At 61.7% G+C, this 54,733-nt stretch carries 59 protein-coding genes (1 of these 59 only partly in view); 31 read left to right on the forward strand and 28 right to left on the reverse strand.

What is annotated here, in order from left to right; genetic code table 11:
* The 4 genes from AWB77_RS08005 to treA all read left to right on the forward strand — a co-directional run.
* Nucleotides 1-93: the 3' end of a carboxymuconolactone decarboxylase family protein gene (locus tag AWB77_RS08005; protein ID WP_061133874.1), read on the forward strand. 387 nt of this gene lie to the left of the window's left edge; only the last 93 of its 480 coding nucleotides appear in the window; its start codon lies off the left edge, out of view; its stop codon occupies nt 91-93.
* Nucleotides 94-131: 38 nt separating this feature from the next.
* Nucleotides 132-536 carry a cupin domain-containing protein gene (locus tag AWB77_RS08010; protein WP_061133875.1) on the forward strand — a complete coding sequence of 135 codons (405 nt, stop codon included), beginning with the start codon at nt 132-134 and terminating at the stop codon, nt 534-536.
* Nucleotides 537-611: 75 nt separating this feature from the next.
* Nucleotides 612-1,619 carry a LysR family transcriptional regulator gene (locus AWB77_RS08015; protein ID WP_061133876.1) on the forward strand — a complete coding sequence of 336 codons (1,008 nt, stop codon included), beginning with the start codon at nt 612-614 and terminating at the stop codon, nt 1,617-1,619.
* 140 nt (nt 1,620-1,759) lie between these two features.
* The gene (treA, locus tag AWB77_RS08020; RefSeq protein ID WP_096031099.1) at nt 1,760-3,409 is read left to right on the forward strand and encodes an alpha,alpha-trehalase TreA; all 1,650 of its coding nucleotides are present in this window, start codon (nt 1,760-1,762) and stop codon (nt 3,407-3,409) included.
* A gap of 60 nt (nt 3,410-3,469) precedes the next feature.
* Here treA and AWB77_RS08025 read toward each other — a convergent pair whose 3' ends face one another.
* Nucleotides 3,470-3,706: a tautomerase family protein gene (locus tag AWB77_RS08025; protein ID WP_061133878.1), complete on the reverse strand. Its 237-nt coding sequence runs from the start codon at nt 3,704-3,706 to the stop codon at nt 3,470-3,472.
* A 36-nt stretch (nt 3,707-3,742) separates the two neighbouring features.
* Nucleotides 3,743-4,453, reverse strand: a complete 711-nt coding sequence (locus tag AWB77_RS08030; protein WP_061133879.1) for an SDR family NAD(P)-dependent oxidoreductase — start codon at nt 4,451-4,453, stop codon at nt 3,743-3,745.
* Nucleotides 4,454-4,618: 165 nt separating this feature from the next.
* On the opposite strand from AWB77_RS08030, the gene AWB77_RS08035 reads away from it, so the two are divergent.
* Nucleotides 4,619-5,359, forward strand: a complete 741-nt coding sequence (locus tag AWB77_RS08035) for a haloacid dehalogenase type II (protein ID WP_061133880.1) — start codon at nt 4,619-4,621, stop codon at nt 5,357-5,359.
* A 62-nt stretch (nt 5,360-5,421) separates the two neighbouring features.
* Here AWB77_RS08035 and AWB77_RS08040 read toward each other — a convergent pair whose 3' ends face one another.
* Nucleotides 5,422-5,715 (reverse strand): DUF1330 domain-containing protein, encoded by a 294-nt coding sequence (locus tag AWB77_RS08040; RefSeq protein WP_061133881.1) that lies wholly within the window; start codon nt 5,713-5,715, stop codon nt 5,422-5,424.
* Between the two features lie 228 nt (nt 5,716-5,943).
* Between AWB77_RS08040 and AWB77_RS08045 the strand changes: the two genes are divergently transcribed.
* The gene (locus AWB77_RS08045; protein WP_061133882.1) at nt 5,944-6,243 is read left to right on the forward strand and encodes a DUF4148 domain-containing protein; all 300 of its coding nucleotides are present in this window, start codon (nt 5,944-5,946) and stop codon (nt 6,241-6,243) included.
* A gap of 10 nt (nt 6,244-6,253) precedes the next feature.
* Here AWB77_RS08045 and AWB77_RS08050 read toward each other — a convergent pair whose 3' ends face one another.
* Nucleotides 6,254-7,135 (reverse strand): isocitrate lyase/PEP mutase family protein, encoded by an 882-nt coding sequence (locus AWB77_RS08050; protein ID WP_061133883.1) that lies wholly within the window; start codon nt 7,133-7,135, stop codon nt 6,254-6,256.
* Nucleotides 7,136-7,282: 147 nt separating this feature from the next.
* On the opposite strand from AWB77_RS08050, the gene AWB77_RS08055 reads away from it, so the two are divergent.
* A complete protein-coding gene (locus AWB77_RS08055) occupies nt 7,283-8,461 on the forward strand; it encodes an alpha/beta hydrolase (protein ID WP_061133884.1) in 1,179 nt (392 codons plus the stop codon).
* Nucleotides 8,462-8,608: 147 nt separating this feature from the next.
* Nucleotides 8,609-9,805 carry an acyltransferase family protein gene (locus AWB77_RS08060; protein ID WP_061133885.1) on the forward strand — a complete coding sequence of 399 codons (1,197 nt, stop codon included), beginning with the start codon at nt 8,609-8,611 and terminating at the stop codon, nt 9,803-9,805.
* Here the strand turns inward: AWB77_RS08060 and AWB77_RS08065 are convergent.
* A complete protein-coding gene (locus AWB77_RS08065; protein WP_061133886.1) occupies nt 9,789-11,162 on the reverse strand; it encodes an MATE family efflux transporter in 1,374 nt (457 codons plus the stop codon). The genes AWB77_RS08060 and AWB77_RS08065 overlap by 17 nt on opposite strands.
* 327 nt (nt 11,163-11,489) lie before the next feature.
* The gene (locus AWB77_RS08070) at nt 11,490-12,863 is read right to left on the reverse strand and encodes a sigma-54 dependent transcriptional regulator (protein ID WP_061133887.1); all 1,374 of its coding nucleotides are present in this window, start codon (nt 12,861-12,863) and stop codon (nt 11,490-11,492) included.
* Nucleotides 12,864-13,271: 408 nt separating this feature from the next.
* Here AWB77_RS08070 and AWB77_RS08075 point away from each other — a divergent pair, with 408 nt between their 5' ends.
* On the forward strand, nt 13,272-14,186 hold the full coding sequence (locus AWB77_RS08075) for a response regulator (RefSeq protein WP_061133888.1): 915 nt from the start codon (nt 13,272-13,274) through the stop codon (nt 14,184-14,186).
* A gap of 20 nt (nt 14,187-14,206) precedes the next feature.
* Here the strand turns inward: AWB77_RS08075 and AWB77_RS08080 are convergent, their stop codons facing one another.
* On the reverse strand, nt 14,207-18,148 hold the full coding sequence (locus AWB77_RS08080) for a response regulator (protein ID WP_244158490.1): 3,942 nt from the start codon (nt 18,146-18,148) through the stop codon (nt 14,207-14,209).
* A 452-nt stretch (nt 18,149-18,600) separates the two neighbouring features.
* On the opposite strand from AWB77_RS08080, the gene AWB77_RS08085 reads away from it, so the two are divergent.
* Together AWB77_RS08085 and AWB77_RS08090 are read left to right on the forward strand one after the other, a co-directional pair.
* Complete coding sequence (locus tag AWB77_RS08085; RefSeq protein WP_244158491.1) at nt 18,601-18,774, forward strand: DUF3563 domain-containing protein; 174 nt, start codon at nt 18,601-18,603, stop codon at nt 18,772-18,774.
* A gap of 27 nt (nt 18,775-18,801) precedes the next feature.
* Nucleotides 18,802-19,641, forward strand: a complete 840-nt coding sequence (locus AWB77_RS08090; protein ID WP_061134088.1) for an alpha/beta fold hydrolase — start codon at nt 18,802-18,804, stop codon at nt 19,639-19,641.
* Here AWB77_RS08090 and AWB77_RS08095 read toward each other — a convergent pair.
* Together AWB77_RS08095 and AWB77_RS08100 are read right to left on the reverse strand one after the other, a co-directional pair.
* Complete coding sequence (locus AWB77_RS08095; protein WP_061133891.1) at nt 19,630-20,277, reverse strand: VC0807 family protein; 648 nt, start codon at nt 20,275-20,277, stop codon at nt 19,630-19,632. The two genes, AWB77_RS08090 and AWB77_RS08095, sit on opposite strands and share 12 nt — an antisense overlap.
* Nucleotides 20,278-20,369: 92 nt before the next feature.
* Nucleotides 20,370-20,681, reverse strand: coding sequence for a hypothetical protein (locus AWB77_RS08100; protein WP_061133892.1), 312 nt, complete (start codon nt 20,679-20,681; stop codon nt 20,370-20,372).
* 221 nt (nt 20,682-20,902) lie between these two features.
* On the opposite strand from AWB77_RS08100, the gene AWB77_RS08110 reads away from it, so the two are divergent.
* Together AWB77_RS08110 and ppk2 are read left to right on the forward strand one after the other, a co-directional pair.
* Nucleotides 20,903-21,124, forward strand: coding sequence for an HP1242/YdcH family protein (locus AWB77_RS08110; protein WP_061133894.1), 222 nt, complete (start codon nt 20,903-20,905; stop codon nt 21,122-21,124).
* A 51-nt stretch (nt 21,125-21,175) separates the two neighbouring features.
* The gene (gene ppk2 / locus AWB77_RS08115; RefSeq protein WP_061133895.1) at nt 21,176-22,279 is read left to right on the forward strand and encodes a polyphosphate kinase 2; all 1,104 of its coding nucleotides are present in this window, start codon (nt 21,176-21,178) and stop codon (nt 22,277-22,279) included.
* Here ppk2 and AWB77_RS08120 read toward each other — a convergent pair.
* Entirely contained in the window at nt 22,276-23,166 is an 891-nt protein-coding gene (locus tag AWB77_RS08120) for a LysR substrate-binding domain-containing protein (RefSeq protein ID WP_061134089.1), read from the reverse strand. The genes ppk2 and AWB77_RS08120 overlap by 4 nt on opposite strands.
* Before the next feature lie 82 nt (nt 23,167-23,248).
* Here AWB77_RS08120 and AWB77_RS08125 point away from each other — a divergent pair, with 82 nt between their 5' ends.
* Nucleotides 23,249-24,016, forward strand: a complete 768-nt coding sequence (locus AWB77_RS08125; RefSeq protein ID WP_061133896.1) for a sulfite exporter TauE/SafE family protein — start codon at nt 23,249-23,251, stop codon at nt 24,014-24,016.
* A 60-nt stretch (nt 24,017-24,076) separates the two neighbouring features.
* Here AWB77_RS08125 and AWB77_RS35655 read toward each other — a convergent pair whose 3' ends face one another.
* From AWB77_RS35655 to AWB77_RS08135, 3 genes are all read right to left on the reverse strand, one after another.
* A complete protein-coding gene (locus AWB77_RS35655) occupies nt 24,077-24,223 on the reverse strand; it encodes a hypothetical protein (protein ID WP_157694774.1) in 147 nt (48 codons plus the stop codon).
* A gap of 16 nt (nt 24,224-24,239) precedes the next feature.
* Nucleotides 24,240-24,704, reverse strand: coding sequence for a hypothetical protein (locus AWB77_RS08130; RefSeq protein ID WP_244158492.1), 465 nt, complete (start codon nt 24,702-24,704; stop codon nt 24,240-24,242).
* Nucleotides 24,705-24,947: 243 nt separating this feature from the next.
* Entirely contained in the window at nt 24,948-25,151 is a 204-nt protein-coding gene (locus tag AWB77_RS08135) for a cold-shock protein (RefSeq protein ID WP_008347993.1), read from the reverse strand.
* A gap of 242 nt (nt 25,152-25,393) precedes the next feature.
* Between AWB77_RS08135 and AWB77_RS08140 the strand changes: the two genes are divergently transcribed.
* Nucleotides 25,394-26,182, forward strand: a complete 789-nt coding sequence (locus AWB77_RS08140; RefSeq protein ID WP_061133897.1) for an aldolase — start codon at nt 25,394-25,396, stop codon at nt 26,180-26,182.
* Nucleotides 26,183-26,209: 27 nt separating this feature from the next.
* On the opposite strand, the gene AWB77_RS08145 is transcribed toward AWB77_RS08140, so the two are convergent.
* Genes AWB77_RS08145 through AWB77_RS08155 form a run of 3 tightly spaced genes read right to left on the reverse strand, consistent with a single transcriptional unit; the run spans nt 26,210 to nt 27,287 of the window.
* Nucleotides 26,210-26,416, reverse strand: coding sequence for a hypothetical protein (locus AWB77_RS08145; protein WP_341844956.1), 207 nt, complete (start codon nt 26,414-26,416; stop codon nt 26,210-26,212).
* 12 nt (nt 26,417-26,428) lie between these two features.
* Complete coding sequence (locus AWB77_RS35305) at nt 26,429-26,653, reverse strand: hypothetical protein (protein WP_061133899.1); 225 nt, start codon at nt 26,651-26,653, stop codon at nt 26,429-26,431.
* A gap of 40 nt (nt 26,654-26,693) precedes the next feature.
* Nucleotides 26,694-27,287 (reverse strand): DUF1349 domain-containing protein, encoded by a 594-nt coding sequence (locus AWB77_RS08155; protein ID WP_061133900.1) that lies wholly within the window; start codon nt 27,285-27,287, stop codon nt 26,694-26,696.
* Nucleotides 27,288-27,434: 147 nt separating this feature from the next.
* On the opposite strand from AWB77_RS08155, the gene AWB77_RS08160 reads away from it, so the two are divergent.
* Nucleotides 27,435-28,865, forward strand: a complete 1,431-nt coding sequence (locus AWB77_RS08160; RefSeq protein WP_061133901.1) for an HdeD family acid-resistance protein — start codon at nt 27,435-27,437, stop codon at nt 28,863-28,865.
* 14 nt (nt 28,866-28,879) lie between these two features.
* Here AWB77_RS08160 and AWB77_RS08165 read toward each other — a convergent pair whose 3' ends face one another.
* Together AWB77_RS08165 and AWB77_RS08170 are read right to left on the reverse strand one after the other, a co-directional pair.
* Nucleotides 28,880-29,137 carry a hypothetical protein gene (locus AWB77_RS08165; RefSeq protein ID WP_061117089.1) on the reverse strand — a complete coding sequence of 86 codons (258 nt, stop codon included), beginning with the start codon at nt 29,135-29,137 and terminating at the stop codon, nt 28,880-28,882.
* 39 nt (nt 29,138-29,176) lie between these two features.
* The gene (locus tag AWB77_RS08170) at nt 29,177-30,016 is read right to left on the reverse strand and encodes an NAD(P)H-binding protein (protein WP_061133902.1); all 840 of its coding nucleotides are present in this window, start codon (nt 30,014-30,016) and stop codon (nt 29,177-29,179) included.
* Between the two features lie 112 nt (nt 30,017-30,128).
* Here AWB77_RS08170 and AWB77_RS08175 point away from each other — a divergent pair, with 112 nt between their 5' ends.
* Entirely contained in the window at nt 30,129-30,737 is a 609-nt protein-coding gene (locus tag AWB77_RS08175) for a TetR/AcrR family transcriptional regulator (RefSeq protein WP_061133903.1), read from the forward strand.
* Between the two features lie 26 nt (nt 30,738-30,763).
* On the opposite strand, the gene AWB77_RS08180 is transcribed toward AWB77_RS08175, so the two are convergent.
* From AWB77_RS08180 to AWB77_RS08190, 3 genes are all read right to left on the reverse strand, one after another.
* Nucleotides 30,764-31,825: a glycosyltransferase family 2 protein gene (locus AWB77_RS08180; RefSeq protein WP_244158493.1), complete on the reverse strand. Its 1,062-nt coding sequence runs from the start codon at nt 31,823-31,825 to the stop codon at nt 30,764-30,766.
* Nucleotides 31,826-32,466: 641 nt separating this feature from the next.
* Complete coding sequence (locus AWB77_RS08185; protein WP_061133905.1) at nt 32,467-32,679, reverse strand: hypothetical protein; 213 nt, start codon at nt 32,677-32,679, stop codon at nt 32,467-32,469.
* Nucleotides 32,680-32,754: 75 nt separating this feature from the next.
* Entirely contained in the window at nt 32,755-33,807 is a 1,053-nt protein-coding gene (locus tag AWB77_RS08190; RefSeq protein ID WP_061133906.1) for a LacI family DNA-binding transcriptional regulator, read from the reverse strand.
* 149 nt (nt 33,808-33,956) lie between these two features.
* Between AWB77_RS08190 and AWB77_RS08195 the strand changes: the two genes are divergently transcribed.
* On the forward strand, nt 33,957-35,033 hold the full coding sequence (locus AWB77_RS08195; RefSeq protein ID WP_061133907.1) for a fatty acid desaturase family protein: 1,077 nt from the start codon (nt 33,957-33,959) through the stop codon (nt 35,031-35,033).
* Between the two features lie 17 nt (nt 35,034-35,050).
* Nucleotides 35,051-35,359, forward strand: coding sequence for a non-heme iron oxygenase ferredoxin subunit (locus AWB77_RS08200; protein WP_061134091.1), 309 nt, complete (start codon nt 35,051-35,053; stop codon nt 35,357-35,359).
* A gap of 33 nt (nt 35,360-35,392) precedes the next feature.
* On the opposite strand, the gene AWB77_RS08205 is transcribed toward AWB77_RS08200, so the two are convergent.
* Entirely contained in the window at nt 35,393-37,348 is a 1,956-nt protein-coding gene (locus AWB77_RS08205) for a methyl-accepting chemotaxis protein (protein WP_061133908.1), read from the reverse strand.
* 383 nt (nt 37,349-37,731) lie between these two features.
* On the opposite strand from AWB77_RS08205, the gene AWB77_RS08210 reads away from it, so the two are divergent.
* On the forward strand, nt 37,732-39,021 hold the full coding sequence (locus AWB77_RS08210) for an MFS transporter (protein WP_061133909.1): 1,290 nt from the start codon (nt 37,732-37,734) through the stop codon (nt 39,019-39,021).
* 80 nt (nt 39,022-39,101) lie between these two features.
* Here the strand turns inward: AWB77_RS08210 and AWB77_RS08215 are convergent, their stop codons facing one another.
* Nucleotides 39,102-40,091, reverse strand: a complete 990-nt coding sequence (locus tag AWB77_RS08215) for a LacI family DNA-binding transcriptional regulator (protein WP_061133910.1) — start codon at nt 40,089-40,091, stop codon at nt 39,102-39,104.
* Between the two features lie 197 nt (nt 40,092-40,288).
* On the opposite strand from AWB77_RS08215, the gene AWB77_RS08220 reads away from it, so the two are divergent.
* The 3 genes from AWB77_RS08220 (at nt 40,289) to AWB77_RS08230 (ending at nt 43,615) form a co-directional block, all read left to right on the forward strand.
* Nucleotides 40,289-41,119, forward strand: a complete 831-nt coding sequence (locus tag AWB77_RS08220; protein ID WP_061133911.1) for an NAD-dependent epimerase/dehydratase family protein — start codon at nt 40,289-40,291, stop codon at nt 41,117-41,119.
* Nucleotides 41,116-42,024, forward strand: a complete 909-nt coding sequence (locus tag AWB77_RS08225) for an SMP-30/gluconolactonase/LRE family protein (protein WP_061133912.1) — start codon at nt 41,116-41,118, stop codon at nt 42,022-42,024. The genes AWB77_RS08220 and AWB77_RS08225 overlap by 4 nt, the downstream gene beginning before the upstream one ends.
* A 244-nt stretch (nt 42,025-42,268) precedes the next feature.
* Nucleotides 42,269-43,615, forward strand: a complete 1,347-nt coding sequence (locus AWB77_RS08230; RefSeq protein WP_061133913.1) for an MFS transporter — start codon at nt 42,269-42,271, stop codon at nt 43,613-43,615.
* Between the two features lie 49 nt (nt 43,616-43,664).
* Here the strand turns inward: AWB77_RS08230 and AWB77_RS08235 are convergent, their stop codons facing one another.
* Complete coding sequence (locus tag AWB77_RS08235) at nt 43,665-44,426, reverse strand: FadR/GntR family transcriptional regulator (RefSeq protein ID WP_096031100.1); 762 nt, start codon at nt 44,424-44,426, stop codon at nt 43,665-43,667.
* Between the two features lie 144 nt (nt 44,427-44,570).
* Between AWB77_RS08235 and AWB77_RS08240 the strand changes: the two genes are divergently transcribed.
* From AWB77_RS08240 to poxB, 7 genes are all read left to right on the forward strand, one after another.
* Nucleotides 44,571-45,416: an NAD-dependent epimerase/dehydratase family protein gene (locus AWB77_RS08240; protein WP_061133915.1), complete on the forward strand. Its 846-nt coding sequence runs from the start codon at nt 44,571-44,573 to the stop codon at nt 45,414-45,416.
* Nucleotides 45,417-45,519: 103 nt separating this feature from the next.
* Nucleotides 45,520-46,266, forward strand: coding sequence for an amino acid ABC transporter permease (locus AWB77_RS08245; RefSeq protein WP_061133916.1), 747 nt, complete (start codon nt 45,520-45,522; stop codon nt 46,264-46,266).
* The gene (locus tag AWB77_RS08250; RefSeq protein ID WP_061133917.1) at nt 46,263-46,916 is read left to right on the forward strand and encodes an amino acid ABC transporter permease; all 654 of its coding nucleotides are present in this window, start codon (nt 46,263-46,265) and stop codon (nt 46,914-46,916) included. The genes AWB77_RS08245 and AWB77_RS08250 overlap by 4 nt, the downstream gene beginning before the upstream one ends.
* Complete coding sequence (locus tag AWB77_RS08255) at nt 46,900-47,628, forward strand: amino acid ABC transporter ATP-binding protein (RefSeq protein WP_061133918.1); 729 nt, start codon at nt 46,900-46,902, stop codon at nt 47,626-47,628. The genes AWB77_RS08250 and AWB77_RS08255 overlap by 17 nt, the downstream gene beginning before the upstream one ends.
* A 52-nt stretch (nt 47,629-47,680) precedes the next feature.
* Nucleotides 47,681-48,475 (forward strand): transporter substrate-binding domain-containing protein, encoded by a 795-nt coding sequence (locus AWB77_RS08260; protein ID WP_061133919.1) that lies wholly within the window; start codon nt 47,681-47,683, stop codon nt 48,473-48,475.
* Nucleotides 48,476-48,861: 386 nt separating this feature from the next.
* Nucleotides 48,862-49,212: a hypothetical protein gene (locus AWB77_RS08270; RefSeq protein WP_157694775.1), complete on the forward strand. Its 351-nt coding sequence runs from the start codon at nt 48,862-48,864 to the stop codon at nt 49,210-49,212.
* Between the two features lie 260 nt (nt 49,213-49,472).
* The gene (poxB, locus tag AWB77_RS08275; protein WP_061133922.1) at nt 49,473-51,194 is read left to right on the forward strand and encodes a ubiquinone-dependent pyruvate dehydrogenase; all 1,722 of its coding nucleotides are present in this window, start codon (nt 49,473-49,475) and stop codon (nt 51,192-51,194) included.
* An 18-nt stretch (nt 51,195-51,212) separates the two neighbouring features.
* On the opposite strand, the gene AWB77_RS08280 is transcribed toward poxB, so the two are convergent.
* Entirely contained in the window at nt 51,213-51,728 is a 516-nt protein-coding gene (locus AWB77_RS08280; RefSeq protein WP_061133923.1) for an SRPBCC family protein, read from the reverse strand.
* Entirely contained in the window at nt 51,692-52,090 is a 399-nt protein-coding gene (locus tag AWB77_RS08285; protein WP_061133924.1) for an ArsR/SmtB family transcription factor, read from the reverse strand. The genes AWB77_RS08280 and AWB77_RS08285 overlap by 37 nt, the downstream gene beginning before the upstream one ends.
* Before the next feature lie 132 nt (nt 52,091-52,222).
* Between AWB77_RS08285 and AWB77_RS08290 the strand changes: the two genes are divergently transcribed.
* Entirely contained in the window at nt 52,223-53,074 is an 852-nt protein-coding gene (locus AWB77_RS08290; RefSeq protein ID WP_061133925.1) for an alpha/beta fold hydrolase, read from the forward strand.
* Between the two features lie 6 nt (nt 53,075-53,080).
* Here the strand turns inward: AWB77_RS08290 and AWB77_RS08295 are convergent, their stop codons facing one another.
* Entirely contained in the window at nt 53,081-53,743 is a 663-nt protein-coding gene (locus AWB77_RS08295) for a hypothetical protein (protein WP_061133926.1), read from the reverse strand.
* A gap of 206 nt (nt 53,744-53,949) precedes the next feature.
* A complete protein-coding gene (locus tag AWB77_RS08300) occupies nt 53,950-54,723 on the reverse strand; it encodes a DUF899 domain-containing protein (RefSeq protein ID WP_061134092.1) in 774 nt (257 codons plus the stop codon).
* Nucleotides 54,724-54,733: the final 10 nt, after the last annotated feature.

A 54,733-nucleotide genomic window follows, 5' to 3' on the forward strand; every position in this document is an offset into this window, starting at 1 on the left:
ATCAATGGATGGAATCGCGCTAACGTCGCCTTCCAGACGGTGCCCGGATCGTCCGACAAGGCGTTCGGCCTGGACAAGGCCAACCTGTCGTAACGCGCGACGCGCCGTCATTCGATCATGGGAGAACGATCATGCAAGGCTTCGAACGCGTGAAGTTTGCGCTCGCGCTCGGATGCGCGGCGCTGGTGAATGCGGCGCAGGCCGCGCCGCAGGCTATCGTCAAGGAACTGATGACGAAGCCGCTACCCGAATATCCGGGCAAGGAAGCGCTGATGATCAGCGTGGAATATCCGCCGGGCGCGGTCGATCCGGTTCATCGGCACGACGCGCATGCTTACGTGTATGTGCTCGAAGGCACGATCGTCATGCAGGTAAAAGGCGGCAAGGCCGTAACGCTCAAACCCGGCGACACCTTCTATGAAGGCCCTGACGATATTCACACGGTCGGCCGCAACGCGAGCAACACGAAGCGCGCAAAGTTCATCGTGCTGCTTCTCAAAGACAAGGACAAGCCGGTCCTCACACCGGAGAAATAAAAAATCGGCATGGCGTGTCACAAACCGTGCGGCGCAAACGTCTTGTGATACAGAGCCACTACGTTTCGTGCCGCCATGCCATCCGATTTCGCGTGTCATTCCGACGATTCCCTCGCCTATAGCTTCGTGTCGAGTTATGCGGGCGTCGTTTCGTTTCTTGCCGTCGCCAATGAAGGCAGCTTTGCGAAAGCGAGCGACCGCCTGGGCATCGGCCGTTCCGCCGTCAGCCGCAATGTGCAGAAGCTCGAAGCGCAACTCGATGCCCGTCTCTTCCTTCGCACGACGCGCAGCACCTCGCTCACGCGCGAGGGCGAACTCTTCTACAAGAACTGCCAGCCGGGCGTGGAGCGCATCGTGCAGGCGCTGGAAGATATGCGCGAGTTGCGCAACGGGCCGCCGCGCGGACACTTGCGCATCGCATCGGCGCCAGGCTTCGGCCGCAAGGTCGTCGCGCCGCTTCTTGCGGACTTCAACGCGCGCTATCCGGAAATCGCGCTGGAGCTGCTGCTCAACGATCGCCCGTGCGATTTCACCGCGGAGCGCGTCGATGTCGCATTCCGCGATGGTCATATGGAAGATAGCGAGGTCGTCGCAAAGCAATTGATTCCGATGCAGATGATCGTATGCGCTTCGCCTGTCTATGCGCGCATGCATGGGATGCCGCGTCATGTCGATGATCTCGACGAACATCGCTGCATCAATTTCCGGACGTCGGCGGGTCGCATCGCCGACTGGACCTTCAAGGTCGATGGCTTCGCTCAGAAGCGCTCGCCCGCCGCGCGTCAGACGTTCAACGATATCGATCTGATGTTGCAAGCCGTGCTCGATGGACAGGGCATCGCGCAATTGCCCGCGTATCTCGTCTGCGATCAGGTCAAGGCGGGACGCCTCGTCATGTGTCTTGCGCAACATGCACCCGACGATGGCGGCCACTATCTCTGCTATCTCAGCCGCAAGCATTTGCCCGCGCGCGTGCGCGTTTTTGTCGATTACATGACCGAACGCACGCGCACACTCGATCTGCACGGGTTCTCGACGATCGTCACGAATACGAACACGCGACAATGGGCACCGGTCGATTGAAACCATCAGCGATCTGCCCGATGCGCAAGGGTTGCCACCGTCGTGCAAGCGTGCGATCCTTCGCCGTGCTGTGAATAGATCAAAACAAGAACGGCCCGAGCGAGACCAGTCCGGTTCAATCACCCTTCGGAGGAGTGAGCATGATCGCACTGACATCGCATCGAGCGGCACACGAAGCGTCGCGGCGCTTCCGGTTCAGGGCATGGGGAATGCTGGGCGCCTCGCTCGTCATGAGCGCGGCGGCGAATCTCGCTTATGCGGATGCACAAAGCGGCTATAAGCTGCTGCCGCCGCCGAGCGAGCTGTACGGCGATCTGTTCGTCGCCGTGCAGACGCAGGGCGTTTATCCGGATCAGAAGACGTTCGTCGACGCCGTGCCGAAGATCGATCCCGCGCAGATCGTGCAGGCTTATCATCAGCAGATGTCGGTGCCGGGTTTCTCGCTCAAGAACTTCGTCGCACAATACTTCACGCCGCCCACGGATCAGGTCATCACGCCGCCGCCGAATCAGACGCTGCGTGAGCATATCGACTGGCTCTGGCCTGAGCTCACGCGTTTGACAACGACTGCGAACACGCCGGCCAATAGCTCGCTCATTCCGATGCCCAAGCAATACGTCGTGCCCGGTGGACGTTTTCGCGAAGGCTACTATTGGGATACCTATTTCACGATGCTCGGTCTTCAGGAATCGGGCCGCGAAGATCTCGTCGACGACATGCTCGATAACTTCGCGTATCTCATCGACACGATCGGGCATATCCCGAATGGCAACCGCACGTATTACGTGAGCCGCTCACAGCCCCCATTCTTTTCTTATATGGTTGAACTTGCCGCGCGCAAGGAAGGCGGACGCGTCTATCAGAAGTATTTGCCGCAATTGCGCCGCGAATACGGTTACTGGATGCAGGACGCCGATACGTTGCAGCCGAGCGGCGCGACGCGCAACGTCGTGATGTTGCCCGATAAGACCGTGCTCAACCGCTATTGGGACGAACGCGATACGCCGCGTGACGAGTCCTATTCGGAAGACGTTGCCACTGCGAAACTGGTCAAGGATCGTCCGGCGAACGAGGTCTATCGCGACCTGCGCGCGGCCGCCGAAAGCGGCTGGGATTTCAGCTCGCGCTGGTTCGGAGACAACATGACGCTTGCGACCATCCGCACGACATCGATTATTCCGGTGGATCTGAATAGCCTGATGTTCCACCTCGAAACGACGATAGCTATCGGATGCGGCGAAGCGCGCGATTTTCGCTGCGTCGGCGAGTTCGTTGGGCGGGCGGCGAAGCGCGCCATTGGGATCAACAGATATCTCTGGAACAAGAACGGATACTACGGCGATTACGACTGGAAGCTCGGGCAACCGCGCAATAATCCATCGGCGGCGATGCTTTATCCGCTCTTCGCGAATGCGGCGTGGCCCGAACGCGCGCACAAGACTGCACAAACAGTCGAAACGCTTCTGCTGAAACCGGGTGGACTTACGACGACCACGTACAACACGACGCAGCAATGGGATGCGCCGAACGGCTGGGCGCCGCTGCACTGGATCGCGGTGCAAGGACTTACGCGTTATGGACGCGGCGACCTCGCGCAGCAGATAGCCACGCGCTTTCTTGGCGACGTCAATCACGTCTATAAGACGCAGCAAAAGCTCGTGGAGAAGTACATCGTGGAAGGCGAGGGGACGGGCGGCGGCGGAGGCGGCGAGTATCCGTTGCAGGATGGCTTTGGATGGACGAATGGCGTGACCTTGAAACTGCTCGATCTTTATCCGGGAGCGCAATAAGTTATCGAACGGCCGGCGTCGCAGCAATATGCATGCGGCGATGCCGGCTAATGCCAAAGCTCAACTTTGCTTCGCCTGCTTGTGCCGACGATACTCCGGAACGGTCATCCCACCGACGCCCCAGTTATCCATATCCACTTCCTGAATGACGACGAATGTCGTATCGAGCGGCTTGTTCAACACGTCGAGCAATAGCTTGCTTGCGCCTTCGATGAGTTGCTTCTTTTCTTCGGCGGTGACAGCATTCGCGCCGGGCGTGTGGCCTTCGCGTGTGACCTGAATCGTAACGATCGGCATGGCGATCTCCTTGAGTGGCAGACGGTGAAGAATCGATCAGTGTCCCGCGCTTTGACCGCCATCGACATGCAGAATCTCGCCTGTCACGAAGGGCGCGGAATCGAGGTACAACACGGCGTTCGCGATATCGCTCATTTCTCCCATGCGGCCCATCGGATGCAGCGCGCCGAGTGCATCGTGCGTGTCAGGCGCGTGCATCGGCGACTTGATGATACCGGGCGACACTGCATTCGCACGAATGCCAGACTTCGCGTATTCGATAGCAAGCGATTTCGTCGCGGCATTCAGACCGCCTTTCGTGAGCGATGCGAGCACTGAAGGCACGCCGCTCACCGCATGATCGACGAGCGTAGTCGTAATGTTGACGATATGCCCGCTCTTGTTCTTTTCCATCTGCTCGATGGCCAGTTGTGTGATATTGAAGAAGCCATTCAGGTTCACGTTCAAAAACGCGGCATAGTCGTCCTGCGTATAGTGCGTGAAGGGTTTGGCGATAAAGATGCCCGCATTGTTGACGAGCGTATCGATGCGGCCGAATCGCGCGATCGCCGCTTCCACGACACGTTGCGCCGTGGCGCGTTCGCCGATATCGCCCGCGACGGCGATGACATTCGAATCGTCCGGCTGCTGAATGGAACGGGCGGTCGCGACGACACGGTAATCTTGCGCGCGAAACGCATTGACGATTTCAGCGCCGATGCCTTGCGATGCACCGGTAACGATGACGACCTTGTTTGCGTTGCTCATAATGAACCTCGATAGGAATTGAATTGGGCCTATTGCGAACCGGACCAACGGCTCCGATGGGACGTAATCTAGGCCTTTCGAGATTCGTTGCGTACACCCGCGATGGACAATCAGTCTTGCACGCGAGGAACAAATGGCTTTCGCAGGAATGGATCAGACGAATGAATGCAAGGGAGAAAAGACGTGAGCTTGGGCAACGTAAAGGCATTCGTATTCGATGTATTCGGCACGGTAGTGGACTGGCGCGGCGGCGTCGCGCGCGAGGCCGCGCCGTTCCTTCAACGTTATGGCGCTGCGGGCGCGCGGCCCGAAGCATTCGCGGATGCATGGCGCAGCCGCTATGTGCCCGCGATGCGAAAGGTGAGCGGCGGCGAGCGGCCATTCGTTCGCCTCGACGTACTGCATCGCGAGAATCTGCTGGATGTGCTGCCGGAGTTCGGCATCGATCCGAACGACGTTCCCGCCGAAGCCATCGACGAACTGAACCTTGCATGGCATCGGCTCGATCCGTGGCCGGATTCGATCGAAGGCTTGCGACGGCTCAAGACGCGCTATATCATCGCGCCGCTTTCGAACGGCAACATCCGGCTGATGGTGGATATGGCAAAGCGCGCGGGATTGCCATGGGATGCGATTCTCGGCGCCGAGATCGCGCAGATCTATAAGCCCGACCCGCGAGCCTATCTGCGCACGGCCGACGTGTTGATGATGAAGCCGGAAGAAGTCTGTCTCGTCGCCGCGCATAACGACGATCTCGCAGCGGCAAGGAAGTGCGGCTTGCGCACGGCATTCGTTGCGCGGCCGTATGAGCGCGGCCCCGGTCAGGCGGTCGACTTGAAAGCCGAAAGCAATTGGGATGTCGTCGCGAACGACATGAATGAACTGGCCGATGCGGTTCACGCCTGAAAGACGCGAGCATCGGCCAGTGAAAAGCGCCTTAACGCGACGTTAAGTGACGTCAAGCGACGTCAAGCGACGCCCTCGACGATGCGAAAATCGCGCACGACGGAATCGCCCAGCACTTCCAGTGCGTGCTGATACGTCGCGCTGTTATAGGCGGTGACGGCGGCCTCGAGCGAATCGAATTCGATGACGACCGTTCGCTCCAGCGCGCCTTCGCCTTGCGCCTTCGCAGCCACGCCCCGAACCAGCGGGCGGCCGCCGCCTTCCGAGATCGCTTGTGTCGCGATCTTTGCATATTCGGCAGCCTGATCGGGCTTCATGATCTGCTTGTAGACGCTGACCCAATATCCTTTTGCCATCTGTTATCTCCAGTGTTGAAGGGCGCTTTGCGCCATCAGGCGAACGCAACGCGCTTGTGCGTTCAATCCGCCGGCCAGCATAGCAAATTCTGGATTGTGCGCGTTTCTGCGAAGAGTGCTTTCCTGCGATAGGGGTTAACCCGAGAGGGTCAGCGTCATAGACTGCTCTCACTGCTTCGAACGACACGTAGTTCGAAGCCAGGCACCTCATAACACTGGAGTTTCATCATGAAGTCGTTCATTCGCGCAGCACTCGTTGCCACCGCTCTCGTCGTTCCCGTCGCTTCGTTCGCTCAAAGCCAGATCACGCGTGCTCAGGTGCAAGCTGAACTCGTCGAACTGCAGAGCGTCGGTTATCACGTCGGCGACGGCGATCAGGCGCATTATCCGGAAGCGATTCAGGCGGCCGAAGCCAAGCTCGCCGCACGTCAAGGTGCGACGGCTTACGGCGGCGCGGCTAATGGCACGTCGCAATCGGGCGGCGCGCGCGTGTCGCAATCCGATTGGAACGCGATGTACTCGCGCTAAAACAAAGCATCTAATCAGCGGCGTATTTGCGATCGAGTTCGTCGAATAGCGGCTTGTTCACGAGCCGCTGACGTTCCGCAAAGGGCGCGACGACCGATGGATCTTCATCGAGCCGTCCCTGCGATTTCAATGCGCCGAGTGCGGTCTGCATGCCGCGCACGGCGCTTTGCAATGCCGCGTTCGCATAGAGCACGAGGCTGAAACCCAGGCGTTGCAAATCCGCCTGATCCGTCACTGGCGTCTTGCCGCCGATCACGATGTTGATGAGTTGTGGCGCATCGAGCAGCTTCGGCAGCGATGCGATCTGCTCCGGCGTTTCGATAGCTTCCACGAAGAGAATATCCGCTCCCGCTTCGACGAATGCGCGTGCGCGTTCGATTGCCGCGTCGAAGCCTTCCACCGCGCAGGCATCGGTGCGCGCAATGATCTGGAAGTTATCGTCTTCACGTGCATCGACGGCGGCGCGTATCTTGCCTGTCATTTCGGTGGTCGATATCACGGCCTTGCCAGCGAAGTGACCGCATTTCTTCGGCATGACCTGATCTTCCAGCTGGATCGCATCGGCGCCCGCGCGCTCCAGCGTGCGTACCGTATGGCGCACGTTGAGCGCATTGCCGAACCCCGTATCCGCATCGACGATGAGCGGCAGGTCCACTGCATCGCGAATACGCGCCGTATGTTCCGCGATTTCCGCGAGGCCCATGAAGCCGAGATCGGGCATGCCGAGCGACATGTTCGTCACGCCCGCACCGGTGATATAGATCGCTTCGAAGCCGAGATCGGCGGCGACGCGCGCGCTCATCGCATTGAACGCGCCGGGCAAAAGCAGCGCGTTACGTGCGTTGACACGTTCGCGGAAGGCGGCGCGGCGGCGTGAAGAAGGAGTGGTCATGGCTTCGGTTCCGGGAGAGAGGTTGCGTATTCGGCGTCGATGTACGCGCGCTACGATGATGGTACGACATCCGGCCGCGCAGAGTCTTTCATGGCGTTTTGATATGCTCGGGACATAGAGCGATGCGTTCGCGCAAAGGAGACACGCATGAATCAACCGTCGAACGATCTGCCTTTACCGGACGGCATTCGCGCGCGCATGATCGACAACGGCAATGGCTTGTCGATGCATGTGCTCGAGGCCGGATTCGACGCACCCGATCGCCCTTGCATCGTGCTCTTGCATGGCTTTCCGGAACTCGCGTATAGCTGGCGCAAAGTAATGAAGCCGCTTGCCGATGCGGGCTTTCATGTTATCGCGCCGGACCAGCGAGGTTATGGGCGCACAGTCGGCGGCACAGCTTTGTTCGATTCCGATCTCGACGAGTTCACCTTTCCGAACCTCGTGCGCGATGTGCTGGGTCTGGTTTCGGCGCTGGGTTATCGCAGGGTTGCATCGGTTATTGGGCATGATTTCGGTTCGCCTGTGGCAGCGTGGTGCGCGTTGATTCGGCCCGATGTGTTTGCGTCCGTCGTGATGATGAGCGCGCCTTTTGCCGGGCCGCCTGCATTCCCGTTCAACACGGCGAAGAACGATGCGAGGCTTGCACGCATCGAAACGGCACCATCGGTCATGGCCGAAGCGGTTGCGGCCCTCGCTTTGCTGAATCCGCCGCGCAAGCATTACCAATGGTATTACTCGGGTGCACAGGCCAATGAGGACATGTGGCACGCGCCGCAAGGTCTCGCTGCGTTTCTGCGCGCGTACTATCACGTCAAGAGCGCGGACTGGCCGGGCAATCATCCGCGTCCGCTCGAATCCGTGACGGCCGATCAGCTTGCGATGCTGCCGACCTATTACGTGATGAATGCCGATGCGACGATGCCGCAAACAGTCGCGGAGTACATGCCGGATGAAGCGAGCATCGCAGCGTGCGCATGGCTTCCCGATGCGGATCTGCAAATCTATGCAAGCGAGTATGAACGCACCGGTTTCCAAGGCGGATTGAACTGGTATCGCTGCGGCACCGATCCTCGTTTTGCCGCCGCATCGCGCACGTGGTCCGGACGCACGATCGACGTGCCCGCATGTTTCATCGCAGGCGCGAGCGATTGGGGCTATTACCAGCGACCGGGGGATTTCGAAGCGATGCGCGTGCTGGCCTGCACCAACTTTCGCACGGCGCATTTGATCGAGGGAGCAGGGCATTGGGTTCAGCAAGAGCAGCCGAGTACTGTTGTCAACCGTATCTTGCGATTCCTGAGACAGGACGTGCCGCCAATCTGAAGAAAATGTTTCCAGACGTGTCGGAAGTTTCTTCTTGTAAGAGTTGCCATCCGACGAGCGGGTTGGCGGAACTTCGCTGAAAACGCATGTGTCCACGGGCCTCGCGGCCTTTTTCGTAGGTCGGCATGAACCGCGAGGAGAGTATCGATGAATGGAGGACGTGTTGCCGCGCTCGACGCCGGGCGGGCGCTCGCGATCGTCGGGGTAGTCGCAGTACACCTGTCGTTTCAGTTTCCCAATCTGCCAGGCGCCGTTTCGCTCATGGCGCGCATGGGTCAGTATGGCGTGCAGCTTTTCTTCGTGATTAGCGCGATCACGATCTTCATGACGCTCGAGATGGATCACGCGCGTTGTGCGGATGTGCGTCATGTCACGCTGCGCTTCTACATCAAACGCTTCTTTCGCATCGCGCCGATGTATTACGCCGCGATCGCGGTCTACGGTCTCATCAGTTATGGCGCGACGCGCTCAGGCATCGACCGCGCATGGATTCTCGGTGCGCACGGACCGATCGACGTTCTGCTCAACATGCTCTTCCTGCACGCGCTCTCGCCGACGGCAATCAATAACGTCGTGCCGGGAGGATGGTCGATCGGTGTGGAAATGCTGTTCTACATGATCGCGCCATTGCTGTTCTTTCTCGCGATGAATCGCGCGCGGCTGTTGCTGGCGACCGTCGCTCTGCTCGGCGTTTCGTGCGCCGTAATGTCGACGAGCGATTGCAACGGCACGCTCGATTGCAATATCGCCAACAACACCTTCAGCTACTTCTGGCCGCCTGTTCAAGGGCCGTGCTTCATCGTCGGCATGTGGGCGTGGTACGGGTTCCGCTCGCATCTGCTCGGGGCATCCGACGTCACGAAGCGCGTATCCTGGCTCTACTTCTCGCTGGCACTTGGCTTTGCGCTCCTCACCGCCACGCTCGGTGTGTGGCTCGACAAGGCGCATGCATTCGCGCCGCTGTTTGCAGCATGTAGCGCCGTCGCTTTTTTGTTGTTCGTGTGCTCGCATCACGCGCGCAAGCGTGGCGACAGGCTGCAGCACGCGCCTTGCATTGCCTTTCTTCGACGCTGCGCCGCAGCGCTAGGCCGCGAAAGTTATGGCATTTATCTGTGGCATTTCATCTGCGTCTATCTGACGTTTCATTTCTTCGATCGCACGTTCGGGCAGAAGAACGGAGAGACGTCGCTCGCGCTGTTCGGCGCGACGCTGATCGCGGTGCTCGTCGTCTCTTATGCGCTGTCGCGCGTGTCGGACCGGCTTATTCAAGGGCGCGCGACGCGCATGTCGAGACGTTTGCTAGCATCGGTCGATCGGCGTTTTCATATCACGCACGATGCTTGAGCGCATGAGTTCGGAGCCGGGCGGCTTGCGCGGGCAGATCTAAACGCCTGCCACGCGTGCGATACAGCGCGATGCTTGCCGCGAGCGTCGCCAGTTCAGTAACGGCGACCGTCATCCATAAACCGCGTGGTCCGAGCCATTCGGTCAGGAACCATAGCATCGCCAATAGCAATAGCCAGCTTCGCAAGAGCGCCACGATCATCGATGCGAGCGGCGCTTCGATTGCGGTCAGATAGCCGCTGATCGCAACATTGATGGCGGCGGGCAGGAACGCGAGCGCGCACCACGGCAATGCATCGCGCAACAGCGCTTGAGCCGCTTCGCTGTTGGGCACGAAGAGCATGCCGAGCGGTTGCGCGAGCGTGAGGATTCCGAAGGCGGCGGCGAGCGCGAAACCTTCAGTGACGACGATGCCGATCGAAAACGCACGCGATACGAGATGCGCATTGCCCGCGCCGCGCTGGAAACTGACGATGGGCTGCATGCTTTGCACGAGCGCGACCATCGTGACCGAGGCGATCATCGTCATGTACTCGACGACCGCAAATGCGACGAGGCCCGTATCGCCGAGCCAGCGCAACACCGCGTGATTGAACGCGAAGAGCGTAACACTCGGCGCGATCTCGCCGAGAAACTCCGACACGCCGTTATAGGCCATGCGCCATGCGTGATCCAGACTCGCGAATGCGCGCGCAACGGGATGGACGTGCCGCGCTCTGAAGAAGTGATAGGCGAGCATCGGCACACAGGCGAGCGCCTGACTGATACCCGATGCGAACGCCGCGCCGCGCATGCCCCATTGCATGTGACCGACCATCCACCATGTCAACGCGACATCGGCAATGCCGCCCGCGATCAGGCAGACGAGACCGAATCTGGCCGCGCCTTCGATGCGTAGAAACAATTCGAGTGCATAACATGCCGTCGGGAAGAGAAGGAACGGCGCATACGCATGGAGGAAGTCCTTTGCGAGCCGTGAGAGTTCACCGCGCGCGCCGGTCCATTGCACGAACGTGTCGGCATGGAGATGAATCGCCAATGCGAATGTTATGCCGCATAGACCGAGCAACCAGAGCGCTTGTGTGAATGCTTCGGCGGCATCGCGTTCGCGCCGCTCACCGAGCAATCGCGATACGAGCGTCGCTCCGCCGACACCGATCATCACGCTGAATGCGTAGGGCAGATAAAGCAGGGGAACGAGCAGGTTCAGCGCGGCGAGCGCGTCGGCACCGACATATCGGCCGATGAAGATGCCGCTGATGACGGAGTGCATGCAGTACACACATGCGGCAAGCACGGTGGGTACGGCGTAGCTGGAGAACTGACCAACGAGAGAGGTGTTGTTATGCGAAACCATATCTGACAAACCGATGTTGCTCGCTGGCACGCCGATACGCCTTCGCGACGCTTCAGGCGTGCGAATGAATGTTATGGCATGGCGCATTAGCGCAATATGAGCGCGCCTTATCGGAAGAGGCGGGCTGCATAAGATTGGAACGAGACTGCGTAGCGCCTGGACTGGCGGCGCGAGCTTCGCCAGCGGCTACGAGAGCAAGTGATGCGCGAATGCCGTCTCAGGCTTTCACGATGCGGTGGTTGGAGTGACAAACACGAAAAGAGGTTCCCTTTCGCATTCTTAAGCGAATCATGAATCGCGCACTGTCCATGCGCTATTCACTCAACCTCAAGCGCCCGACGCTTCCAGTGGCCGGTCCGCTTTCGCGCGCAACCCGTATGCGGTGAGCATGCGATAAAGCGTGACGCGCGAGATGCCCAGTTCATCCGCCGCTTCGCCGAGACGCCCGCGATGACGCAAGAGCGCCACTTCGATCGCTTGCCGCTCGGCTGCCTCGCGTGCTTGCGCAAGCGTCATCGGCGCGGCTTCGGCATATTCGCCGAGTTCGAGATCGCTGGCGAGAATCTGCCGTCCTTCCGACATGACAATCGCGCGACGCACGCGATTGATCAACTCGCGCACGTTGCCTGGCCAGCCGTAGTTATGCAACGCCGCGATCGCGCACGGTGCGAAGCCGCGCAGCCGGCGGCTTGCATCCTTTCTGAAGCGATCCAGCATATGATTCGCAAGCAGTTCGATATCCTTGCCGCGCACGCGCAGCGGCGGCTCGTCGATCTGCAATACACAAAGGCGGTGATACAAGTCGGCGCGGAAGCGTCCTTCGAGCATTGCCTGCTGCATGTCGACGTGCGTCGCCGAGATGATGCGTACATCGACATCCGTTGAACCCTGACCGCCGAGGCGTTCGATCTTGCGCTCCTGCAAGAAGCGCAGCAGACTCGCCTGGCTTTCGAGCGGCAGATCGCCGATTTCATCGAGAAAGAGCGTGCCGCCGTCGGCTGCTTCGACGCGTCCGATCTTGCGTTGATTCGCACCGGTGAACGCGCCGCGCTCATAGCCGAAAAGTTCCGATTGCAGCAAATGCGCCGGTATCGCACCGCAATTGATTGCAACGAACGGCTGCTCGCGCCGCACCGATCGCTCATGAATCGCGACAGCCGTGAGTTCCTTGCCCGTGCCGGATTCGCCGGAGATGAAGACAGGAGCATCGGTCATCGCGACTTTGCGAATCGAGCGATACAGCGCCTGCATCGCATCGCACGAACCGACCATGCTGCCTTCCTTGCAATCCTCCTTGCGCGGATCGTTGCACGCGGTGTCGTGCAACGAAACCATGCCATATGCATGGCCGACTGCATCGACGATACGATCGGTGGTAGACGGCACCGTCACATAGTCGAAACAGAAGTCTCGAATCAACCTGCATATCTCGGGGTTTTCTGCATGCTCGACATCGACGGTGGCGACCCAGCCGATTTGATAACCTGCGAGCAGACCCGAGAGTGTCGCGGCTTCGGCGGCATAACCGCGGCTCGTCAGATCGACGATCCCCGCGGCGGCGCGTTTGCCATGCTTGGTGGCTTTCGGAGGTTTGGCCGGATCGATGCGTTCGATGTTCCAGCCGCGAGCGTGCAGGCGTCCGGACAGATCGTCCGATACGACGCGTCCCACGTAATAGAGCGTTCTTGCTTCCCCGTGCATGGCTTTTCCCGGCTTGTTTTTAGTAGGTGTGTGCCAAGTATGCGCCCGGATGCCTTAAGGTAAGAAGCCTCGCAAACGATAAGCCGATTTTGAATGTTTACATTGATCGGCGGAATCGATTAAAAACGTCGTAGCACTTTTTGCGAGACGATCGTGCGGAAAACTCAGGCACGTATGTGCTTTAACGTACGAAGCCTTACGTGGGATGGTTTCGGTAGCACACAGAGCCGGAAGTTATTACTTATCAGGTTATCGATATGTTCCGTGAGAAGAGTATCTGGGCGATCGAATCTGGCTGACACTGAAATATCAGATAATTAATACTTTCATGAAATTGCATTTGATGCGCACGCATAGCGCGCGTAGAGTTTGCGAATGGCTACTTGTAGGACGAATACCCGCTCGAATATGGATAAAGCAGAAAGCTACTCTTCAACGTACCAGCCGCGTCTGCTTCTCGTCGATGACGATCCGGCGATGATCCGCATCATCGGCGAAATGCTCGCGGAATTCCCCAATCAGCGCTTTGCCACGACAGGCGAGGCTGCGCTGGCCCTCGCGCGCGAATCGAAGCCCGATCTCATTCTTCTCGATGCGAATCTGCCCAACATGACGGGCTTCGATGTCTGCGAGATCCTCAAGAGCGACGCGAAGCTCGCTCGCGTGCCGGTTATTTTCGTCACCAGTCACGACGCACCTGCGCTCGAAGTCGACGCGTTCAACATCGGCGCCGCCGATTACGTCATCAAGCCGCTTGTTGCGCCGCGATTGCAAGCACGCGTGCGCGCACAGCTTCGTCAGCGGCATCGCGTGATGGAGGCGCATGCGCGCCGGCACCAAGAGGGCGCAAAGCCCGCGACATCGAAACCAACGGGCGTGCGCGTGCTCGGCATCCTCGCCGACGAGATGATCGACACGTATCGTCATGCGCTCGAAGCTATCGGCGCGGTCGACCTTGTGAAGGATTGCAATGCCGCGCTCGATCTCGCTCGAAGCAAGGAGCCGGATGTGATCGTGCTGGATGCGCGTTGCTGCGATAACCCTTGCAATGCGGTGCGAGCGTTGCTGGCCGAATTCCCGCATGTGCCTATCGTCGTGCTGGCGGACAGGCGCGATGTCGAAACGGAGCAATGCACGCTCGATGCCGGCGCGGCAGATGTCATCGCTAAACCACGCCGCTCCGCCGTGTTGCAGGCGCGCGTGCAGGGCGCACTGGTCTCGGCGCGCAACGCGCGTGAAGAATGGCGGGCGATGCTCGAAGCAGCCGGCGGCGCGAGCGTTCATACGTTCCCAGTCTTCGCTCGCGATGCACGCGGCCGCTAGCTCGTAACATGGCCTTCAATTCACACTTGCTCGAGCATGTCGCGCGCGATTTCGGATGCGCGCGCGAAATCCAGCGAGCGCACACGCGCTAGAAACTCCTCGAAGCTATCGCGATACGCGCTCGGCGCATGCGCCGATAACTTCTCGGATAGCGCTATCGCCTGCAGATTCGATGCATCGAGCAATTCGACGATAGTCGTGAGACGCGCGCGCCATTCCTCTTCTTCAAGCGGCGATGCGTTTGGATGTTGCGCGTTCGAACGAGGCCGCCCGAATTCATCAACAAGCTGCGCTACGCTCGATGCAAGCAATCGCCGCATGGTCGATAACTTCGCATGCGTCGCGTCTATTACGTTCGCATCGTGTTCGAGCGTGTTCGCGAGCTTTGCAAGCGCCGCAGCGCCGATGGTGCCCGCGCTGCCCTTCAACGAATGCAGCATCGATGCAACGCCTTTCGCATCATGTGCCGCGAGCGCGGCGGCGAGTCGCGCCAGTTGCATATCGGTCTGCGCGTGAAAGCCGTCGATCGCATTGCGGATCAAATCGACATTGCCGCCGAAGCGCGCGACGATCGATTCGCGCGGCTCGATGATCGAACCGATATGCACGTCCGCGTGCTGCGTGTCATGCGTCGCGGGTGTGCGTCCGGTCTGCGCGAGCAACACTGCGACCAACCGCTCGACATCGATGGGCTTGCCCACGTGTTCGTTCATGCCGGCTTGCAAACAGGCGTCGCGATCTGCGCCCGATGCATTGGCCGTCATAGCGATGATTGGCAGCGCAGCGAAGCGGTTGTCCGCGCGAATCAGACGCGTCGCTTCGAGACCGTCGAGATCGGGCATCTGCACGTCCATCAGCACCGCGTCGAAGCGCGAGCTTGCGGCCACGACGGAATCGACACCTTCGCGTCCGCTCTGTGCGAGCAGCACCGACGCGCCTTCTGCAAGCAATAAGCCCTCGGCGACTTGACGATTGAGCGCGTTGTCCTCGACGACGAGCAGCGTGAGTCCCGCAAGGCGGCGCGCTTTCTTCGTCTGCGGTTGCGCGCTCGACGGCATCGTTTCGATGGTGCGCGGCAACGCGGCGCGTATCGCGGCGGCGAGTTGCTTCGGCGTCACGGGCTTGGTGAGGAAGCCGGCGAAAGGCGCGGCGCCGCCGTCCTGCGATTCCTTCAACACTTCGCGACCGAACGCGGTGACGAGCAGCACGAGAGGCGGCGTCGCGCGGCTGCCCGTCAGTGCGCTGATCTGCCTGGCCGCGTTCAGTCCGTCGAGTCCCGGCATGCGCCAGTCGAGCAGCGCGATGTCGTAGGGCGCATCGCTCCTTGCGGCATCGCCGATGCGTTGGACCGCTTCGGTCCCGCTCTTCACGATGTCCGCGTGCCAGCCGAGCGCGCGCACCGTGCGCGACATGATCTCGCACGCGATCGCGTTGTCGTCGGCGATGAGAATGCGCGTGCCGCGTTGCAGGGTCGCGCTGTCGTCGAGCCTCGGCGCGCCGGCCGTGTGCACGCCGAGCGTAATGTCGAACCAGAAGCGGCTGCCTACGCCGACGTGGCTTTGCACGTCGAGTTGACCACCCATCATCGCGACGAGACGCTTGCTGATGACGAGCCCGAGTCCCGATCCGCCATAGCGACGCGACGTCGACGCTTCCGCCTGCGTGAAGCCCTCGAAGATGCGTTCGAGCTGCGTTTCACTGATGCCGATGCCGCTGTCGCTCACCGCGATGCGCACGCGAACGGTATCGTCGGCGGCAGCACCGAGACGATGCACGCTCACGACGATCTGACCCGCCGACGTGAACTTGAGCGCGTTGCCCGCGAGATTGATGAGCACCTGCTGAAGCCGGAAGCTATCGCCGATGAGCACAGCCGGCAAGGACGGATCGAGGTCGAACAGCACTTCGACGTCCTTGTCGCCTTGATTGCCCGAAAGCACGATGCCGAGTTCTTCCATCAGCTTTTCGGGTTCGAACGGATGACTGTCGAGTTGCAGCTTGCCCGCTTCGATCTTCGAGTAATCGAGGATGTCGTTGAGCAGATTCAGCAAGGACTTCGCGGCGGTTTCGGCCTTGCTGAGGTAATCCTGCTGACGTGCGTTGAGCGCGGTCAGTTGCACGAGATGCAGCATGCCGAGCACCGCGTTCATCGGCGTGCGGATTTCGTGGCTCATGTTCGCGAGAAACGACGACTTCGCCGCGCTCGCCGCATCCGCCTGTTCCTTCGCGTTGCGCAGATGATATTCGAGCTCGTATTGATCGGTGACGTCGTAATTTACGCCCGTCATCACGATAGGTATGCCGCTTGCATTGCGCTGCGTGCGCAGGCCGCTCTGGATGTGCCGCGTCGTGCCGTCGGGCAAGACGATGCGAAAGGGCCGCAACGTTTCTGCGTCGCCGGCGGCGGCCGCGCGCAAGTCGGCCATGATCGCTTCGTGATCGTCGGGATGGATGCGCAGGCGCCAGTGCTCGAAGTGCAGGCCGTTGTCGAGCATCTCGGGCGGATATTGATAGATCTCGAACATGCGCGCGTTCCAGTGCAGCTTGTCCGTCGCGAGATCCCACGACCAGATGCCCAATTCTGCGATATCTGCTGCGAGCAGCAACTGGTCGCGCGCGTGCGCCAGTTCGCTGCGTTCCTTACGCTGCCGGGAAATGTCCGTAATTACCGATACAAAATGCAAAGCGCCATCGAGCCGCATCGCGCCGGTCGAGACGTGGGCGGGGAACGATGTGCCGTCCTTGCGCTGGCCGGCAAGTTCGCAGTCGGCAGTCGCGACCCCGCTGTCGCCCTTGAATTGCATTATGTATTCGTTGTACGCATCCAGATGCGGCGGCGGGACCAGCATCCGGATGTTCTGGCCGATGACTTCGCTCGCCTTGTATCCGAACACTTTCTCGCCCGCGGAGTTGAACGAGCGGACCGCGCCGCGTTCGTCCACGGTGATGATCGGGCTGATCGCCGTGTCGAGCACGGTTTGCGTCGTCGCGAGACTGCGCGCGAGCGCCTGCTCGATACGGGTGCGCGCGGTCACCTGGCGCACGAGCCGCGCGCCGAACATCGCGATGACGAGCGCGAGCACGGTCGTGACCGACGCATGCCAGAGCGTGTCGCGCCACCACGGCGCGAGGATCTCGTCCTCCGCGAGCGCCGCGGCGACGAAGAGCGGATAGTCCTGCAACTCGCGCAGGCTGTTCAGGCGCGTGACGTGATCCTGCGACGAGCGCGTCGTGAAGACACCCGAGCGGCCCTGTTCCAGATGCGAACGATAGAGCGCGGTCTCGCTCACGTTCTTGCCGACGAAGCGCTCTTCGAACGGACGGCGCACGACCATCACGCCCGAATTCAGCACGAGCACCGCCGCGCCCGACTGGCCGAGATCGAGGCTGTCGTAGAAGCGCGAAAAGAAATCGACGTCGACGGTCGCAAGCGCGACGCCCGCAAAACTTCCATCGGGCGCATCGATGCGGCGCGATACCGGCACGATCCATTTGCCTGTCGACCGGCTTCTGACAGGCGGCCCGATATGCGAGCCTTGATCGGTATGCGTGCGGTGATATTCGAAGTACTCGCGATCCGAGTTATTGAAATGCGGGTTCAGCGAGGGCTGCGAATTGACGAGCCACGTGCCGGTCTTGTCGAAGATGAAGAGACCGTTCAACTGCGGCAACTGCTCGACGCGCGACACGAGTGAGCGGTGCAGACGCGCGAGCGCTTGCGGCGACGTGCCGTCTTCCTCGACACGTTCCACCATGCCGATGAGCGTCGTGTCCGCTTCCTTGAAGGCGTCGTTGGCGTGCTGCGCCATCGCGCGCGCGAGATTGGACGTCGCCGTCGTCATTTCGTCGATCTGCACGCGTCGCGCGGCAACGCTGCGCCAGAGATCGGTGCCGACGAGAAGCGCGCAGACGACGACGATGAACAACGTCATCCTGAAGGTGAGCGAATGGCGACTGTGCACGCCGTTGTCTCCGAATGAGCGATTGCGGGGCGCCAGGCCGGGCGCGACGATCGAACGCTGCGTATCTTATCGCGCCATGCGGTCAGAACCGATCGGTGCGTTCCGCGCGGCCATCGACATGTTAACGGCGCGTGCGTGCCGGAACTTGACCCCGCGTCGCGGAATATTTCCTTCGCTGGAGCGGTATCGAAAGCAAGGAACCGCATCGGCAAGATGTTAGCGCTTTGCCGTCTTTCCGCGCTAAAAGCGTTGGTCCGCGCCCGACATTCGTGCCGGCCCGCGCGCGGCCGAACGCGCGTCGTGCCTTTATACGCAAGGGATTCGCGAAACTGGCACGGTGTCTGCGATATAAGCCGGCACCGCCGCCTCAGCGACTCCCCGATTCACCGAACTCACCTGTTCGCTCAGCCGGCACTTCATGCAAAGACTCGTAGATGCAAGTGGAGCGAATCATGTTGGGATACCTAATCAATGTGGCGAGAGATATCGTGCTGCCGCAAGTGATCGGCTGGACCGGGATACTGCTTGACCGCGCGGAGCACAGCCGCCGCGATCGTTATCTCGGATCGTGCGCGGATATCGGTGAACTCGAACGCCGCATGCGCGAGTGCGACACCGACGCCTGATCATTCACCAAGCGAGAACGAGCGATGATGCCGACGATTAAGACTTCGAACGACGAACACACCGGCGCGCCGGTCATCGCGCTGCATTGCTCGGGTGCGGGTGCGAATCAGTGGCGTCAGCTTGGTGAGACGCTCGACGCGCTCAGCACGGACTGCGCGGGCTATGCGCTCATCGCGCCGGAGCATTATGGTTGCGACAGCGTCGGTCCGTGGAGCGGCGAGCGGGCTTTCACGCTCGCGGACGAAGCGGCGCGTACCATCGAGATCATCGATCGCCAGCGCGGCAAGGTTCATCTGGTCGGACATTCTTATGGCGGCGGCGTCGCGTTGCGCGCGGCGCTCGAACGGCCTCATGGCGTCGCGAGCATCACGCTATACGAACCTTCCGCGTTTCATCTTCTGAAGGGCATGGGCGCGCGCGGCGCGGCCGAATTCGCGGAGATTCTCGCGATTGCGGCACGCACTGCCGAAGGCGTCGTCGCGGGCGATCTGCGTGGCGCGGCGCGTTCGTTCGTCGAATATTGGGGCGGCCATGGCGCGTGGTCCGCGCTGCGTCCATCCGTGCAGGCGATGCTCACGCGCTGGGTGCCGAAAGCGCCGCTCGATTTTCGCGCGCTGATTCACGAGCCGACACCCGCGAGCGCATATGCGAAGCTGCGCATTCCCACGCTCGTCATGCGCGGCGAACATGCGCCCGCGCCGACGCGGCTCATCGCAGAGACGTTGCCTCAGTTGATGCCGGCGGCGAAGCTGATCGTCGTGCCGGACGCGGGACATATGGGGCCGCTCACGCATGCGTGCACGGTGAACGCTGCAATTGCGGGGCATATTGCCGATGCAGTGAAGGCGGATGATTCAGCCGAGTAGACCGTCGCGCGATGTCGCGCTCGTACCTTGACGCTCGATGAGGCGCGCGCGGAACCAGAAGGTCCACGCGAGCAGGCCGCCATAGATCACATAGCTCACGATTGGCGATACGACGAGATAGCGTTCGACCGGCCACGTCCAGGCAAACCAGAAGCGCAGCACTGTTTCGATCGAAAGTCCGATACCCCACACAAGCGTCATGAGCCGCAACGACATGCGCAGCGAAGCGCTTTCGTTCCAGTACGCCTCGAAGCGCTCGGCGCCGTGTTCCTGCTCGCGCGTGACGGTGGCGCGTGCGAGATAAAAGACAAGCGGGCGCTCGAAGAAGAGCGAGATCAGAAAGACGATGCCCGTCGCGCCCGCCGCGAGCGATTCGCGCACGAGCAGGATGCGCGGGCTGCCGCCCATTGCGAGCATCACGATCGATAACGCGATGCCGAACAGCACGAGCGCGGAGAGCGCATCGACGCGGCGCGAGCGCGCGAATTCGGCAACGCTCCAGATGAGCGGCGGCGCAGCGGATGCGTACAACGCGCCGACATCGCCCCAATGCGGCAGCGCAAGCCGATACGCCAGCCACGGAAGCAGCAGATTGGCGGCGAGTTCGAGCAAGAGACCGGGCTTGATCTTTTTCATGGACTCAGGGATGTGCGCGTTGAACGCTGGACCGTGAGTCAAGTATAAAAGATCGGACGTGCGTGGAATCAGGCCGCCTTTGAAGCAAACGGCTACTTCTTCGGCGCTGCGCCAGCGGCGGCCGGCGTGCCCGGGACCGCGCCGTTCGCGGTGTTGCCGGCGTTGGGGCTGTACGTCGAGTTGGCGTTGTAGTTCGGCGTGGTCGTCGTGGCGTTCGGCGTGTTGGGCGTCGCGGGCTTCAGAGGCTTTGGCTGTAACGTCTGATTGATGACGCCCATTTGCCCCATCTTGCGTGCGGCCGTGCTGTCCGCGCTGGCTGCCGTCGTAAAGCACAAGCCGGCAATACCGGCGATAAGCGCAACCTGCAGGGCGCGTCCCTTCGCGCGATTGCGGATTCTTTTCATGTCGGCCTCCTTGGCTCAAAACCGGCCGCACACATGCGTGCCGGCGCTATTCATGGTGTGCAAGGACGGTGCCCGTATGGAAGAGGGTTTCTACCTAAACGCATCGAACGCGAGGTGCGACGCTGTAACGCACCAGCCCTTGATATTCATCGAAGAAGCGGCGGGCTCCGATCGGTAACATGTATTTCGAATTACTAATTTCTCCACCGGAGGTTCACCGCATGTTTCCCGAATATCGCGATCTCATTTCGCGTCTGAAATCCGAGGACGGCCACTTTTCGCGGCTCTTCGAGCGTCACAACGAACTCGATCATCGGATTCACAATATGGAGACCGGCGTCACGCCCGCGGATACGTTCACGATCGAATCGCTGAAAAAAGAAAAGCTGATGCTGAAGGACAAAATCTACGTGGTCTTGAGAAAGGCGCACGAAGCCGCCTGAGCGACAGCCTTGAGAGACGAGAGCCACCAGAGCAATCACGACGAGGAACGGATGAAGCTGATTTCGCCAGACAAGACTGCGCAAAAGAACGACGGCGAGGACGACGGCGACATTGCGGCACGCGCAATACCCGAAGGCATCGAACAGGAAGAGACGGGGCGCGCGATCGAAGCGGCGCATGGCCTCTTGAACAACAGCGTGGACGACATACTTCAACGGCTCGACACGCAGAAAGGCCAACAGACGGACTCGCTCATCGATACCGTGGCGACGCTGATCGGCGGCATGTCGCCCGATGAAGTTTCCACGTTGCGCGCGCATCTTTTCGATGGAGACGCCGTGCTGCGAACGGCCAACGGTTCGACGGATCCCGACGACGAGCTATCGCCTTCCTGGCGCGAGGGCGGTTATCCGTACCGGCATCTGATGTCGCGGCGCGCGTATGAGAAGCAGAAGTATCGACTTCAGGTGGAGTTGCTGAAATTGCAGGCCTGGGTGCGTGACACCGGTCAGCGCGTCGTGATTCTCTTCGAGGGACGCGACGCGGCGGGCAAGGGCGGCGCCATCAAACGCTTCATGGAGCATCTGAATCCGCGCGGCGCGCGCGTGGTCGCTCTGGAAAAGCCGTCCGAGCGCGAGCGCGGCCAATGGTACTTCCAGCGCTATGTCGAGCACCTGCCTACCGCAGGCGAAATCGTGCTCTTCGACCGCTCGTGGTACAACCGCGCGGGCGTCGAGCGCGTAATGGGATTCTGCACGCCGCGCGAGTACGACGACTTCATGCAGCAGGTGCCTGCGTTCGAACGGCACTTGTCGCAAAGCGGCACGCATGTCATCAAGCTATGGTTTTCGGTGAGCCGCGCCGAGCAGCGTCGCCGTTTCAAAGAGCGCGAGATCCATCCGCTCAAGCAGTGGAAGCTGAGTCCTGTCGATCTGGCCTCGCTCGATAAATGGGATGCCTACACGGACGCCAAGGAAACGATGTTCGCGCACACCGACAGCGCCGACACGCCGTGGACCGTCGTGCGTTCCGATTGCAAGAAGCGCGCGCGCCTCAACGCGATGCGGTACGTGCTGCACAGGCTGCCCTATGCGAATCGCGACCTGAAGGCGATCGGCGCGGTCGATCCGTTCATCGTCGGGCGACCGTTCTAGCTCACGTCGGCGCCGTCGAGCAGCGTTTGCGCGAGCAGGCGCGCGTGCGGCGTGAGTGCGTCGAAATCACGGGCGCACAGATGCAGGCGGCGCGTGGCCCACGGCTCGGAGAGCGGCACGATGGCAAGCGCGGGCCGCTCCAGCATGCGCGCTGACGCTTCCGACAGGATCACGAGTCCGATACCGGCTTCGACCAGCATGCCGACGTTGTCGATGCTGCGCATGCGGATGCGATAAGCGATCTGCCTGCCAAGCCGCGATGCGCGCTCGGCCAGATGCAGTTCGAGCGCGGCATCCGACAATCCGACGAACGCCTCGCCGACGATCTCCGCGAACGGCACGGCACTTTCCCCCGCGATGCGATGCGCGCGGTTCGCGACCACCACCAGTTGATCCTGCGCGAGCAGATGCGTCTGCAATTGCCCCATGTCCGCTGTGTCCGATACGACGCCGAGATCCGCGCGGCTCTCCGCGAGCGCCTGCACGATATCGACACTCGGGCGCTCATCGAGATCGACCGAGAGATCGGGAAACGCAGCGAGGAAACGCGAGAGACGCGGCGGCAGGAAGGCGGCCAGCGCCGCCGTATTCGACATCATCCGGATGCGGCCTTTGAGGCCGGTCGCAAACGAGCGCAGTTCGCCGCGCATTTGCTCGACCTGGCCGAGAATCGCGCGCGCGTGGCGCACGAAGGCATCGCCGGCGGCGGTCGCCTGCACGCCGCGCCGGTTGCGTTCGAGGAGCGGCGCGCCGAGCGCGGCCTCCATGCCCGCGATGCGCTCGCTCGCCGAAGCGAGCGCGAGATGCATCGCCTGCGCGCCCGCCGTGATGCTGCCGCGTTCGATCACGGTCAGGAAGAGACGCATGTCGGTCAGGTCGAAGCGCATGACGTATCCTTCGGATTTGCCGAAGCCTCGCATTGGAAATGCCAGATTGTAAGCGGCTCCCGGCGTCGTTAGCATCTGTCGCATGCAAGCATTTATTCTTGTCAGCGGTGCCGGTTTTCTGGCGGGCGCGATGAACGCGCTGGCGGGCGGCGGCTCGTTCGTGAGCCTTCCCGCGATGATCGCCGCCGGCTTGCCACCGGTTCAGGCGAACGCATCGAGCACCGTCGCGCTCTTTCCGGGCGGCGTGGTGAGCGCATGGGCCTATCGCGACGGACTCGGTCCTGTGGGTTCCGTGTCGATCCGCAAGATGCTCGTGACGACGCTCGTCGGCGGCTTCGTCGGCGCGGCGCTGTTGCTGTCTACATCGTCGAGGACGTTTTCGTTCGTGCTGCCGTGGCTGCTGTTGTGCGCGAGTTTCACGCTCGCGTTCGGCCGCAGGCTTGGTGAGACATTGCGGCGGCGCTGGCATATCGGCGCGGTGGCAGTGCTGTCGATCCAGTTCGCGCTCGGCGTGTACGGCGGCTATTTCGGCGGCGCGGTCGGCATCATGATGATGGCCGTCTGGGGCCTGCTCGACGCGCGCGACCTGAAAAGCCTGAACGCGCCGCGCACGCTGCTCGTGAGCGCGGCGAACTCAGTGGCGGTGCTGACCTTCGCGGCGGCGCAGGCCGTGCGCTGGCCCGAGACCATCGCGATGCTGCTCGCGGCGATCGTCGGCGGATACAGCGGTGCGCAGCTCGGCCGGCGCGCGCCGCCGCAATGGATTCGCGCGGGCACGCTGATCGTCAGCGCAGGCATCACGGTCGCGTTCTTCGTGAAGACATACGGTCCGATGCTGTCGCATCGATGATGCGCGTCGGCGCTCAGGGAGACCATCATGATTCCCGTCTTGCTCGAAACCATCGGCGCGCTATCGCTTCTCGTGAGCGTTGCGGCGAAAATTGCGCTGCTTCACGGCACGCACGACGACGACGTTGCGCCCGATAAACCCGAACCCGCGCCGGTGCGCCGCATCCGGGCCGCGTGCTTCCGAAAAAAAGAACGGCGCGATGCGCATCGTGCGCGCTTGCCGGTCAGTGCGCGTTGCGTTCGATCGGCGGCAGGCCGAGCGGCGTTCGCGCGGACTCATAGGCACGGATGAAGCGCGGATCGTCGTCGAGCTCGCGCGCCATCCACTTCGACAGATCCGCGCCACATGCGGGATCGGCGAGGTCGCGAAAGCACGGCGAATTCGCCGGCATCATGCTCGCGGCCCAGTAGAAGCCGAAGAGCGCCTGCTTCTCGGCGGGGTCCATCGTAATCGCTTGAGGATCGGCACCCGACAGCCAGCGATCGAGCTTTGCGGAAAGCGACGTTTCTGTCTCGCGGCTGTCGTATGAGAAGACATAACCGCCGCCCGCCTGAGCAGTGCGAAAATCGTTCAACACGACTTCCGAGACGAAACGTGCCGCTTTTTGACTCGGCGCGAACGATTGCGCGTGCGCGTCGCCAGTCAGAAACCAGAGCGAGACGAGCAATGCATTTGTTTTGTGCCGCACGAACGCGCGGTGTTTTTTCCGATTGCTTGCCGGGTTCACGTGAATCAGAGGAAATAATTTCGTGCAGATGCGCGAGAGTGCGGGCATCGAACGGTGTGTATCGATTCTACTGATTTATTTCCATGGGCGTATGCGCCGCATAATCCGTCCATCCGGTTGCTAAATAAATAGTTGTGCATTTCGGCGCGCCAATACGAAACGGCCCTTGCGGGCCGTTTCGTGCCTGAGGCGACAGCGCCGAACTTACAGCGGCTGGATCGTCGAAGCTTGCTTGCCCTTCGGGCCTTGCTTGACTTCGAAGCTCACCTTCTGGTTCTCCTGGAGCGACTTGAAACCCTTCGACTGGATTTCAGAGAAATGGGCAAACAGGTCTTCACCACCGTCGTCCGGCGTGATGAAACCAAAACCCTTCGCATCGTTGAACCACTTAACAGTACCTGTTGCCATTTTTCCAAACCCTATTGAGACGAATTACGTTGAAGATGCGCTTCGAATTTCGAGCGGCATAGAGTTTTACCATGCCAGAACGCCGAGTTCAAATAAGCGTTTCTGCTAAGAGACGAGTCATATGCGCGTCATACTTCGCGCGGCAGCGCCAGTCTCGCCGGAATTTTTTTGTTCAGGTATTTTTTGCAATGCCTTCCGGTTATTCTCGACGTCCTGGCCGAATATGGCAAAGGCACCTCCATATGGCACATACGCTTTCCAACGCCGCGCCACGCGCCGCGCGGGCTCCCGTCAAGCTCGACGCGCCCGACATTGCGGAAGCGCGGCGGCAGCTTGCAGCCTGCTTTCAGCTTGCGGCGCTGCATGGATTCGAAGAGGGCGTCTGCAATCATTTTTCGGCGATGCTGCCGGGCCGCGACGATCTCTTCTTCGTGAATCCCTACGGCTACGCGTTCGGTGAGATCACGGCGTCGCGCTTGCTGATCTGCGATTTCGACGGCAGCGTGATCGACGGCGAAGGCGCGCCGGAGGCGACGGCATTCTTCATTCACGCGCGCGTTCACAAGCTGCTGCCACGCGTGAAGGCGGCTTTTCACACGCACATGCCGAACGCCACCGCGCTGTGTCTGCTCGACGGCCCGCCGCTCTTGTGGCTCGGGCAGACGTCGCTGAAATTCTATGGCCGCACGGCGGTCGACGAGCACTACAACGGCCTTGCACTCGATGATGCCGAGGGTGATCGCATCGCCAGCGCGATGGGCGACGCCGATATCCTCTTTCTCAAGAATCACGGCGTGATGGTTGCAGGCGCGACCATCGCCGAAGCATGGGACGATCTCTACTATCTCGAGCGCGCGGCAGAAGTGCAGTTGCGCGCGATGAGCGCGAACCGGCTGCTCAAGCCGGTGCCGCACGGGATCGCTCAACGCGCGTACGAACAGATGCGTGCAGGCGACGCCGAGAGCGCGCGGGCGCATCTTGCAAGCGGCATGCGGCAGTTGCGGGCGCGAGGCATCGACTACGAAGCATGATCACTTCTTCCTGCGCGAGCACCTGAATCATCCGCGCTTGCCCATATCGGTCTGCTGCAGGAACACGGCAAACACGATGATGAGCCCCTTCAGCACGAGTTGCGTATTGCTGTCGATATCGTTGAGCAAGAGGATGTTGCTCAGGAAGCCGAAGATCAGCACGCCCGCGACCGTGCCCGATACATGTCCGACGCCGCCCGAAAGACGCGTGCCGCCGATCACCACGGCGGCGATCGCATCGAATTCTCAGCCCATGCCGGCATCGGCCCTTCGCGGCGGCGCACGCATCGCGCAACGATCGGGGATAGCCCATGCGCTAGTTGTGCCCGCGAGCGGGCCTTGTTCGACCCACGGCGCACCTTCCCGCGGCAGGCCGTCGATGCCGGCGAAGTTGATGCTCTTCTCGCGGCCCGCGTTTTTCGCGGCCAGATACGCGCCGTGGGCGATCGGATCGCCGTGCGTGTAGACCATATCGATCTACGGTTGCACGCGCATCTTCTGCGCGATGACGCTACATCGAGACGTCGTGCAAGTCCTTCACGATGGGCGGTCCTATCCTGAAGTCGGAGAAGCGCACCGTGAGGCCGCCGCGCTCGGGCGTGCAGCACATCGGGCCGACGAGCCATCGCGCGTTCGCATCGCGCGATGCGGAGGGTGCAAAGGATGCGATACGCATGAGCGTCCAGTGGGTTTCATCGGCGCTGCATTGCACCTTCAGCACACCTTGTGCGAACGTCATGCGAATGCGGAAGCGGGGCGTGCTGGCCGGTGCGCCGAGGGACCAGTCGGAGCGTTCGTCGGTGAGAACCGTGCTGAAGGCGAGCGCGCCGTCGTTGTATTCGGCGCCCGCCTTGATCCAGCGTTGCGCGCTTTCGCGCACCATCAGGCCCGCCTGATCGTAGAGCGCGGAGAAGTCGCCGTCGACCGCGACTTCCGCCGTAAAGTCGCCATTCACGCTCGCGGCGAGCACATGGCCGCTGTCGCGCACGAACCCGTAGTGCGTCTTGCGCCAGAAGTCGGTGTTCGCGTCGGTGGTGACGAAGAGTGTGCCGTTCTCGATGCGCCATTGCGCGGGCTCGTTGATCCATCGGCATTGCTCGAACATGGCGTCTCCGTCGCGTGAAGAAGGGCAGCGCAAGTATGTCACGGCATGCGCGGTGCGACGCAGCGTCGTACGATCGTACGAATCTAATTTCAACGCGTGCTGCACTAACATGTAGGCCACATCGCCACTTCCTGGAAACAGAGCACGATGGTCAAGCTCATGATGATCCTGCTGGGCGTGGACTATTTGCGCAATCGCTGGCGCAGCCTGATGACGGCGGGCTGGCTGTTGCTATTGATCGGCATCGGCGTGTTCATCGATGCACTCGATGGTGCGCTCGGTTTCCCGATCACGTTCGTCGGCTGGTTGTTGCTGATCGAAGGCGCGCTCACGCTGGCGGTTTCGTGGGCGGGTGTCGGCGGTCAGCGCAGGCTGCGCCATGCGAAGGGCATCGCGTTCGTGCTCACGGCGGCGCTGATCTTCGAAGGCAATCATCACGGCCACTTCATCCTTTCGATACTGATCGGTCTCGCGTTCGTCTTCGACGGCTTGTTGCAGGCGACCTCGGCACTCGTCGTGCGTTATCGCCGCTATCGCGTCGCGCTCGGCTTCGCCATCTTCGAGATCATGCTCGGCGTCTTCATGATCCAGCCTTATCCGACGCATTACAAAGGCACGGTCCCGTATTGCATCGGCGCGTTCTTCATCTTCGCGGGATGGAATCTGATCGTGCTCGCGACGCGCGTGCGCAAGCTGACGAGCAATCCCGCCGTCTGGGGCGATGCGAGCGCCGAAGCGGCAAGCGTCGCGGGCGACAGGAATGACAAGCGCGACATGCAAGCCAACGCGCGGCCAACGTTGCAGGCGCGCGAATGGGATGGCCCGCCCGCCGCCGATGAACCCGCGCTGACGGTGCATGTATGGACGCCGGTGGGATCGTCGAAGGCAGAGACGCAATGGCATCCGATCGTCGATCGGTATATCGCGGCGGTGGATCTCAATGGCGTGATCTCCACGGGTCACGCGGCGCTCGAATCGCCCGAAGGCATCTACGTGAGTCTCTATCCGGCTGTCGAGATCGACCGCTCGCCCGATGACTTCGCGCGCCTCTTGCGGGCCACGCGCGAAAACGATGTGCCGGGTCTGTTCCAGCCGAGTTATGCGATCGAATCGAAGGCATGGTGCGAGTCGACGGTGCGCGTGCGCATACGCAATTACGATCCCGCGCGGCTCGATCGATTCTGGCGCGGCTATCGCGAGGACACGACATATAACCTCACGCATCGCAACTGTTCTAGCAGCGTGTCGCGCGCGCTCGATGCCGCGCTAGAAGGCGCGGCCGGACGTCTATACGGATCGCGCGCGGGCTGGGGCGCGCTCTTCAGGATGATCGTGACGCCCGAGCTGTGGGTCGCGGTGCAGGTGCGCAAGCGCGCAGTGACGATGGCCTGGACGCCCGGCCTTACGCTCGACTATGCACGCGCGCTCAGCATGGTTGCCGATCCGCGGCCTTATGCGTGGCTGAAGCTTGCGCGCATGGCGCTCACGAAGATGCGTGCATCGCGGCGCGCATGGCGAGATGAAGGGACGCTCGCGCAGGGCGGCGGATCGAACGCCGATCCGCCCGCGCGTGTTTGATGCGGCGTGCGCCGTTAAAGATCGAGGTCGTCGGCTTCCTTGCGCGCGCGGCGTTCCTCGTTCGCACGGCGCGCGCGCAAGCGCTGACGCGACAACTGGGCGATGACTTCACCCGTCGATGCGCCGGGCGGTATCTCGTTGCGGATGACCTTCGGCACCATCGGCAATCCCATGCGCTGTCTGCGCAGCGCGCGTGCGATCGCGGTGCGGCATTCCTGACCGTGACAATCCCATTCGTCACGGATTCGCTCACAGTAGGGACATTTTTCCATTCCCAAAGTCTACCGCGAAACAGTGCAGGCTTTCCCGCGTCACGCGTCCCAGACACCGCTTGCCGCGGTACGCGCCGCATAGTCCTCGAATGAACGCGCTTCACGATCCAAGGCGGCGCGCACGCCATCGGCGGGCTTTTCGTTGCGGCCATCGAGCACGGTGGTGAAGAGGTAGAGAATCAGGTCGGTCTGCGCTTTCGATACGCCCGCGTCGAGCAGACCCGCGCGAAATGAATCGGATGGCACGGGCACGAGATGCAGATCGCGCCGCGCTGCCTTCGCGATACATCCGAGCGCTTCGTTGAACGAGATCGCGCGCGGCCCGGTGAGCTCGTAGAGCCTGTTTTCGTGACCCGGTTGCGTGAGAGCGGCGACGGCGGCATCGGCGATATCCTCCGCATCGACGAAAGGCTCCTCGATATCGCCGACTGGCAGCGCGAGCGTGCCTTCGCGAAGCGGGTCGAGGAAAAAGCCTTCGCTGAAGTTCTGCATGAACCAGCTGCAACGCAGGATGGTCCAGCTCGCGCCCGAGCGTCGCAGCGCATCTTCGGCGGCTTGCGCTTCTTCCTCGCCGCGACCGGAGAGCAGCACGATGCGATCGACGCCGCTTGTAAGCGCCGTATCGAAGAATGCGCTGACCGTTTCTAGCGCGCCCGGCACCGCGAGATCGGGCTGATACGTGACATACACGCGCTTCACGCCTTCGAGCACGGCACGCCACGTTGCGCGATCGTTCCAGTCGAAGCGCGGCTGCGTGGAACGCGCACACGCGCGCACGGCGAGAGCTTGTTGTCGCAGCCGCTCCGTTACGCGCCGACCTGTCTTGCCGTTGGCGCCGAGAACGAGAATGGGTGCGACGCCGAAGTCCGTATGAGCCATGACCTTCTCCTGAGTTTCAAACGTGAGAGTTGCTCACGTTTAAAACATGATAGATACTCATGTTTGACTGTCAAGCATTTTCGGCACGCATTCATGCGGCAAAGGAATCGTCATGCAAGAGAAGCCGCCGCGCAGGCAGCCCGCGCAGCAACGCAGTCGCGAGCGCCTGGATCGCATTCTGGAAGTCGCGCAGCAACTGATCGCGGACAAGGGCAGCGAGCACGTCAAGATGAGCGAGATCGCCGAGCTTGCGGAGATATCGATCGGCTCGCTGTATCAATACTTTCCCGACAAGCGCGCGATCGTCCGCACGCTCGCGGAATCGTATGCGGCGGAAAGCCGCCGATGCGTGCGCGAAGCGCTCGACGCCGTGCAGAACAAGGCGCAATTGTTGAGTGCGTTCGCGTCGCTCGTCGACCAATATTATGAAATCGTGCTGGACAAGCCTGTGATTCGCGACATTTCGTCGGCGCTGCGCTCGGACAAGGAACTGATGGGAATCGAGATCGCGGAGAGCCGGGCGTGCGGCGCGTTGCTCGCGGCGGCCATCAGGCGCGTCAAGCCGCGCGTGGACAGCAAGCGCGTCAACGCGCTTGCTTTCTTGATCTGGCAGTTAGGCGAAGAGACGATGCGCCTCGCCGTGGCGCAGAGGCGCGGCGAGGGCGCGCTGCTCGTCGACACCTACAAGCAAATGAGCCTGCGCGCCATCGAAGCGGCGTAAGAGCGACGCACGCTTCGATTCACCGCTCAACCGCTCAACTGATTCGACGTGCTCGGGCGCCGTGCTCGCTGATGATGATCGAGGCTACGTCGCAACACTTTCTTCACGAGCCCTTTGAGGAAGTGAATGGAGCGATCGGCGCGGACGTTCAGATCGAAAGGCTTGAGTTCGACCACCTGACGTCCACCGCGCGCAGTGAGCTTTTCGCGCATCTTGCGATGATCGACGGCCATCGCGGTGAGCGTCTCCGAAGCCTGTTTGAACGATGCACGATCGACGCGCGCGCATACGTGGCATGCGCGCTGAAAGAGTTTATCGAAGACGGTCAGCCAGAATTCGTCCATCTCGCCGCCGTCGCAATGCGCGAGCGCTTCCTGTCCGGTGACGCGCAGATTGTGCATGTCGCGCAGTTTCGCCGTCTGCGTGATGCTGCCGAAGCGGCGGCGATAGCCGATCAACGGCGTGGCGATCCGATAGATGCTCTTCGCACGAAGATAGGTCGAGGGCACGAGCGCCATGTCCTCGTAATTTCGTCCGACGGGAAACGGCGCCGCGTCGAACAGATCGGTGCGATACACGCGCGCCCATGCGAATGTGTGGAACCGGTTGGCGAATTCCTGAAGCGCCGCGCGGTCCATCGGGTGACCGCCGCTCGTCGTCTCATCGGCGAGCTGGATTTCGTCGAGTTCGCGCCCATCGTCGTTGATGATCTTGACGTTGTATTCGACCACGTCCCACCTGCGCTCGGCGAGAAGCGGGATCATGGCTTCGCTGAAGTCCTTCAGATAGATATCGTCGCCGTCGAGGAAACCGACATAAGGCGTGCGCACGGCGGCGAGGCCGGTATTGCGCGCGGCGCTCAAGCCGCCGTTTTCCTGGTGAATCAATTCGATGTGCACGCCGCGATCGCGCTCGACGACCGCTTGCGCTGCCGCATAGGTTTCGTCGGGAGAACCGTCATCGACGACGATGATCTTGATCGCGTCGATATAAGGCTGGGACAGGAGAGATTCGAGCGCTTCCTCGATGTATCCCTCGATGTTGTAAGCCGCCACGACGATGCTGAGCAGCGGACTGGTGTCTCGCAAGGAGTCACTCTCATACGGCATAGATGACGCTCTCCGTCGAATGTTTGGGCTCTGCCTCCGCGCATGCATGATGCGAAGAGTCGTTGACATGCAGTTGCTCTGATGGATGTGGCTGGATCGACGTATCGCGCGACGCACGCCGCGTACCAGGCGCTTGCGATTCGTTCGAAATGCCAGTGCCGCACATGACGGATCAAGGGCGGATGCCGCTTCGGGCTCGCGCATGATTAAGTTCGTGCGGCGCTTTATTCTTGGAGCATGTCACGTCATGTGGCGGGCCCCGGGTTTCCCGGCCTGACGTGCATGTCGATAGAACAACCGTTAATAGATTGGCTAGTGCTGCAAGGGTTCCCCAAGCGCCTATGCTAGCCGTTTCACGCGACGAAGCGATGACGAAGCGCTTCGAGACATACTAGTGGAAAACAACTCGCTGCGGCGCATCGTTCAAAGCGGTACGCGAAGTCCCGCAAACGTTATCGTCCGCGATGCGTCTCGCTCCGTGCGCTGGGCCACATGCGTGGAACATCTCGCATGATAAGGCGTGACAAACGGTTTCATCGTGCAAGCAACTGTAGCAACAGGCTGCATATTTTTCCGTTTGTAGGATAAAAACGTCGTGCATGAGGAAATAATTCCCTGATTCAACGATGCGTATAGACCGATTGCCCGAGTGCTTGCGGTGACGGCTGCGTCGCCCAGCCGCTTTGCAAGTTTTCGTAGGAATGGGCGGACTGTCCTGACTTCGCGTTCGACGTTGCGCCGTCCGCGGACTTCGACGGCGCGGGCGATTGCGCATAAGACAGCATCGGGACCGATACGGCGGCGGCGAGAAGTGCAGCTGCGAGCTTCTTCATGATTGTTCTCCTTGAACGAATGGACCTCGCCAGGAAGACTAAGCACGAAGAATGAGTTGATCGTGAGCGCTTCGCTCAGACGTTCTCCGGCGTATAGAGCTGTGCCGGCAAAGGGTACTGGCTCGCTTGTGCAGCTTCACCGGGCAACGCCTGCAACGCGCGCAGCATCGCCTGAATGGAAGTTTCGGCGATGCGCTGAAGCGGTGTATCGATGACGAGATCGATGATGCCTTCGACGAGCGCCTCATAGCGGTCCGGCATCAGATCGCTGCACACCGTGACGATGCGGCGTTCTCGCGCTTCTTCGCGCAGCGCGCGAATCACGCCGCCCACGCCGCCGCCGGGAATGTATAGACCCGCAAGATCGGCATGACGCGCAAGCATCGCGAGCGTCGCTTCATAGGCGAGTTGTCGGTCTTCGAGATTGATCTGCGTATCGAGCACGCGCAGACCGGGCGCATGTTCACGCAGATACGAACGGAAGCTGATCTCGCAGCTTTCTTGTCCGAGATAGCGCGGCGTGCCGACGAACACGCCGACCGTGCCTTCGTCCCGACGCGTGAGCCGGCTCACCGCCCACGCCGCCGTGCGTCCGCTCTTGCGCGGATCGACGCCGATATAGCCCGCACGCAACGGCGCGCTCAGATCCGACAGCAGTGTGACCGTGGGCTTGCCCTGCGCATGAAGCGCTTCGATTGCAGCCGTCACGTGCGGATGATCCACCGCGACCACGCCGAGCGCATCCGCCTGCTCGCCGAGCGAAAGCAGCGTGCGCGCGATGGAAGCCGGATCGAGCTCGTCCATGTATTCGATGATTGCATCGCAATGCTCGGGCTCATGACGTGCGGCCGCATCCGTGAGAACGCGCGCGAAAGTCTGATAGAACGGATCGGCGCGCTTCTGCAGACAAAAGCCCATCGTGTAGCGCTGCCGTTGCTCGCCTCGCTGGGCCCGCAGACGATCGCGCATGAGTCCCGCGCCGTGATAGCCGATGCGTTCCGCCGCTTCGATCACGCGCAACGCAGTGCCTTCGCGCACGTTGATGCGCCCGTTGAACACGCGATCGACCGTGGCAGGGCTCACGCCTGCCGCTTCGGCCACGGACTGGAGTGTGGGACGCTTGCTCATCGTTGATGTAATTGATGTGTTTTCGATCCGCGCGATGATGCTTAAAGATAGCAAATGCGCGCGGGTATTGCGCCCACAATGCGCTCGCTTCTATCATCGATCGAACACTAATGAATGATGTAATTCCAATCATCGGTTGAGGTGACGTGATGGAATCGGAGCAAGCGCAGGGCGTGGGCTCTCGCGATGGATATCGCGATTACCAGTTGATCGGCGGCGCGGGCGAACGCGCGAAGGCCGCGGGACTCGTCAATGCGCAGTGGTACAAGTGCGCGGTGCCCCGTCCGCTCATGAAGAGCCTGATGCAACGCGGCGACGCGCGCGCCATTCGCGACACGCTGATCTGGTATGCATCGATCATTGCGAGCGGCGTGCTTGCGTGGTTCGCATGGCAAGCGCATTCACTCTGGGCTGTTCCCGCGTTTCTTCTCTACGGCGCGCTCTATTGCGGCCCCGCCGATTCACGCTGGCACGAGAGCGGTCATGGCACCGCGTTCAAGACATCGTGGATGAACAAGGTGCTTTATCAGGCGGCTTCGTTTCAGGTGTTTCGCCGTCCGACCATCTGGCGCTGGAGTCACGCCCGACATCACACGGATACGCTGGTGGTCGGGCGCGACCGCGAGATCGCGGTGCCGCTGCCGACGGACTGGCTGAGTCTCGCGCTGAACGTGTTCGCGCTGAAGCACGCGGCGGCCGAAGTGCCGAAGATCATTTCGGGTGCGTTCGGCGATATTGGCGAAGAGGAAAAGACGTATGTGCCGGAATCGGAATGGCGCAAGGTTATTCTCGAAGCGCGCATCACGCTCGGGATTTACGTTGCGGTGATCGCCGCGTGCTTCGTCTTCGGTTCGATTCTGCCGCTGCTTTACATCGGCTTGCCGAGTCTCTACGGCGCGTGGCTCTATTTATTCTTCGGTCTCACGCAACATGCGGGCATGCCCGAGAACGTGCTCGATCATCGCAAGAACTGCCGCACGGTCATGATGAATCCCGTGTTCAGGTTCCTCTATCTGAACATGAACTACCACGTCGAGCATCACATGTTTCCGATGGTGCCGTATCACGCGCTGCCGCGCCTGCACGAAGCGGTGAAGCACGAAATGCCGCCGCCGTATGCAAGCACGATTGCGGCCTATGCGGAGATCATTCCGGCGCTCGTTCGGCAGACGCGCGATCCGTCTTATCACGTCGTGCGGCCGATGCCCGCCGCGACTCAGGCATGAACAAGGAGACGACTCCCATGACGCAATGGATCGAGGCTGCAGCGATGAACGACATCGAAGACGAAGACGTGATGCGTTTCGATCACGATGGCCGCACCTTCGCTATCTATCGCGTGAACGATGCCGTCTACGCGAGCGACGGCCTCTGCACGCACGAGCACGTCCATCTGAGCGATGGCTTCGTGATGGACCATGTCATCGAATGCCCGAAGCATAACGGGCGTTTCGATATCCGTGATGGCAGGCCGCTATGCGCGCCTGTTTGCGAAAAGCTGCGCACGTACCCCGCGAAAGTGGAGGGCGGGCGCATCTTCATCGAGATCTGACGATGACATTGCGCGCCATGCCACCACGATGCATCACACGCGGAACATGCTGACGACCCGCGCGAGACGCTCGGCCTGATCGCGCAACTCGGCGGTGGAGTGCTCCGCTTCGCCGACGAGCGCCGCGTTCTGCTGCGTCGCCTCGCCGATCAGCATGACCGCGCTGTTCACCTGCTCGATGCCGCTCGCCTGTTCGCGCGATGCAACGCCGATCTCGTCGACGATCGCATTCACGCGCGAGACGCGCTCGACGATGCCGCCCATCGTGCTGCTCGCTTCCTCGGCGATCTTGTAGCCGCGCGCCACCTTCGCGGCCGATTCGGCGATCAGCACTTCGATCTCCTTCACCGCGCCCGCGCTGCGTTGCGCGAGCGCGCGCACTTCCGATGCGACGACGGCGAAGCCCTTGCCATGCTCGCCTGCGCGCGCCGCTTCAACGGCGGCATTCAACGCGAGAATGTTGGTCTGGAACGCGATGCCTTCGATGGTCGCGGTGATGTCGGCGATGCGTCGCGCCGATGCGTCGATCTCGCCCATCGTTTCGACTACGCGTCCGACTGCATCGCCGCCCGCCCGCGCCGCGTCCGATGCCGATGCGACGAGCGTGCCCGCCTGCGCCGTGTTCGCTGCGTTCTGCTGCACCGTGCTCGTGATTTCTTCCATGCTCGCGGCGGTTTCCTCGACGCTCGCCGCTTGCGTGGCGATGCGCGTCGCGATATCGCTGCTGCCCGATGCGATGCGCGCAGTGCCTTCGTTCATGTCGGCCGATGCGCTGCGCACTTGCGCGACGATGCCCGCGAGTCCGCGCGCGATGCCGTCGATCGCACGCATCAGACGGCCGATATCGTCCTCGCGCGCGCTGTCGACACGCACGGTGAGATCGCCCGCCGCGATGCGCTCGGAGGCGCGCGTCACGTCGTCGATGGGACGGCCCACGAGCCGCCTGACCGCATAGAGCAGCACGCCGACGAGCAGCGCCACGACGACGAGCCCGAGCATCAGGAAGCGATTGCGGCTCGCATGCACGTCCGCGAGCAGTTCGTCGCGATAGGCGATGCCGCCGATCATCCACTGCCATTGCGGCACCGTCATATACACGATTTCCTTCGTGCCGCCATGCACGCGTGCGTCCGCGCCTGCGATGTCGACGCCGTCGAACATGAGCTTGCCAACGCGAGCGGCGAGCATCTGCGCGAAGGGCGCGATGCGTTCATCGGCCAGTTCGCCTTTCGAGCCGGGATGCACGAGCAGCTTGCCGCGATTCGCGCCGTTCGACGCATCGACGACGAAGTGATAGCCGCTCGCGCCGATCACGAGTTTCGCGATGTTGTCCTGCAGCGCGGCGAATTCGGCGGTCACGTCCACGCCCACGAAAAGCGCGCCGATCACGCGGCCCGATGCATCGGTGACGGGCTTGTACTCGGTGATGTATTGCTTGCCGAACAGCGCCGCAAGACCGATATACGACTTGCCCGCGAGTATCGGCGCATAGGCCGGGCCTTTGCGGTCGAGCAGCGTGCCGATCGCGCGTGCGCCGTCCTGTTTTTTGAGCGATGTCGTCACGCGCACGAAGTCGTCGCCGGTGCGCGCGAAGATCGTCGCGATCGCGCCGCTTTCCGCGAGGAATGCGTCGGGGATCGCGAAGTCGTTGTTGAGCGGCTGACCGCCCGCGAGAAGCGTTGGCGTCGCGATGACGCCGATGTCCACCGTCCGCGTCTCGTCGAGCGAGAAATCGGCGGGCAGGCGATGCGCGAAGATCGTCATGAAGCGCGTGACTTCCGCGCTGACGGTCTGATCGTAGAGGCCGATCATCGTTGCGATCGAGCGGTTTTCGCTTTCGACGCGCGCGAGCGCATGGGCGTTGACTTGCTCGCCCGCGCTCCGCGTAACGGCGATGGTGAAGAAGGCGACAACGATTGCCGTGAGCGCGCAAGCGAGCACGGCGAATTTGGTCCCGACGTTAGTCCGGGCCAGGGCATTTCGAAGCATGGGGAATGACTGAGCGATAGGAGTTGTATGGCACTTATCGGCATATCTTGCCCGCATCTTTAATTTGCCTTTCTTTGCATTCAAAAGGCTGAATGCAAAATGCCAGGCGGTGCCGCGCACAGCATTTCCTAGAAAACGATTAACTTTCGCGTGGTTCCGTGCGGATCGCCGGCGGCCCCTGCCAAGGGGCAAACCGCTGGCGTTAGGGCAAATACCAGGATAGCCAGCTAGCAGCAAATTCACTATCCTTCAGAAAAACGTTTTCCAAAAAGCAAGGCCGGCTTGCGTTCTTCTAAGACGCACAGCTATCGCCCACGGCGCTCGTCGCCGTTCACGCAACAAGAAACGCGGCACGACGAGCGCCGCCGCGTCCGGAGACTTTCATGAACACTGTCGTTGCCGGCGTCGTGCGTACCGCCAGCCGCTATCGCTGGACCGTGTGCGCGCTGCTTTTCTTCGCCACGGTCATCAACTACATGGACCGGCAGATCCTCGGTCTGCTCGCGCCGATGCTGCAGCACGACATCGGCTGGACGCAGGTGCAATACGGCCGCATCGTGATCGCGTTCTCGGCGTTCTACGCTATCGGTCTGCTGTGCTTCGGGCGTATCGTCGACTGGCTGGGCACGCGCATCTCCTATGCGCTCGCGATGTTCATCTGGAGTATCGCCGCGATGCTGCATGCGGCCGTCGGCTCGGTGATGGGCTTTGCGATGGTTCGCGCGCTGCTCGGCATCGGCGAGGGCGGCAATTTTCCGGCGGCCATCAAGACGACTGCCGAATGGTTTCCGCGCCGTGAACGTGCGCTCGCGACGGGCATCTTCAACTCTGGCGCGAACATCGGCGCGGTGTTCGCACCGGCGCTGATCCCGGCGCTCGCGGTGGCCTTCGGCTGGCGCGCGGCATTCGTGATGGTCGGCGCGATCGGTCTCGTGTGGCTCGTCGTGTGGTTCGTGATGTATCGCCAGCCGGATGGCCGCGCACATGACGACGAAATCGCCGATGAAGGCGACGAAGCCAACGCCGCCGATGCCGCCAACGCGAAAGCGCGCGCGCCGGGCTTCAAGGAACTCATCAGGAAGCGCGAGACGTGGGCGTTCATCGTCGGCAAGTTCCTGACGGATCCGGTGTGGTGGTTCTATCTGTTCTGGCTGCCGAAGTGGCTCAACGAATCGCGCGGCATGGACATGCAGCATATCGGCTTGCCGCTCGTCGTCATCTATGCGATCACGACCATTGGCAGCATCGGCGGCGGCTGGATTTCGTCCGCGCTGCTGCGTGCGGGATGGTCGGTGAACGCCGCGCGCAAGACCGCGATGCTCATCTGCGCATGCGCCGTGTTGCCAATCGCGTTCGTCTCGCAGGCGGAGAATCTCTGGGTCGCGGTGGCGATCGTCGGCCTCGCGGCGGCGGCGCATCAGGGCTGGTCGGCCAATCTCTTCACGACCGCATCGGACCTGTTCCCGCGACGTGCGGTGGGCGCGGTGGTCGGTATCGGCGGCATGGCCGGTTCGATCGGCGGCGTGCTGTTCTCGGAAGTCATCGGCCAGGTGCTGCAACGCACGGGGCATTACTGGGTACTGTTCGCGATCGGCGCATCGGCGTATCTCATCGCCTTCGCGATCATGCACATGCTCACGCCGAAGATGACGCCGGCCAAGCTCGCAGCCTGATCGCCACTTAATCGCTAATTATCAGTATCGATATGCGCCGCGCCGCCCGCACTCGCAACTCGCAGGCAACGCGGCGCGCGTCATGCAGCCGCGGCGGTGGATTCGCGCACGATGAGCCGCGGCTCGAACATGGAGTTGCCGGGATCGGGATGGCCGGCGAGGGCGTCGATGAGCTTCTGCATCGCGAGCTCGCCCATCTTCTCGCTCTGGATGTCGACGGTCGTGAGGCCGGGCGCGGCATACGCGCCGTAAGGAACGTTGTCGATGCCCGTCACCGATACGTCCTGCGGCACGCGAATGCCGAGCGATGCGGCTTCCTTCATGAAGCCGAGCGCGATCAGGTCGTTGTAGCAGATCACCGCCTGCGGCCGCTTCGGTCCGAGCATCACGCGCGAACACGCCTGTTCGCCGGCGAGCGAGGTCGGCGCGTGAGCCTCGTAGATGTCGAGTTCCAGGCCCGCTTCGGCGAGACATTCGCGCGCGCCGCGAATACGTTCGTCGTTGATGCGCGCATGCTCGAAGCCGAGATACGCGATGCGGCGATGCCCGAGGTCGAGCAGATGACGCGTGAGCATGTAAGTGGCAAGAGCGCTGTTGATGCCGACGCTCGGAATGGGCAGCTCGGCGTTGCGCAGGAGCACGACGGGCTTGTCGAGATCGAGCATCCACTGCGCGTTTTCGTCGGGCAGACGCGAGCTGACGAGCAGGCCGTCGACGCGTTGCGCGAGCGCTTCGATCAGCGGCCGTTCGCGCGCCTGGTTTTCGTCGATGTCGACGAGCAGCAGCGTGTAGTCGTGCCGCAGCGCGATGCGGTTCGCGCCTTTCACGACGTTGGTGAAGTGCGGGTTGCTGATGTCGAGGATCGTGAGTCCGATGGTGCGCGTCTTGCCGGTGATCATCGAACGCGCGAGCGGGTTCGAGCGATAGCCTAGCGAATCGATCGCTTCCTTGAGCTTCGCTTCGACCGGCGCGGAGAAGCGTTGCGCACCGTTGATGTACTTGGAGACGGTCGCGACGGAGACGCCCGCCGCGGCGGCGACGTCGCGAATGGTCGGGGAAATTTTCTTCATTTGGAGGGTAACGTTTTCGCAGTGTTACCGAATTGTCGCAGAAATTTGGGAAACGATGACATCGTTTCTTGCTTTTTGCATGCGGCCTTTTGCATGCCAGCGCCAATTGACCGCGCACGCGACGGATCGCTATAGTGCCGAAAACGTTTTCTTCTTTTCTGCTTTCAACGCATCAACACGTATTCGAAGGAGTCTCGATGAATCAGCCAAACGCAGCGGCCAAACCGTTCAAGCGCCTGCTTCTGACCGGCGCGGCCGGCAATCTGGGTCGTCAGTTGCGCGGCGCGCTCGCGCAATGGGCCGATGTCGTGCGGCTTTCCGACATCGCGCCGCTCGACGATGCGGCGAGCCACGAAGAAATCAGCGCCGTCGATCTCGCGGATCGCGACAAGGTGATGCAACTCGTCGAGGGCGTCGATGCGATCGTCCATCTCGGCGGCATTTCCATCGACGCGCCTTTCGACGATCTGATCGAAGCGAATATTCGCGGCACGTACAACATCTATGAGGCGGCGCGCCGTCATGGCGTGAAGCGCATCGTGTTCGCGAGTTCGAACCATGCAATCGGCTTTCATCCGGTGACCGAAGTGCTCGATGCCGACGCGCCGCATCGCCCGGACAGTCTCTATGGCGTGACGAAGTGCTTCGGCGAATCGCTGTCACGCTATTACTTCGACCGCTTCGGGATCGAAACGGTGAACCTGCGCATCGGCTCGTCGTTCGAGGAACCGAAGAATCCGCGCATGCTCGTGACATATCTGAGCTACCGCGATTTCATCGAACTCGTGCGTTGCTCGCTGTTCACGAATCGCGTGGGTCATGCGGTCGTGTATGGCGTGTCGGACAATCCGGTGAAGTGGTGGGACAACGCGAAGGCGGGCTTCCTCGGCTTCAATCCGCAAGACAGCTCCGCGCAATTCAGCGGGCTCTTTCCGGTGACCGGGCCGACGGCTGAACGTGACGATCCCGCGCAGCGCTTCCAGGGCGGCGCGTTCGTGCTCGGCGAGCCGATGGAGCGCAAGCGATGAGCGCCGCCGTGCGCGCGGAGCGGCTCGACGCGGCGGAGCGCGCCACGGTCGGCGAATGTCCGGTGTGGCGCGTGCAGGAAGACGCGCTGTACTGGGTCGATATTCCGGCGCGCAGCATCATCCGGCTGGAGATCGAACGCGCACGGCGTACGGAATGGGCGTTCGACGAACAGGTCGCGTGCGTTGCGTTCGACAAAGCCGGGCGCGTCGTCGCAGGCATGGAAAGCGGCGTGTTCGCCGTGACGCTTTCCGATACGGGCGACGCGCGCGCCGCGAAGCTCGCCGCGCCTTCGTTCCCCGCGACGGGCATGCGCTTCAACGATGGCCGCTGCGACAGGCAAGGGCGCTTCTGGGCTGGAACGATGGTGCAGGACATGTCGCTCGCGAGCCCCGCCGGCGCGCTGTATCGGTTCAATGAAAAGGGCGTGTTGTCTGCGCCGGTCGTCGATGGCCTCATCACGCAGAACGGCCTGGCATGGTCGCCGGACGGCACGACGATGTATCTGTCGGACTCGCATCCGCAGCGCCGCATCGTGTGGGCGTTCGATTTCGATCCCGACACCGGCACGCCGGGCCCACGGCGCGTGTTCGCCGATCTGCATCACTACACGGGCCGGCCTGACGGCGCCGCGGTCGATGCCGACGGCTGTTACTGGACCTGCGCGAACGATGCGGGACGCTTGCTGCGCTTCACGCCGCGCGGCGAACTCGATCGCGAAATCGCGCTGCCCGCGAGCAAACCGTCGATGTGCGCTTTCGGCGGCGGCGATCTGAAAACGCTCTATGTCACGACGATTCGTCCGGCAACCAATGCCACCGACGACGACGGCTACGTGTTCGCTTTGAACCCCGGCGTGCAAGGCTTACCGGAGCCGGAGTACGCGGGAATGTTACCGGTCGCATAAACTGCGCGAAACGGGGCGCATCATGCGCGCCGTACGCAATTTTTTCGCGTTTTTTCAGGGGCGCAAACGTTCGATGCACCGCGCTGGCGCGCATCGAACGGACGGCAAGGTGACGCATCACGTCGCGCTTCGGAACCGATACCAAGAACAAACACCAATGCTTTAAATCCTTCTGAAAGAGTAGTCTCCGCAGGTAATTCGAATACCAGCGATCGACCGATTCTCTAATCCGGAGGAGACATTGATGGACCTTGAAGCTCGCACCATGAAGCGCGTGATGGTTCGCCTCGTGCCGTTCCTGATCCTGTGTTACTTCATCGCCTATCTGGACCGCGTCAACGTCGGCTTTGCCGCGTTGCAGATGAACAAGGCGCTCGGCTTTACCGCGAGCATGTTCGGTTTCGGCGCTGGCATTTTCTTCATCGCCTATTTCTTTTTCGAGGTGCCTTCCAATCTGCTGCTCGAACGATTCGGCGCGCGCCGCTGGATCGCACGCATCATGTTCACGTGGGGCATCCTCGCGGCGGCGATGGCCTACATTCCGCACATCGCGCAGGCGACGGGCCTTTCGAACGCATATGTGTTCTATGGCTTGCGCATTCTGCTCGGCGTAGCGGAAGCGGGCTTCTTTCCGGGCATCATCTTTCTGCTGACCTTGTGGTTTCCGGCGAAGTACCGGGGCCGCGTCGTCGGCTACTTCATGGCGGCGATTCCGTTGTCCACCGTGATCGGCGGGCCGATCTCGGGCGCGCTGCTGCAGATGGACGGCATCAACGGCATGGCGGGCTGGCAATGGCTGTATCTGATCGAAGCGATTCCCGCGCTGCTGCTCGCGTTCGTCGTGTACTTCTATCTGACCGACAGACCCACGGACGCGCACTGGCTCGCGAAGGAAGAACGCGACTGGCTCGTCAATCGTCAGGCGCAGGAGCGGGCGCATCGTGAATCGGTTCATGCGTTCAGCGTGAAGGAAGCGATCTTCAATCCGCGCGTGCTGGCCATCGCGTTGATCTACTTCGGCGCGAATGCGACCAACTACGGCCTGAGTTTCTTCCTGCCGCAGATCGTCAAGTCGTTCGGCCTTACCAACCTGCAGACCGGCTTCGTCACTTCGCTGCCTTATGCGGTCGGCGTCGTCAGCATGGTGCTGTGGGGCCGTCATTCGGATCGGAAACTGGAGCGCCGCTGGCACGTCGCGATTGCGCTGATGGTGGCAGCGGGTGGCATCGCGGCATCGGCGGGGCTCGATAATCCGGTGTTGAAGATGGTTGCTCTGTCGATCGCGGGCTTCGGCATCTTCGGCTGCCTGCCGGTGATCTGGACGCTGCCGGCTTCGTTCCTCTCGGGCGCGGCGGCGGCGGGCGGCATCGCGGCGATCAATTCGCTCGGCAATCTCGCGGGCTTCTTCGGTCCCTATGCGATGGGCTGGATCAAGGACAGCACGGGCGGCTTCGGCGCGGGCTTGCTGTGTCTCGCGGGCGCGGGCATGGTCGGTGTCGCGGCGGTCCTCCTGCTGCATCACGATCAGGCCCTGGAGACGATTTCCGGCGCGCACGATGTGGATGACGGCGAGCCGAACATGGCGCGTTGATTCTGCATTTGGTATGCAAAGGACCGCGTCGATACGTGGTCTTTTGCATTCAATCGGGCGCCGACTGCGCCCGCCGCAATCTCTCCCGGCTATTGATCAGATGCAGACGCATCGCGGTGCGCGCCGAATCGGCATCGCCGCGTTCGATGGCGTCCGCGATCTGCTCGTGCTCGCGATTCACGCGTAGCAGATATTCGGCGTATCGCTCGCGCGGAATCGGCGTTGCAGTGATGCGCGTGCGCGGAATCATGCGCGTGCCCAGATGCTCCATGATCTCGACGAAGTATCGATTGCCCGTCGCGTGTGCGATCTCCATGTGAAAGCGCAGATCGGGCGAGACCGTATCGGCCGCTTGGCCCACGCTCTTCGAAAAGTCGTCGAGGGCCGCGCGCATCGTGGCGAGCCGCGCGGCATCGCAACGCATCGCGGCAAGTCCCGCGCTTTCGGTTTCGAGACTGATGCGCAATTCGAGGATGGCGAGGGCATCGATCGAGCCGGCGACATCGGCGGGATCGAGATGAAGCAGCGACGCCGCGCCCGCCTCGCAGACGAACGTGCCGATGCCATGCCGCGTCTCCACGACGCCGGCCGCCTGCAAACGCGATAGCGCCTCGCGCACGACTGTCCGGCTCACGCCGAAACGCTGCACCATTTCCGCTTCCGTCGCGAGGCGGCTGCCGGCCTTCAATGCTCGTGCGTCGATCTGCGCGCGCAATGCGTCGACGAGTTGCGCAGTCAGGCTGCGTCGCATGCCCGGCGATGCAATCGAGGGTGCATCAAGATCGGCATGAAGATCCGGCAATGGCGTCACGGCGTTCTCGTTGGCGTGGGTTTTACACACGTTGACAAATCGTTCGGCAAATGATGATATGCGGCATGCGGTGATATGACAACGTACAAGAAGACGCGCGCAGGGTAATCCCTAGCGATGACAGCCTTCGGGAGACACAACGCAATGGAACAAGACAAGGGCACGCCGTCCGTCGATGGCGTCGCACGATTCGGCCGTCTGCTACTGACGGGCGCCGCGGGTGGCATCGGCCGCGCGATCCGGCATCGTGTCGCCGAATTTGCGGAACGCGTGCGCATTTCCGACTTGCCCGGCGTCCTGCCGCACGACGCCGCGCCTCACGAAGAACTCGTCCCGTGCGATCTCGCCAACCGGCAGAGCGTCGATGCGCTCGCAAGGGATTGCGACGCGATCGTCCATCTCGGCGGCGTGTCGGTCGAGCGTCCCTTCGAAGAGATTCTCGAAGCCAACATCAAGGGCGTGTTCAATCTCTACGAAGCCGCGCGACGTCAGGGCGTAAAGCGCATCGTGTTCGCGAGCTCGAATCACGTGACGGGTTTCTATCGGCAAGACGAACGAATCGATGCCACCGCGCGCAAGCGTCCCGACGGCTATTACGGCTTGTCCAAGTCGTTCGGCGAAGACATGGCGCAGATGTATTTCGACCGATACGGCATCGAGACGGTGAGCATCCGCATCGGCTCGGTGTTTCCGGAACCGAAGGACCGCCGCATGATGGCGAGCTGGATGAGCTACGACGACTATCACGACCTCTTGCGCCGCAGTCTATTCACGAAGGAGGTCGGCCATACGATCGTCTTCGGCATGTCCGCGAACGCGCACACCTGGTGGGACAACCGCTGCGCCGCGCATCTGGGCTTCGTGCCGCGCGACTCGTCCGAGCAGTTCCGCGACAAGATCGAGGCGACGCCGCCGCCTTCGCCCACGGATCCGGTAGCGGTGCTGCAAGGGGGCGCCTTCACGACGACCGGCCCGTTCGACCCGGTTTAATGCATGCAAGATGCAGTATCACGGCATTCGTAGTATGTCGTCATACATCCCGCGCTGATCGCGGCCGATCCAGCGCCCAGACATCACAGGGACATTCGCCGCCATGTTTTCTCTCGATTTCACACCGCTGCTGCCGTACTGGCCGACGTTCCTGCTAGGCGCATGGCTCACGCTCAAGATGACGTGCGTGGCAGTGTTCTTCGGTCTGATCCTCGGCATGCTGGTGGCGTTCGCCAAGCGCGCGAAGGTGCCGGTGCTGACGCGCGTGTGCATCGTCTATATCGAGGCGGTGCGCAATACACCGTTCCTCGTGCAGATCTTTCTGCTGTACTTCGGTCTTGCGAGCATCGGCCTGCGCATGCCGACGTTCGCGGCCGCCACGCTCGCGATGACGATCAACATCGGCGCCTACGCGGCCGAGATCATCCGCGCGGGGCTGGAATCGGTGCCGCGCGGGCAGATCGAAGCGGCCGAATGTCTCGGGCTCTCGAAGTGGCGCATCGGCTGGCATGTGATGCTGCAACCGTCGATCGAGAAGGTCTATCCCGCGTTGACGAGCCAGTTCCTGCTGATGATGCAGGCTTCCGCGATCGCTTCGCAGATCTCGGCGGAAGAACTGACCGCCGTCGCGAACACCGTGCAGTCCGATACCTTCCGTTCGCTCGAAACTTACATCGTGGTCGCGGCGCTGTATCTCGCGTTGTCGCTCGTCATCAAGCTCATCGCGTGGGCCGTGGGCGAGCATATCTTCAAGCGACGCCGCGCGATACGACTCGCCGCGAAGCGCGCGGGCAAGACGCCGCCCGATTCGCCGCGCATCGATACCGTGATTCCCGGAGGTGCGGCATGAGCGGCGGATTCACGTCGGCGCATCTCGCCTATCTGGTGCAGTCGATCGGCTGGACGCTCGTGCTTTCCGTGCTCGCGTTCGTGCTCGGCGGCATAGGCGGCTTCGTCGTGATGCTCGCGCGCATCTCGCCGCGCGCATGGCTCGCGCGCGTGGCGCTCGTCTATATCGAAGCGATTCAGGGCATACCGCTCCTTATCCTGCTGTTCATCGTGTACTTCGGCTTGTCGGTGTATGGCTATCAGGTGCCCGCGCTCGTCGCGGCCGGCCTCGCGCTGATGGTCTATTCCAGCGCGTATCTCGGCGACATCTGGCGCGGCTGTATCGAAGCGATGCCGAAGCCGCAATGGGAGGCGTCGGAGTGCCTCTCGCTCACGCGCTGGCAGACGCTGCGCCTCGTGATCATCCCGCAGGCGATGCGTCTCGCGCTGCCGCCGACTGTCGGCTTTCTCGTGCAGCTCATCAAGATGACGTCGCTTGCATCGGTGATCGGCTTCGTCGAACTGACGCGCGCGGGGCAGATCATCAACAACTCGATCTTCCAGCCGTTCCTCATCTTCGGGCTGGTCGGCGCTTTCTATTTCGTCCTGTGCTATCCGCTTTCGCGCTGGAGCCAATCGATGGAGAACAAGCTCAATGTCAGCAATCGTTAAGGTCGACGATATACACAAGAGCTTCGGCTCCAATCATGTTCTCAAGGGCGTGTCCTTCGAAGTCAACAAGGGCGAGATGATCGCGGTGATCGGCGCGAGCGGATCGGGCAAGAGCACGGCACTGCGATGCATCGACAGACTGGAGACAATCGATCAGGGCGAGATCGAAGTGTGCGGTATTCGCGTCGACGATCCGAAGGTCGATCTGCATCGCTTGCGCCGCGAAGTGGGCATCGTGTTTCAGAGCTATAACCTCTTTCCGCATCTAACGGTCGAAGAGAACATCGTGCTCGCGCTGCGCCACGTGAAGAAGATGTCGCGCGACGAAGCGCGTGGCATCGCGATGAACGTGCTGGAGCAGGTCGGTCTCGGACAGAAGGCCGATGCCTATCCCGAGCAATTGTCGGGCGGACAGCAGCAGCGTGTGGCGATTGCGCGTTCGCTCGCGATGTCGCCAAAGGTTATGTTGTTCGACGAAGTGACATCGGCGCTCGATCCGCAATTGACGGGCGAAGTGCTGCGCGTCATGGAAGACCTCGCGGCCGACGGCATGACGATGCTGCTCGTCACGCACGAGATGGCCTTCGCGAAGCGCGTGGCGGATCGCATCATCTACATGCATCAGGGCAAGGTATGGGAAGTGGGCGACGGCACCATGCTCGATGCGCCGCGCACGCCCGAACTGCGCGCATTCCTCAATAACGGACTTTGATTGACGGACTTTGATTCGACTAACGCAACATCGATAACAACGGAGACTTGAATTGAAAGCAAAGACGATCATTGCCCGCGCGGCCCTCGCTGCGTTGATGATGGCAGGCGCGGCGCATAGCGCGATGGCCGACCAGCTCGACGACATCAAGAAGGCGGGCGTCGTGCGCGTCGCGATTGCGATCGGCACGCCGCTCTTCAGCTATGCGGACCAGAACCTCAAGCCCGCGGGTTCCGATGTCGATACTGCCGCAGCGCTCGCGAAGGACCTGGGCGTGAAGCTCGAACTCGTGCAGATCACCAATGCCGCACGCATTCCGACCTTGCAGGCGAAGCGCGCGGACCTCGTGATCTCTTCGCTGTCGGTCACGCCGGAGCGCGCGAAAGTGGTCGATTTCTCGAACCCGTATGCGGTGATCTCGATCATCGTGGGCGGCGTGAAGTCGGTCAACGTGAAGGGCTATCCCGATCTCGACGGCAAGACCATCGGCCTCACGCGCGCCACGGTGAACGACACGCTGACCACGCAACAGGCGAAGGGCGCGCAGATCCAGCGCTATGAAGACGATGCGACGCTCATCACGTCGATGGTCACCGGCCAGGTGGACATCTTCTCGAGCACGCCTTCGAACCTCAAGGAGATGCAGGACCGCGCGCCACAACGCAACATCGAGATGAAGTTCGAGCAGAAGACATTCGATCTCGGCATCGCGATGAACAAGGATCAGCCGCGCCTCAAGGAATGGGTGAACAACTGGGTCGGTACGAACATGAAGAGCGGCAACCTCAACACGATCTACAAGAGGTATCACGGGCGCGATCTTCCGGAGAGCATGCGCAAAGGGTGAGCCGGGAAGTGCGTCATGGGCGGCTCGCTCGCTGCTCTCCGCCCGTGACGCCAGCGGCAATGCATCGCTTCTAATGGACGCAGGTAAGCAAGCTGCTATCATGCCTAACCGGCAGCAATCGTACCTGCACCATGAGCAGATCGACATCGTATGCGTCACCTATCGGCATGGCCCGAAACTGGAGACGTTTCTCAACTGTATGTTGTCTCAGACATCGCACGACTTTCGCCTCACCGTCGTTCACGATGGGCCGGACGCCGAGTTCGACCAGGTCGGTCACACATACGGAAGCAGACATCCCGAACTGATGCGCTTCTTCGCGACTCAAGTCCGTCATAACGATTTTGGCCACACGCTGCGCGAATGGGGTATCGGCATGGCGGAGCATGAATGGCTCTTTGCTCACCAATGGCGACAATTACTACTGCCCCATATTCATCGAAACTATGCTTGCCGCGGCTGCGCCGCTCGACGTTCCCGTCGTCATGTGCGACATGATTCATAGCCACGAAAACGCCGGCTGCCGACGCCAGCCCGCTTATTCATTTTTCGAAACGCGTCCTGAGCGCAGATCGATCGATATCGGCTGCTTCATCGCCAGAACGGAGCTTGCAAAGCGCGTCGGCTTTCGCGACAAAACGCACGACGGCGACGCTACGTATTTCGAAGACGTGCTTGCATTAGGTGAAATCAAACAGGTGCGCAAGGTCAGCCAGGTTCTTTTCGTTCATAATTGATCGCCAGCTTGCCAGCGAAGATCCATCGCTTACGATTTTGCTGGATTCGTATCCGGGAATCTGGTTGTATTCGTAATGTCGCTAGAGCGCCGCCCCAAGCGGCTCGCGCACTGTCGCGGACAATCCGCCATCCTCCGGCGTACACTTCTCCATGCTTTTTGAATCCTGCATGCATTGAGCCAATGCCCGATGCGCGGTGCACGGTTTCGCATGCGGCGTCGTCATTTTTTAGACATCCTCCTCTCACCTTGGGAAGCATGATGGCCAAAAACACGATTGCGGACTATCTCGCGAAGACGCTTGCGGCGGCGGGCGTGGAGCGCATCTGGGGCGTTACCGGCGACAGCCTGAACGGGCTGGCATTCAGCCTGGATCGCGTGGGCTCGATCCGCTGGATGCACACGCGTCACGAGGAAGCCGCCGCATTCGCGGCCGGTGCGGACGCCGCCGCGACAGGCAAGCTCGCCGTATGCGCGGGCAGTTGCGGTCCGGGGAATCTGCATCTGATCAACGGCCTCTACGATTGTCATCGCAATCATCAGCCGGTGCTGGCCATCGCGGCGCATATTCCATCGACGGAGATCGGGCTCGGCTTTTTCCAGGAAACGCATCCGCAAGAGTTGTTCAAGGAGTGCAGCCATTTCGTCGAACTGGTCTCGAATGCTTCGCAGTTTCCACGCGTGCTCGAACGCGCGATGCGCGCGGCGCTCGATCAGCGTGGCGTCGCCGTCATCGTCTTGCCGGGCGATGTCGCATTGAGCGAGGGGCCGGGCATCGAGCCGCGCTGGAGCGCGAGTGCGCCGGGCGCGATCGTGCCTGCCGATGCGGACCTCGACAAGCTCGCGGGTCTTCTGAACGGCTGCGAGGCGGTGACGATCATGTGCGGCAGCGGCGTCGCGGGCTCGCACGACGAGGTGGTCGCGCTGGCCGATACGCTCGGCGCACCCATCGTCCACGCGCTGCGCGGCAAGCAGTTCATCGAATACGACAATCCGTTCGATGTCGGCATGACGGGACTCATCGGCTTCAGTTCGGGCTACCACGCGATGATGTCCTGCGACACGCTGCTGCTGCTCGGTTGCGATTTTCCGTATCGTCCGTTCTATCCGCCGCAAGCGAAGATCGTGCAGATCGACTGGCGCGGCTCGCAACTCGGACGCCGCGCGCCGCTGGAAATGGGGCTCGTCGGCACGATCAAGGAAACGCTGGCCGCGCTCTTGCCGAAGCTGCATCGCAAGGACGCGCGGCGTTTCCTGGAGAACGCGCTGAAGCACTATGCGAGCGCACGCAAGGACCTCGACGATCTCGCGACGCCATCCGCGTCGGGACGTCCTATCCATCCGCAATATCTGACGAAGCTCGTCGATGAAATCGCCGATGAAGACGCGATCTTCACCGTGGACGTCGGCACGCCGACACTCTGGGCCGCGCGCTATCTGACGATGAACGGCAAGCGTCAGTTGCACGGCTCGTTCAACCACGGCTCGATGGCCAACGCGATGCCGCAGGCGCTCGGCGCACAGGCCGCGAAACCGCAGCGGCAAGTGGTGTCGTTGTCGGGCGATGGCGGACTCTCGATGCTGCTCGGCGATCTTCTTTCCGCCGTGCAACTCGACTTGCCGATCAAGGTCGTCGTGTTCAACAACAGCCTGCTCGGCTTCGTGTCGATGGAGCTGAAGGCAGGCGGTTATCTCGACACCAACGTCGATCTGAGCAAGACCGATTTCTCGCAGATCGCGAAGGGCGCGGGCATCTGGTCGGTGCGCGTCGAAGAGTCGGAGCAACTCGAAAACGCCTTGCGCGAAGCGTTCGCACACACGGGGCCGGCGGTCGTCGATGTCGTCACGTCCAAGCACGAACTCGCGATGCCGCCGACCATCGAACTGTCGCAAGCGAAGGGCTTCAGCCTCTATATGCTTCGAGCGATTCTGAGCGGACGCGGCGATGAAATCGTCGAACTCGCGCGCACGAATCTGCGTTGAGCGGGCAAGCGCGGCGCGTCATGCGCCGCGCAAAAACGCGCCGAGTTGATCCAGCGTGCCGCCATAACCTTGCTGAAGCGACGGACGCAAGTCGGCGAAAAAGCGTTGTTCATCCACACTCGCACCGAAGGGCTGCGCACGCAATGCAATCGACGTCTTGCCGTTCTCTTCGCTGAACGTGACGACGTTCTCGATCTCCAGCGGACACGCTTCGCTGAACGGCGCGCGCGCGATGCCGCAGTGCTCGTTCGCAAACGAGTTGAGCCACACGATGCGCTCGCGCTCCACGATCTCGCGATAATTGAAGCGGCCCCACATCGCGGGCGCGCCAGCGAATGTCATCGCGTAATGAAAGAAGCCGCCTGGACGAAACTCGAAACGAAGCAGGTCCAGCGTGCAGCCTTGCGGACCCCACCATCGTGCGATCTGGCTCGCTTCGCTCCATGCCTGCCAGACGCGCTCGCGCGGCGCATCGAATACGCGGTTCATTTCGAAGACTACGCCTTGCGCGACCGTAGCGTTATCTTGCTGCATGTTTTTCTTCCTTTCGATGTCGGTGGTTTCTTCGGCTGTGCTTTCGCGTTCGTGTTAAGCAAGGCATCGAGGCGGTCGAAGCTCGCATTCCATAGCGACCGATACGCCTCCACCCAGTTCGCCACTTCAAAAAGCGGCGCGGGTTCGAGGTGGCAAGGGCGCGTCTGAGCTTCGCGCGTTCGCGAGATCAACCCCGCGCGCTCCAGCACCTTGAGATGCTTGGAGATGGACGGCTGACTCATGTCGAACGGCTCGGCGAGTTCGTTCACGGTGGCGTCTCCGCCCGCGAGCCGCGCGAGGATCGCGCGGCGCGTAGGATCGGCGAGTGCCGCGAACACCTGACTCAAGTCCTCTTCGCACATGACGGTTCGATGGCCGATTGGTTATATAGCTGAAAGGGAATATAGATCGACGCCGCGCTTTGGTCAACTGCAGCATTGCGCCGCGTACATTATCCTCGTGCATCGACATTCGACGGATTCGAGGAACGCGCCATGAGCGAATCGAAGAGTGACTTGCCGCTCGATCATGTTTTCGACTTCGAAGGACAAGCCGTGCGCTATGGCGTGATCGGCGAAGGAAGGCCGCTCGTGCTGGTGCACGGGACGCCGTTTTCGTCTCAGGTGTGGCGACGCATTGCGCCGATCGCGGCACGTTCGCGGCGCGTGCACTACTTCGATCTGCTGGGCTATGGCGCATCCGACATGCGCGAGGGACAGGACGTGTCGCTCGGCGTGCAGAACCGCGTCCTCGCTGCATTGCTCGAACACTGGAGCGCCGGCTGGAACGGCGCGCTGCCCGACGTGCTCGCGCACGACTTCGGCGGCGCGACATCGCTGCGAGCCGCGTTGCTCGACGGCCGTGCGTATCGTTCGTTGATGCTCGTCGATCCGGTGGCCGTGGCGCCGTGGGGATCGCCCTTCGTGCGTCATGTGCGCCTGCATCAAGCGGCGTTCGCGGGCGTGCCGCCATACATGCATCAGGCGATGCTCGATGCGTATCTGCAAGGCGCGGCGTATCGGAAGCTGCCCGAAGAGACCTTGCGCGTCTATACGCGGCCCTGGACGGGCGATGCGGGGCAGGCCGCGTTTTATCGGCAGATCGCGCAGATGGATCAGCACTATACGGATGAAGTGCAATCGCGTTATGGCGAACTGCAATGTCCCGTGTCGATTCTCTGGGGCGAGGAAGACGAGTGGATACCGGTGGCGCGCGGCGCCGAACTGGCGTCGCTGATTCCGGGCGCGCGCTTCACGCGCGTACCGGGTTCAGGGCATCTGATGCAGGAAGACGCGCCCGAGGCGATCGTCGGCGAATGGCTGACGTTCGCGCTCGAGGCTCGATGAGCGCAATCAGAAGCGATACGTGACGCCGACCTTGACGATCGGATAGAAACGCAGCTTGTCGGCCTTGTCCTGAAGGTCCTGCTTTTCCGCGTCGATGTTGTCCTGTCCCGCTTCCGCGACGATATCCGCGGGCACGTCCAGCTCGACGCGCGGACGGCCGAACGCGACGCCCGCATCGAAGAACGCGGAGAAGCCTTTTTGCGCGACCGGCGTATGTCCGAAGCCGATGCCGAGATACGGGCGCACCGTGGGGAACTTCGCCTTCGCGTGAATGCTCTGGCCGAACGTCGGATAGGCGATGCCGTTGATCGTATAAGTGCCGTTCATGCTGGTCGCGGTGGCATCGACATGATCGCCGCCGACGAGCGCGCCGGCCGTGAGGCGAAAGCCCACGGTGTTCGGTGCGGGAAAGAAGTCGATGTAGAAGCCGCCGTGATAGATGCTCGCGGTGCCGTCATAGTGCAGGCCGCCTGCATCGAAATCATGGGAGAACTTCAGGCCGTTGAATTCGGCGCGCAGGTTGTCGCGCGTGCCGAGCGGTTCGGCGTAACCGATGCCGACACCTTCGGTGCCGATCTGGCCATAAATCTCGCGGGCGTGCGAGAGCGGAGCGGCAAACGCGGCGAGCGTGCCGATAGCGGCCGCGCAGACGGCCAACGACTTCTTCATGAGCAGGTAATCCGTTTGGAGATGGACGAGAAGGCGTCCAGGCGAAAGCGGCAAGAAGTGCCGGCTGGTGCGGGAGCCGAGTGACGCATGCGCGCGTCGCTGATGATTTCGTTAACGGAAACGTTTGCCCATTTCTTTAACGAAATAAGCTGAAGAAAAAACGGAACGGAGCCGGCATCGGGCGACGACGGCTCCATGTTCAATTCTCACGTCTTGTTTTTTGCGCTCTCCGCACGAAACGCTGCTTCGCCCGCGTCGGAGATTTCGACCCATTTTTTGTCGGGCGGCGCATCGTCGACATAACTGTCGTGCCAGTTCCACCATTTGTATGTCGGCGTCTGCGGATAGCCCTCAGGCGAGTCTTCCCATAATTCCTGACGGCCGAGCGGCGTGATGTCGAGGTAGTTCCACGTATTGCCCATCTGCTCGTCACCGCGATTATTGAGGAAATAGGTGCGGAAGACACGATCGCCGTCGCGGAAGAACACGTTCGTGCCGTGCCATTCGTCGACGCCGAAATCCGCATCGAAACGATCGGTGAGCGTGAACCACGGAATGTTCCAGCCCATGCGTTCCTTCAGCCGCGCGATGTCCGCTTGCGGCGCGCGCGACACGAAGACGAGTGTCGTGTCGCGCGCATTCAGATGCGCGACGTGCGCGACCTGATCGGCCACCATCGAGCAGCCGCGGCACGCATGTTCTGGCCAGCCGAATACGCCGGGCTCGTAGAACGCGCGATAGACGATCAACTGCCGGCGTCCGTCGAACAGATCGAGAAAGCCGATTCTGCCGCCGGGGCCTTCGAATACGTAGCCGGTCTTCACGGCGGCCCACGGCATGCGGCGGCGCTCGGCGGCAAGTGCATCGCGTGCGCGCGTGTGCGCCTTTTCCTTCACGAGCAACTGCTGACGCGCGGCTTCCCATTCCTCTTGCGACACGACGGGCGGCGTGCGCATCTCGTTTTCGTGTGATGTGGTCATGGCTTTTTGC

Source organism: Caballeronia fortuita, from assembly GCF_001544835.2.
Lineage (GTDB): Bacteria > Pseudomonadota > Gammaproteobacteria > Burkholderiales > Burkholderiaceae > Caballeronia > Caballeronia fortuita.

Excerpts from the sequence above, each read along its gene's own strand:
- AWB77_RS08040 (WP_061133881.1), bottom strand. The coding sequence starts at position 5,715 with ATGGCAAAAGGATATTGGGTCAGCGTCTACAAGCAGATCATGAAGCCC.
- AWB77_RS08165 (WP_061117089.1), bottom strand. The coding sequence starts at position 29,137 with ATGGAAAAATGTCCCTACTGTGAGCGAATCCGTGACGAATGGGATTGT.
- AWB77_RS08205 (WP_061133908.1), bottom strand. The coding sequence starts at position 37,348 with ATGCTTCGAAATGCCCTGGCCCGGACTAACGTCGGGACCAAATTCGCC.
- AWB77_RS08210 (WP_061133909.1), top strand. The coding sequence starts at position 37,732 with ATGAACACTGTCGTTGCCGGCGTCGTGCGTACCGCCAGCCGCTATCGC.
- AWB77_RS08220 (WP_061133911.1), top strand. The coding sequence starts at position 40,289 with ATGAATCAGCCAAACGCAGCGGCCAAACCGTTCAAGCGCCTGCTTCTG.
- AWB77_RS08225 (WP_061133912.1), top strand. The coding sequence starts at position 41,116 with ATGAGCGCCGCCGTGCGCGCGGAGCGGCTCGACGCGGCGGAGCGCGCC.
- AWB77_RS08090 (WP_061134088.1), top strand. The coding sequence starts at position 18,802 with ATGCCGACGATTAAGACTTCGAACGACGAACACACCGGCGCGCCGGTC.
- AWB77_RS08140 (WP_061133897.1), top strand. The coding sequence starts at position 25,394 with ATGGCACATACGCTTTCCAACGCCGCGCCACGCGCCGCGCGGGCTCCC.
- poxB (WP_061133922.1), top strand. The coding sequence starts at position 49,473 with ATGGCCAAAAACACGATTGCGGACTATCTCGCGAAGACGCTTGCGGCG.
- AWB77_RS08280 (WP_061133923.1), bottom strand. The coding sequence starts at position 51,728 with ATGCAGCAAGATAACGCTACGGTCGCGCAAGGCGTAGTCTTCGAAATG.
- AWB77_RS08215 (WP_061133910.1), bottom strand. The coding sequence starts at position 40,091 with ATGAAGAAAATTTCCCCGACCATTCGCGACGTCGCCGCCGCGGCGGGC.
- AWB77_RS08285 (WP_061133924.1), bottom strand. The coding sequence starts at position 52,090 with ATGTGCGAAGAGGACTTGAGTCAGGTGTTCGCGGCACTCGCCGATCCT.
- AWB77_RS08135 (WP_008347993.1), bottom strand. The coding sequence starts at position 25,151 with ATGGCAACAGGTACTGTTAAGTGGTTCAACGATGCGAAGGGTTTTGGT.
- AWB77_RS08290 (WP_061133925.1), top strand. The coding sequence starts at position 52,223 with ATGAGCGAATCGAAGAGTGACTTGCCGCTCGATCATGTTTTCGACTTC.
- AWB77_RS08170 (WP_061133902.1), bottom strand. The coding sequence starts at position 30,016 with ATGGCTCATACGGACTTCGGCGTCGCACCCATTCTCGTTCTCGGCGCC.
- AWB77_RS08255 (WP_061133918.1), top strand. The coding sequence starts at position 46,900 with ATGTCAGCAATCGTTAAGGTCGACGATATACACAAGAGCTTCGGCTCC.
- AWB77_RS08120 (WP_061134089.1), bottom strand. The coding sequence starts at position 23,166 with ATGCGCTTCGACCTGACCGACATGCGTCTCTTCCTGACCGTGATCGAA.
- AWB77_RS35305 (WP_061133899.1), bottom strand. The coding sequence starts at position 26,653 with ATGGTCTACACGCACGGCGATCCGATCGCCCACGGCGCGTATCTGGCC.
- AWB77_RS08070 (WP_061133887.1), bottom strand. The coding sequence starts at position 12,863 with ATGCACGGGGAAGCAAGAACGCTCTATTACGTGGGACGCGTCGTATCG.
- AWB77_RS08230 (WP_061133913.1), top strand. The coding sequence starts at position 42,269 with ATGGACCTTGAAGCTCGCACCATGAAGCGCGTGATGGTTCGCCTCGTG.
- AWB77_RS08035 (WP_061133880.1), top strand. The coding sequence starts at position 4,619 with ATGCAAGGGAGAAAAGACGTGAGCTTGGGCAACGTAAAGGCATTCGTA.
- AWB77_RS08190 (WP_061133906.1), bottom strand. The coding sequence starts at position 33,807 with ATGAGCAAGCGTCCCACACTCCAGTCCGTGGCCGAAGCGGCAGGCGTG.
- AWB77_RS08050 (WP_061133883.1), bottom strand. The coding sequence starts at position 7,135 with ATGACCACTCCTTCTTCACGCCGCCGCGCCGCCTTCCGCGAACGTGTC.
- AWB77_RS08175 (WP_061133903.1), top strand. The coding sequence starts at position 30,129 with ATGCAAGAGAAGCCGCCGCGCAGGCAGCCCGCGCAGCAACGCAGTCGC.
- treA (WP_096031099.1), top strand. The coding sequence starts at position 1,760 with ATGATCGCACTGACATCGCATCGAGCGGCACACGAAGCGTCGCGGCGC.
- AWB77_RS08155 (WP_061133900.1), bottom strand. The coding sequence starts at position 27,287 with ATGTTCGAGCAATGCCGATGGATCAACGAGCCCGCGCAATGGCGCATC.
- AWB77_RS08160 (WP_061133901.1), top strand. The coding sequence starts at position 27,435 with ATGGTCAAGCTCATGATGATCCTGCTGGGCGTGGACTATTTGCGCAAT.
- AWB77_RS08200 (WP_061134091.1), top strand. The coding sequence starts at position 35,051 with ATGACGCAATGGATCGAGGCTGCAGCGATGAACGACATCGAAGACGAA.
- AWB77_RS08300 (WP_061134092.1), bottom strand. The coding sequence starts at position 54,723 with ATGACCACATCACACGAAAACGAGATGCGCACGCCGCCCGTCGTGTCG.
- AWB77_RS08250 (WP_061133917.1), top strand. The coding sequence starts at position 46,263 with ATGAGCGGCGGATTCACGTCGGCGCATCTCGCCTATCTGGTGCAGTCG.
- AWB77_RS08075 (WP_061133888.1), top strand. The coding sequence starts at position 13,272 with ATGGATAAAGCAGAAAGCTACTCTTCAACGTACCAGCCGCGTCTGCTT.
- AWB77_RS08025 (WP_061133878.1), bottom strand. The coding sequence starts at position 3,706 with ATGCCGATCGTTACGATTCAGGTCACACGCGAAGGCCACACGCCCGGC.
- AWB77_RS08010 (WP_061133875.1), top strand. The coding sequence starts at position 132 with ATGCAAGGCTTCGAACGCGTGAAGTTTGCGCTCGCGCTCGGATGCGCG.
- AWB77_RS08015 (WP_061133876.1), top strand. The coding sequence starts at position 612 with ATGCCATCCGATTTCGCGTGTCATTCCGACGATTCCCTCGCCTATAGC.
- AWB77_RS08085 (WP_244158491.1), top strand. The coding sequence starts at position 18,601 with ATGTTGGGATACCTAATCAATGTGGCGAGAGATATCGTGCTGCCGCAA.
- AWB77_RS08270 (WP_157694775.1), top strand. The coding sequence starts at position 48,862 with ATGAATGGCTCTTTGCTCACCAATGGCGACAATTACTACTGCCCCATA.
- ppk2 (WP_061133895.1), top strand. The coding sequence starts at position 21,176 with ATGAAGCTGATTTCGCCAGACAAGACTGCGCAAAAGAACGACGGCGAG.
- AWB77_RS08240 (WP_061133915.1), top strand. The coding sequence starts at position 44,571 with ATGGAACAAGACAAGGGCACGCCGTCCGTCGATGGCGTCGCACGATTC.
- AWB77_RS08055 (WP_061133884.1), top strand. The coding sequence starts at position 7,283 with ATGAATCAACCGTCGAACGATCTGCCTTTACCGGACGGCATTCGCGCG.
- AWB77_RS08185 (WP_061133905.1), bottom strand. The coding sequence starts at position 32,679 with ATGAAGAAGCTCGCAGCTGCACTTCTCGCCGCCGCCGTATCGGTCCCG.
- AWB77_RS08100 (WP_061133892.1), bottom strand. The coding sequence starts at position 20,681 with ATGAAAAGAATCCGCAATCGCGCGAAGGGACGCGCCCTGCAGGTTGCG.
- AWB77_RS08030 (WP_061133879.1), bottom strand. The coding sequence starts at position 4,453 with ATGAGCAACGCAAACAAGGTCGTCATCGTTACCGGTGCATCGCAAGGC.
- AWB77_RS35655 (WP_157694774.1), bottom strand. The coding sequence starts at position 24,223 with ATGCGCATCGCGCCGTTCTTTTTTTCGGAAGCACGCGGCCCGGATGCG.
- AWB77_RS08045 (WP_061133882.1), top strand. The coding sequence starts at position 5,944 with ATGAAGTCGTTCATTCGCGCAGCACTCGTTGCCACCGCTCTCGTCGTT.
- AWB77_RS08295 (WP_061133926.1), bottom strand. The coding sequence starts at position 53,743 with ATGAAGAAGTCGTTGGCCGTCTGCGCGGCCGCTATCGGCACGCTCGCC.
- AWB77_RS08095 (WP_061133891.1), bottom strand. The coding sequence starts at position 20,277 with ATGAAAAAGATCAAGCCCGGTCTCTTGCTCGAACTCGCCGCCAATCTG.
- AWB77_RS08195 (WP_061133907.1), top strand. The coding sequence starts at position 33,957 with ATGGAATCGGAGCAAGCGCAGGGCGTGGGCTCTCGCGATGGATATCGC.
- AWB77_RS08125 (WP_061133896.1), top strand. The coding sequence starts at position 23,249 with ATGCAAGCATTTATTCTTGTCAGCGGTGCCGGTTTTCTGGCGGGCGCG.
- AWB77_RS08245 (WP_061133916.1), top strand. The coding sequence starts at position 45,520 with ATGTTTTCTCTCGATTTCACACCGCTGCTGCCGTACTGGCCGACGTTC.
- AWB77_RS08110 (WP_061133894.1), top strand. The coding sequence starts at position 20,903 with ATGTTTCCCGAATATCGCGATCTCATTTCGCGTCTGAAATCCGAGGAC.
- AWB77_RS08065 (WP_061133886.1), bottom strand. The coding sequence starts at position 11,162 with ATGGTTTCGCATAACAACACCTCTCTCGTTGGTCAGTTCTCCAGCTAC.
- AWB77_RS08060 (WP_061133885.1), top strand. The coding sequence starts at position 8,609 with ATGAATGGAGGACGTGTTGCCGCGCTCGACGCCGGGCGGGCGCTCGCG.